The organism is Psychrosphaera haliotis (assembly GCF_009728465.1).
GTDB classification, from domain to species: Bacteria; Pseudomonadota; Gammaproteobacteria; order Enterobacterales; family Alteromonadaceae; genus Psychrosphaera; species Psychrosphaera haliotis.
The window spans coordinates 747,050-804,720 of the sequence record NZ_WOCD01000005.1 but is presented as its reverse complement, the minus strand read 5'-3'; the positions used below and the strand labels follow the sequence as shown (position 1 = coordinate 804,720).

Annotated in this window: 56 protein-coding genes, 2 tRNA genes, 3 rRNA genes and 1 pseudogene (2 of these 62 running past the window's edge); 22 read left to right on the top strand and 40 right to left on the bottom strand. The window is 40.4% G+C overall.

The annotated features are described in order from the left end of the window. On the bottom strand, positions 1-778 hold the 5' end (the start) of the coding sequence (locus GNP35_RS14500) for a DUF885 domain-containing protein (RefSeq protein WP_155696966.1). Its footprint begins 1,040 nt before the window's first position; only the first 778 of its 1,818 coding nucleotides appear in the window; the start codon lies at positions 776-778; its stop codon lies beyond the left edge, outside the window. 11 nt (positions 779-789) lie between these two features. Further along, entirely contained in the window at positions 790-1,443 is a 654-nt protein-coding gene (locus GNP35_RS14495) for a TetR/AcrR family transcriptional regulator (protein WP_155696964.1), read from the bottom strand. Between the two features lie 199 nt (positions 1,444-1,642). On the opposite strand from GNP35_RS14495, the gene GNP35_RS14490 reads away from it, so the two are divergent. Beyond that, on the top strand, positions 1,643-2,461 hold the full coding sequence (locus tag GNP35_RS14490) for a GGDEF domain-containing protein (protein WP_155696962.1): 819 nt from the start codon (positions 1,643-1,645) through the stop codon (positions 2,459-2,461). 181 nt (positions 2,462-2,642) lie between these two features. On the opposite strand, the gene GNP35_RS14485 is transcribed toward GNP35_RS14490, so the two are convergent. From GNP35_RS14485 to GNP35_RS14475, 3 genes are read right to left on the bottom strand one after another with little or no spacing between them, the layout of a single operon-like run. Continuing rightward, positions 2,643-4,115: an EAL domain-containing protein gene (locus GNP35_RS14485; RefSeq protein ID WP_155696960.1), complete on the bottom strand. Its 1,473-nt coding sequence runs from the start codon at positions 4,113-4,115 to the stop codon at positions 2,643-2,645. After that, positions 4,063-4,584 carry a LapD/MoxY N-terminal periplasmic domain-containing protein gene (locus GNP35_RS14480; RefSeq protein WP_155696958.1) on the bottom strand — a complete coding sequence of 174 codons (522 nt, stop codon included), beginning with the start codon at positions 4,582-4,584 and terminating at the stop codon, positions 4,063-4,065. Before GNP35_RS14480 ends, GNP35_RS14485 begins: the two co-directional genes overlap by 53 nt. A gap of 45 nt (positions 4,585-4,629) precedes the next feature. After that, the gene (locus GNP35_RS14475; protein ID WP_155696956.1) at positions 4,630-5,145 is read right to left on the bottom strand and encodes a hypothetical protein; all 516 of its coding nucleotides are present in this window, start codon (positions 5,143-5,145) and stop codon (positions 4,630-4,632) included. 185 nt (positions 5,146-5,330) lie between these two features. On the opposite strand from GNP35_RS14475, the gene ubiE reads away from it, so the two are divergent. The 3 genes and pseudogenes from ubiE (at position 5,331) to ubiB (ending at position 8,350) form a co-directional block, all read left to right on the top strand. Beyond that, complete coding sequence (gene ubiE / locus GNP35_RS14470) at positions 5,331-6,092, top strand: bifunctional demethylmenaquinone methyltransferase/2-methoxy-6-polyprenyl-1,4-benzoquinol methylase UbiE (protein ID WP_155696955.1); 762 nt, start codon at positions 5,331-5,333, stop codon at positions 6,090-6,092. Next, positions 6,089-6,697, top strand: a complete 609-nt coding sequence (locus tag GNP35_RS14465; protein ID WP_155696953.1) for a ubiquinone biosynthesis accessory factor UbiJ — start codon at positions 6,089-6,091, stop codon at positions 6,695-6,697. The genes ubiE and GNP35_RS14465 overlap by 4 nt, the downstream gene beginning before the upstream one ends. Next, positions 6,694-8,350 (top strand): annotated as a pseudogene (ubiB, locus tag GNP35_RS14460) (ubiquinone biosynthesis regulatory protein kinase UbiB). The gene GNP35_RS14465 and the pseudogene ubiB overlap by 4 nt, the downstream one beginning before the upstream one ends. A gap of 5 nt (positions 8,351-8,355) precedes the next feature. Here ubiB and GNP35_RS14455 read toward each other — a convergent pair. Further along, complete coding sequence (locus GNP35_RS14455; protein WP_155696951.1) at positions 8,356-9,459, bottom strand: hypothetical protein; 1,104 nt, start codon at positions 9,457-9,459, stop codon at positions 8,356-8,358. A 97-nt stretch (positions 9,460-9,556) separates the two neighbouring features. Here GNP35_RS14455 and tatA point away from each other — a divergent pair, with 97 nt between their 5' ends. Genes tatA through hemB form a run of 5 tightly spaced genes read left to right on the top strand, consistent with a single transcriptional unit; the run spans position 9,557 to position 13,728 of the window. After that, positions 9,557-9,793 carry a Sec-independent protein translocase subunit TatA gene (tatA, locus tag GNP35_RS14450; protein WP_155696949.1) on the top strand — a complete coding sequence of 79 codons (237 nt, stop codon included), beginning with the start codon at positions 9,557-9,559 and terminating at the stop codon, positions 9,791-9,793. Positions 9,794-9,795: 2 nt separating this feature from the next. Then, the gene (gene tatB / locus GNP35_RS14445; protein ID WP_155696947.1) at positions 9,796-10,179 is read left to right on the top strand and encodes a Sec-independent protein translocase protein TatB; all 384 of its coding nucleotides are present in this window, start codon (positions 9,796-9,798) and stop codon (positions 10,177-10,179) included. After that, the gene (tatC, locus tag GNP35_RS14440) at positions 10,179-10,901 is read left to right on the top strand and encodes a twin-arginine translocase subunit TatC (RefSeq protein ID WP_155696945.1); all 723 of its coding nucleotides are present in this window, start codon (positions 10,179-10,181) and stop codon (positions 10,899-10,901) included. The genes tatB and tatC overlap by 1 nt, the downstream gene beginning before the upstream one ends. A 16-nt stretch (positions 10,902-10,917) precedes the next feature. Further along, a complete protein-coding gene (locus tag GNP35_RS14435) occupies positions 10,918-12,717 on the top strand; it encodes a sensor domain-containing diguanylate cyclase (protein WP_155696943.1) in 1,800 nt (599 codons plus the stop codon). 3 nt (positions 12,718-12,720) lie between these two features. Continuing rightward, positions 12,721-13,728, top strand: coding sequence for a porphobilinogen synthase (hemB, locus tag GNP35_RS14430; RefSeq protein WP_155696941.1), 1,008 nt, complete (start codon positions 12,721-12,723; stop codon positions 13,726-13,728). 129 nt (positions 13,729-13,857) lie between these two features. Here the strand turns inward: hemB and gppA are convergent, their stop codons facing one another. Beyond that, positions 13,858-15,342: a guanosine-5'-triphosphate,3'-diphosphate diphosphatase gene (gppA, locus tag GNP35_RS14425; RefSeq protein ID WP_155696939.1), complete on the bottom strand. Its 1,485-nt coding sequence runs from the start codon at positions 15,340-15,342 to the stop codon at positions 13,858-13,860. Between the two features lie 22 nt (positions 15,343-15,364). Further along, positions 15,365-16,588, bottom strand: a complete 1,224-nt coding sequence (gene rhlB / locus GNP35_RS14420; RefSeq protein ID WP_155696937.1) for an ATP-dependent RNA helicase RhlB — start codon at positions 16,586-16,588, stop codon at positions 15,365-15,367. Positions 16,589-16,678: 90 nt separating this feature from the next. Here rhlB and trxA point away from each other — a divergent pair, with 90 nt between their 5' ends. Further along, entirely contained in the window at positions 16,679-17,002 is a 324-nt protein-coding gene (gene trxA, locus GNP35_RS14415) for a thioredoxin TrxA (RefSeq protein ID WP_155696935.1), read from the top strand. 87 nt (positions 17,003-17,089) lie between these two features. Here trxA and GNP35_RS14410 read toward each other — a convergent pair whose 3' ends face one another. From GNP35_RS14410 to GNP35_RS14385, 6 genes are all read right to left on the bottom strand, one after another. Continuing rightward, positions 17,090-17,521 carry an HIT domain-containing protein gene (locus tag GNP35_RS14410; protein ID WP_155696933.1) on the bottom strand — a complete coding sequence of 144 codons (432 nt, stop codon included), beginning with the start codon at positions 17,519-17,521 and terminating at the stop codon, positions 17,090-17,092. Positions 17,522-17,739: 218 nt separating this feature from the next. Further along, positions 17,740-17,854, bottom strand: a 5S ribosomal RNA gene (gene rrf, locus GNP35_RS14405). 120 nt (positions 17,855-17,974) lie between these two features. After that, positions 17,975-20,853, bottom strand: a 23S ribosomal RNA gene (locus tag GNP35_RS14400). Positions 20,854-21,152: 299 nt separating this feature from the next. Continuing rightward, positions 21,153-21,228: transfer RNA gene (locus GNP35_RS14395), tRNA-Ala, on the bottom strand. A 113-nt stretch (positions 21,229-21,341) separates the two neighbouring features. Next, positions 21,342-21,418: transfer RNA gene (locus GNP35_RS14390), tRNA-Ile, on the bottom strand. 108 nt (positions 21,419-21,526) lie between these two features. After that, positions 21,527-23,060: ribosomal RNA gene (locus GNP35_RS14385) — 16S ribosomal RNA — on the bottom strand. Together the 16S, 23S and 5S rRNA genes with 2 tRNA genes alongside form the textbook arrangement of a ribosomal RNA operon. A 508-nt stretch (positions 23,061-23,568) precedes the next feature. Between GNP35_RS14385 and GNP35_RS14380 the strand changes: the two genes are divergently transcribed. Further along, on the top strand, positions 23,569-24,108 hold the full coding sequence (locus GNP35_RS14380) for a gamma carbonic anhydrase family protein (RefSeq protein ID WP_155696931.1): 540 nt from the start codon (positions 23,569-23,571) through the stop codon (positions 24,106-24,108). Between the two features lie 118 nt (positions 24,109-24,226). On the opposite strand, the gene aroE is transcribed toward GNP35_RS14380, so the two are convergent. Further along, positions 24,227-25,033: a shikimate dehydrogenase gene (gene aroE, locus GNP35_RS14375; protein ID WP_155696929.1), complete on the bottom strand. Its 807-nt coding sequence runs from the start codon at positions 25,031-25,033 to the stop codon at positions 24,227-24,229. A gap of 9 nt (positions 25,034-25,042) precedes the next feature. Here aroE and GNP35_RS14370 point away from each other — a divergent pair, with 9 nt between their 5' ends. Next, positions 25,043-25,492 (top strand): group II truncated hemoglobin, encoded by a 450-nt coding sequence (locus GNP35_RS14370; protein ID WP_155696927.1) that lies wholly within the window; start codon positions 25,043-25,045, stop codon positions 25,490-25,492. Between the two features lie 85 nt (positions 25,493-25,577). On the opposite strand, the gene hemF is transcribed toward GNP35_RS14370, so the two are convergent. The 6 genes from hemF to GNP35_RS14340 form a co-directional block, all read right to left on the bottom strand. Continuing rightward, entirely contained in the window at positions 25,578-26,492 is a 915-nt protein-coding gene (gene hemF / locus GNP35_RS14365; protein ID WP_155696925.1) for an oxygen-dependent coproporphyrinogen oxidase, read from the bottom strand. A gap of 2 nt (positions 26,493-26,494) precedes the next feature. After that, positions 26,495-27,073, bottom strand: coding sequence for an L-threonylcarbamoyladenylate synthase type 1 TsaC (gene tsaC / locus GNP35_RS14360; RefSeq protein WP_414153702.1), 579 nt, complete (start codon positions 27,071-27,073; stop codon positions 26,495-26,497). A 17-nt stretch (positions 27,074-27,090) separates the two neighbouring features. Beyond that, complete coding sequence (locus tag GNP35_RS14355) at positions 27,091-27,639, bottom strand: DNA topoisomerase family protein (RefSeq protein ID WP_155696921.1); 549 nt, start codon at positions 27,637-27,639, stop codon at positions 27,091-27,093. Positions 27,640-27,734: 95 nt separating this feature from the next. Next, complete coding sequence (locus tag GNP35_RS14350; protein ID WP_155696919.1) at positions 27,735-28,208, bottom strand: DUF494 family protein; 474 nt, start codon at positions 28,206-28,208, stop codon at positions 27,735-27,737. 15 nt (positions 28,209-28,223) lie between these two features. Then, positions 28,224-29,324 (bottom strand): DNA-processing protein DprA, encoded by a 1,101-nt coding sequence (dprA, locus tag GNP35_RS14345; RefSeq protein ID WP_155696917.1) that lies wholly within the window; start codon positions 29,322-29,324, stop codon positions 28,224-28,226. Between the two features lie 28 nt (positions 29,325-29,352). Then, positions 29,353-30,483, bottom strand: coding sequence for a LysM peptidoglycan-binding domain-containing protein (locus GNP35_RS14340; protein WP_230961442.1), 1,131 nt, complete (start codon positions 30,481-30,483; stop codon positions 29,353-29,355). 108 nt (positions 30,484-30,591) lie between these two features. On the opposite strand from GNP35_RS14340, the gene def reads away from it, so the two are divergent. The 4 genes from def to trkA are packed head-to-tail and all read left to right on the top strand — an operon-like array spanning position 30,592 to position 34,768. Beyond that, entirely contained in the window at positions 30,592-31,098 is a 507-nt protein-coding gene (gene def, locus GNP35_RS14335) for a peptide deformylase (protein ID WP_155696915.1), read from the top strand. A 14-nt stretch (positions 31,099-31,112) separates the two neighbouring features. Further along, entirely contained in the window at positions 31,113-32,063 is a 951-nt protein-coding gene (gene fmt, locus GNP35_RS14330) for a methionyl-tRNA formyltransferase (RefSeq protein ID WP_155696914.1), read from the top strand. Further along, on the top strand, positions 32,060-33,364 hold the full coding sequence (gene rsmB / locus GNP35_RS14325) for a 16S rRNA (cytosine(967)-C(5))-methyltransferase RsmB (protein ID WP_155696912.1): 1,305 nt from the start codon (positions 32,060-32,062) through the stop codon (positions 33,362-33,364). The genes fmt and rsmB overlap by 4 nt, the downstream gene beginning before the upstream one ends. 27 nt (positions 33,365-33,391) lie before the next feature. Continuing rightward, complete coding sequence (trkA, locus tag GNP35_RS14320; protein ID WP_155696911.1) at positions 33,392-34,768, top strand: Trk system potassium transporter TrkA; 1,377 nt, start codon at positions 33,392-33,394, stop codon at positions 34,766-34,768. A 153-nt stretch (positions 34,769-34,921) separates the two neighbouring features. Here the strand turns inward: trkA and GNP35_RS14315 are convergent, their stop codons facing one another. The 6 genes from GNP35_RS14315 to GNP35_RS14290 form a co-directional block, all read right to left on the bottom strand. Then, positions 34,922-37,027, bottom strand: coding sequence for a glycoside hydrolase family 97 protein (locus GNP35_RS14315; RefSeq protein ID WP_155696909.1), 2,106 nt, complete (start codon positions 37,025-37,027; stop codon positions 34,922-34,924). Between the two features lie 61 nt (positions 37,028-37,088). Further along, positions 37,089-39,542: a GNAT family N-acetyltransferase gene (locus tag GNP35_RS14310; RefSeq protein WP_155696907.1), complete on the bottom strand. Its 2,454-nt coding sequence runs from the start codon at positions 39,540-39,542 to the stop codon at positions 37,089-37,091. Then, on the bottom strand, positions 39,543-41,858 hold the full coding sequence (gene uvrD / locus GNP35_RS14305) for a DNA helicase II (protein WP_155696905.1): 2,316 nt from the start codon (positions 41,856-41,858) through the stop codon (positions 39,543-39,545). It abuts the gene before it with no gap. Between the two features lie 14 nt (positions 41,859-41,872). Beyond that, entirely contained in the window at positions 41,873-42,619 is a 747-nt protein-coding gene (locus GNP35_RS14300) for an HAD-IA family hydrolase (RefSeq protein ID WP_155696903.1), read from the bottom strand. Next, a complete protein-coding gene (locus GNP35_RS14295; RefSeq protein WP_155696901.1) occupies positions 42,558-43,859 on the bottom strand; it encodes a GGDEF domain-containing protein in 1,302 nt (433 codons plus the stop codon). Before GNP35_RS14295 ends, GNP35_RS14300 begins: the two co-directional genes overlap by 62 nt. A 66-nt stretch (positions 43,860-43,925) precedes the next feature. Then, the gene (locus GNP35_RS14290; protein ID WP_155696898.1) at positions 43,926-44,576 is read right to left on the bottom strand and encodes an HD domain-containing protein; all 651 of its coding nucleotides are present in this window, start codon (positions 44,574-44,576) and stop codon (positions 43,926-43,928) included. A 68-nt stretch (positions 44,577-44,644) separates the two neighbouring features. Between GNP35_RS14290 and glpE the strand changes: the two genes are divergently transcribed. The 3 genes from glpE to GNP35_RS14275 are packed head-to-tail and all read left to right on the top strand — an operon-like array spanning position 44,645 to position 45,802. Next, positions 44,645-44,968 (top strand): thiosulfate sulfurtransferase GlpE, encoded by a 324-nt coding sequence (gene glpE, locus GNP35_RS14285; RefSeq protein WP_155696896.1) that lies wholly within the window; start codon positions 44,645-44,647, stop codon positions 44,966-44,968. Between the two features lie 2 nt (positions 44,969-44,970). Further along, the gene (locus GNP35_RS16610) at positions 44,971-45,330 is read left to right on the top strand and encodes a hypothetical protein (protein ID WP_155696894.1); all 360 of its coding nucleotides are present in this window, start codon (positions 44,971-44,973) and stop codon (positions 45,328-45,330) included. Then, positions 45,254-45,802, top strand: a complete 549-nt coding sequence (locus GNP35_RS14275) for a rhomboid family intramembrane serine protease (protein ID WP_330997831.1) — start codon at positions 45,254-45,256, stop codon at positions 45,800-45,802. Before GNP35_RS16610 ends, GNP35_RS14275 begins: the two co-directional genes overlap by 77 nt. 77 nt (positions 45,803-45,879) lie before the next feature. Here GNP35_RS14275 and GNP35_RS14270 read toward each other — a convergent pair whose 3' ends face one another. Further along, a complete protein-coding gene (locus GNP35_RS14270) occupies positions 45,880-46,281 on the bottom strand; it encodes a flagellar basal body-associated protein FliL (RefSeq protein ID WP_155696889.1) in 402 nt (133 codons plus the stop codon). Positions 46,282-46,403: 122 nt separating this feature from the next. Between GNP35_RS14270 and GNP35_RS14265 the strand changes: the two genes are divergently transcribed. The 3 genes from GNP35_RS14265 to GNP35_RS14255 are packed head-to-tail and all read left to right on the top strand — an operon-like array spanning position 46,404 to position 48,740. Continuing rightward, a complete protein-coding gene (locus tag GNP35_RS14265; RefSeq protein WP_196492537.1) occupies positions 46,404-46,964 on the top strand; it encodes a chorismate--pyruvate lyase family protein in 561 nt (186 codons plus the stop codon). A 51-nt stretch (positions 46,965-47,015) separates the two neighbouring features. Beyond that, complete coding sequence (ubiA, locus tag GNP35_RS14260; RefSeq protein WP_155697153.1) at positions 47,016-47,840, top strand: 4-hydroxybenzoate octaprenyltransferase; 825 nt, start codon at positions 47,016-47,018, stop codon at positions 47,838-47,840. Further along, complete coding sequence (locus GNP35_RS14255) at positions 47,841-48,740, top strand: AEC family transporter (RefSeq protein ID WP_155696886.1); 900 nt, start codon at positions 47,841-47,843, stop codon at positions 48,738-48,740. A 24-nt stretch (positions 48,741-48,764) separates the two neighbouring features. Here GNP35_RS14255 and GNP35_RS14250 read toward each other — a convergent pair whose 3' ends face one another. From GNP35_RS14250 to atpE, 12 genes are all read right to left on the bottom strand, one after another. Continuing rightward, the gene (locus GNP35_RS14250; protein WP_230961441.1) at positions 48,765-49,292 is read right to left on the bottom strand and encodes a methylated-DNA--[protein]-cysteine S-methyltransferase; all 528 of its coding nucleotides are present in this window, start codon (positions 49,290-49,292) and stop codon (positions 48,765-48,767) included. Then, the gene (locus tag GNP35_RS14245) at positions 49,289-50,665 is read right to left on the bottom strand and encodes a DNA-3-methyladenine glycosylase 2 family protein (protein ID WP_155696884.1); all 1,377 of its coding nucleotides are present in this window, start codon (positions 50,663-50,665) and stop codon (positions 49,289-49,291) included. The genes GNP35_RS14250 and GNP35_RS14245 overlap by 4 nt, the downstream gene beginning before the upstream one ends. 325 nt (positions 50,666-50,990) lie before the next feature. Next, on the bottom strand, positions 50,991-51,344 hold the full coding sequence (locus GNP35_RS14240; RefSeq protein WP_155696882.1) for an MGMT family protein: 354 nt from the start codon (positions 51,342-51,344) through the stop codon (positions 50,991-50,993). 51 nt (positions 51,345-51,395) lie between these two features. Then, entirely contained in the window at positions 51,396-51,596 is a 201-nt protein-coding gene (locus GNP35_RS14235) for a DUF3283 family protein (protein ID WP_155696881.1), read from the bottom strand. Between the two features lie 68 nt (positions 51,597-51,664). After that, positions 51,665-51,991 carry a DUF413 domain-containing protein gene (gene maoP, locus GNP35_RS14230; RefSeq protein ID WP_155696879.1) on the bottom strand — a complete coding sequence of 109 codons (327 nt, stop codon included), beginning with the start codon at positions 51,989-51,991 and terminating at the stop codon, positions 51,665-51,667. A gap of 195 nt (positions 51,992-52,186) precedes the next feature. Then, positions 52,187-52,606, bottom strand: a complete 420-nt coding sequence (locus GNP35_RS14225; RefSeq protein ID WP_155696877.1) for a F0F1 ATP synthase subunit epsilon — start codon at positions 52,604-52,606, stop codon at positions 52,187-52,189. 23 nt (positions 52,607-52,629) lie between these two features. After that, entirely contained in the window at positions 52,630-54,009 is a 1,380-nt protein-coding gene (gene atpD / locus GNP35_RS14220; protein ID WP_155696875.1) for a F0F1 ATP synthase subunit beta, read from the bottom strand. Positions 54,010-54,037: 28 nt separating this feature from the next. After that, the gene (gene atpG / locus GNP35_RS14215) at positions 54,038-54,898 is read right to left on the bottom strand and encodes a F0F1 ATP synthase subunit gamma (protein ID WP_155696873.1); all 861 of its coding nucleotides are present in this window, start codon (positions 54,896-54,898) and stop codon (positions 54,038-54,040) included. A 57-nt stretch (positions 54,899-54,955) separates the two neighbouring features. Next, entirely contained in the window at positions 54,956-56,497 is a 1,542-nt protein-coding gene (gene atpA / locus GNP35_RS14210) for a F0F1 ATP synthase subunit alpha (protein WP_155696872.1), read from the bottom strand. 14 nt (positions 56,498-56,511) lie between these two features. After that, positions 56,512-57,045, bottom strand: a complete 534-nt coding sequence (gene atpH / locus GNP35_RS14205; protein WP_155696870.1) for a F0F1 ATP synthase subunit delta — start codon at positions 57,043-57,045, stop codon at positions 56,512-56,514. 17 nt (positions 57,046-57,062) lie between these two features. Beyond that, positions 57,063-57,533 (bottom strand): F0F1 ATP synthase subunit B, encoded by a 471-nt coding sequence (gene atpF, locus GNP35_RS14200; RefSeq protein ID WP_155696868.1) that lies wholly within the window; start codon positions 57,531-57,533, stop codon positions 57,063-57,065. Between the two features lie 50 nt (positions 57,534-57,583). Continuing rightward, a protein-coding gene (gene atpE / locus GNP35_RS14195; RefSeq protein WP_105051295.1) for a F0F1 ATP synthase subunit C crosses the window boundary here: on the bottom strand, positions 57,584-57,671 show its end. Its footprint extends 131 nt past the window's final position; only the last 88 of its 219 coding nucleotides appear in the window; its start codon lies off the right edge, out of view; the stop codon is at positions 57,584-57,586.

Below are 57,671 nucleotides of genomic sequence, written 5' to 3'. Positions count from 1 at the left end.
ACTCTTCCAACATAAAGGTTCTAAATGAAATATAAGCCGCATTTACCTTTTCTGTAATCACCTGCTTTGCTCGGTTTTGAACTTGTTGCTGTTCATCCACTGACAAAAAATCAATGTTTGTGAAAGGTTGATAAAAAACGCTTTGTTCCGGATTTATAGCGACTAGACCATCAATGCTTTGCTCGTAGCCTTCTAGTACCAATTTAGGTTGGGTATAACCGGTTTTGATGCCTTCTCTCATCCACGCTATATTCTGATCAAAATAAACCCCAAAGGCTGACAGCCGTTGAAAGTAGAACTCTATGTCTTGTTTGGAATTGAGCTTTGTGCTGCTTGGTAAAAAGGCTAACGATGTATGAAAGCCACCCTCTGATGTCAACGGAATATAGTGGCCTTTGTAGACAATTTGGTCATATTCGTTTTGTAAGCGGTGTAATAACGTTTGCTGATTAATTTGATCTTGTTCCGATAACACAGCGGTTTCAAACTGCTTTATTTCAGATATCCACTTGGCGAGTTTTTGCTGTTTTGCTTTGATGCCTGAAGGTGATAAGTCAGGTAACGTACCGGCTAAGCTGTTCGCATCCTCAGCTTTTGATGTAAAAGGATTAGACGCTTGGTATTCTTGCCATACTTGTTTAGATACTTCAGAGAAGCGTTTTTTAGACTCAACCTCAAGACTCGCGCACGCACTCAAAGACAATGCTAGGAGAGAAAGCAGGACAACTTTTAACACGATAGCTTTTGATAACGCAAAGAGGCTCAAACATTTTTTCATTTTCATTCCGCTTATTTATTTTTCTGTAAAAAAGAATGCCACGGCTTACTTTTTTTAGATTGCAAAGTCGTTTTTATGTACGCATCCCAGACTGGCTTTGCAGCATCGGCTGCCATCGCGATAAACACTTCTTTTTTAGGTTCTTTTTCATCATACAGAGATTCTTCCAACCAAACCAATTGGATTGAACTCATGGTGAGTTTGACCATTTGATACCAACGATCACGTTCTTCTTTAAGCACATTTACTGTTTGGCTATTTGTTAAAACGTTATCTAATGTATTTTCTCTATCTAATAGATATTGTTTTTTATCTTCAGTAGATAAACTAGAAATAAGCATGCCATCCGCCAAAGACATTAGCTTACTAAATATAGGTTGCTCAAACCAAAACAACGCGACTTGCTGAATGTCTCTTAAGTGTAATTCTCGCCTAAAATTAGATACACATTTTGCGTACAAGTCTTGATAAATATCTAAAAACAAACGTTCTTTCGAATCAAAGTAAATATATACCGTTCCTTTGGCAAACCCCGCTTGCTTAGCAATCGCTGATACTGGCGGAAGTTCACTTACATTACCCGATAACAACTCAACGGCTGCATCAATAATAGATTGTTTTCTGGCTGATTTTTGAGCGTCGCTGCGTGCTTTGGATGTCGCCATTTAGTTACTTTAAGACCTTTTGCTAAAAATTATGAATTAAACGCCAATTATTGCAGTATTTCCTTGACCTGAAAATAAAAGGTAATTAGTTTACTAGCCTAACCTATAAAATTATTCTTGTGTTGTTGAGATTGTACATTCATTTTTCCCATACAATCCCCATGAAACATTTTAGTGTGTCGTTCGGAGTCGTTAGTTCATGAAATATCAGGATACTATGGAGCAAGCAGACCAAAAGCTACAAAAAGCTTTGGGGTTTTTAAAGCAATTTCGCTTGCCAGCTAGTCCAGTTAACTACAGCGTAGTGTATGAGTATGTTTCTAACTCAAATGCTGAGCTTTGTTCTGAATTAGATGCTGATATAAAGGCTGGCCGAACCATTGACTCTTTCTTAATTGAGTCTTTATATAATCGCCACATCCTAGTAGCGGACACTTCACAAGGTGCTTTAGTAAAAGACATTAACGCTGTGGTTAATGCAACTAATCGACATGCCTCTAAAGCTCAAAAAGACACTTCAAATTACATCACAATGTTAGATGAAGGCTTATTATTGCTAGACAAGTCTGACATTCAAACATCGCAACAAGTAATAGAACGACTGCTAAATGTGACCTCATCGATGAAAAGTGCTCAAAAGGTGTTAGTGAATGCACTTAAACAAGCACAAAAGCGCACTGAACAATTGCAACAGCGCATAGATGAAGTTGAAGAAAGCAGAAAACTAGATCAGTTAACTGGCTTGTTTGATCGAAATGTCATGAATACCACTGTAGATATGTGGCTACAAAGCGACATCAACAAAATTGCTGCTATTGCGATTAATCTCGACCACTTTAAACAGTTTAATGACAATTACGGCGTCACAGTTGGTAATGTTATTTTGTCTAAGGTAGCGCAAAAGGTTAAGAGTTATGTATCAGCCTCGGGCTTACCAATAAGAACTGGCGGTGAAGAGTTTTTAATTCTTATCCCTGAAACGTCAAAACAAGCAGCCAAAGAAGTGGCTGAAAAGTAAGACTTGGCGTAGAAAAACTGCAGTTTATTAATGCCAAAAGCAAAGAAAAACTACCGAAGATAACGGTTTCACTTGGTGTGACCGAGTATACCGAAACACTAGGTTTAGAAGGCACTATTCAACGTGCAAACTCTGCCTTAAGAATGGCAAAAGCCACAGGACGCAACCGAGTATTTGTTGACTAAACCTGCTCAAATATAGAAATAGGCTTAGCAATTTTAAAGCCTTGAATACCAGCACAACCCACTTCTTTTGCTAACTCAATTTGTTCATCCGACTCGATATTAGGAATAATAGCTTTAACGCCTAATTTTGAAACCAGTTCACAAATCATTTTTAGATAATCACGATTATTATCTGTTGAGTCTTTTTGTATATATCGACTGTCTACTTTTAACCAATGTAATTTCATATCTGAGAATCTGGATAGACTGCTAGAGCCTCGTCCAAAGTGATCTATCGCGATTTCAATACCATGATTAGCAAGCTTGAAGCTGATATCTCGAGCATTAGAGGTATGCGCTAAATCAATTTCATCAAATTCCAAGATGATATTTTTCGCTAACGCAGGTTCTTCGTTCAACCATTTTATTAACCAGGTTTGAAAGACTTCTGAGTCGAATGAGAACGCAGAAATATTAATAGAGATTTTGTCTTTAAGTGCACCTAACTGGTAGTGTTTTTCCACTTCCATTAGTACCTTTTTATCTAAAGCCGGAGTGACTTCAAATTTTTCCGCTAAAATAAGCACCTGAGGTAACGACAGCGGTTGTTCATCAATAGAAAGCTTTGTATAAAGCTCAGTAAACAACTTTTCTCCGCTAATTGGATCAATGACTGGCTGAGTAAAAAATTCGACTCGTGAGCGCTCTATGGCGTGTACAACTTCTTGTTTAGATTTAAACAATGTATTGTTATTTGATTCGCCAGTGGACTTGTCCATGTAAAAGCGTTTATGGCTTTTTTTCGCATATTTTAGTGCTTCGTCAGTTCTTTTAGTAAGTGACACGGATGTATCGTGCTCTAGTATCTCACTGGCACCAACAAAACATCCACCAAGCTGTTCTAATGGCTCACAATCTTCAAGCTGCCTAACAATTAGCTTACTGGACTCTAAAATATCGGATGTTCCTTGGTGTAATAACAGCAGCGCAAAGTCTTGCTCATTTAGTTGAAATAACGGGGCGTTTTTCCCCATACCCGTCACTCTTTCAACCACTTTAACTACATAGCTAATCACATCTTGATAAGCAGAAAAGCTCTGGTCATGCCGTAACTTGGTTAAGTCATTTAAATGAATCATTACCAGACCGCCCATTAGGCGTTCGCTTTTACGGTTTAAGAAATCAGCAAGTGTTAGTTGAAAATACTCTCGATTAGGTAAGCCACTGCTTGCTTCGTGATATAAATTGTCTTTTAAGTCGTCTAATTGCTTTTGTTGCTGGGAAAAGAGCGCCTGAATTTGAGTTGTCATACTGTTGTGTACTTCAATAAGCTGTTCGAACTCAGCAATACCAGAATGATCAGTGATTTGGGTAAAGTGTTTATTTGTGACCGCGGCGGCTTGGTTTTTAACTGCAAGAATTGGTTTTAGTACTATGTTAATCAATGCAATGCCCATGGCCCACGCAATCACACCAACAAATAATGTCACCAACAAAATATCTAAGAAACTGACGCCAAACAAATTGATAAAAAGCAAAAGGGTGAGTTTGAACTTCTAAAAATGCGACTCTGTCGAGCCCATTATATATTTCTTTTTCGCCCACAATAGGCTCAATTGGAAACAGTTTTATAAACCAACTAGGCACATCCGCTACTTGGTCTAATTCACTACGTTCATAAAGTATCGGCATAAAGTTTTCATTGCCGTATAACGTGATACGCGAGTAATTTCCAGAATCATAAAACACATCTATTTTTGATTTAAATCTGTCTTTCTCACCCTCTATCACTAACTTTGCAATAGGTTCAACTAAGTATTGTGCTGAGGTGCTTGATTGATTTACTAACTCTTGAATGGTCAATTGACGAATATTCAATAAAGACAGCCACGCATAGCCGATGACTAACAGCCCAATAATTACACTGTGGATAACCACCAACTGACGTGATAACTTCATAATTTCCTGCGACTTTTGTTATTATTTTTATATTTTGTCTGAGTTCTATGTATTAGAAGAGCGAGTGTGACTGCGGTTTGATAAAACTAGTTCAGGATCTAAAACAGACAGAACATCAACTTCTGACTGAATTCTTTTCACTGTTTTTGTTCGGTCGATAACATCGGAAGACGTAATAAGTTTAATTTTATCAGCGGTATACCAAGCTAACCAAACTTGTCTAGACAAGTCTTTTTTATCTTGCACATACACTAGTCTAAATTGTTCTTTTGGTAAGCCAAGGTCACTTAACATTTGCCACTTTGCAAACGCTAATTCAGCTTCGTTACCATAACCACTTTGAAATAATTGTTCAGGAGATTGAACTAATTTGGTTTGTTTTTCATCTTGAAGGTTAATTAATGTACTTAGTGCTTGAATGCGATCCACTTTTTCTACATCTGTTAACATTGCACTTTGTAATGTCAATTGTTGCAATTGAACGCGCAGCATCGTCTGCTGATTAGCGTCAGCAAGAGATATAGTAAAAAGCATAGTTACGAAAACAACAAAAATTCGCATTAGAAGAGCTCAAAAATTATTCAACAAATTCCAGTTTAGCAAATACTCATGATTTTTAAACGGTATTTTTCTAAACCAACCTCAAAGAAGTAAAGTATTACATTCTTTGGTAACTGACTATTTGGTATTCCACAAACATTTCAGTAAACTAACCACAACTTATTCCACTATGACGCGAAGATCAAATGAAAACTGAGAATGAACCTGCAGGTAAGACCCATTTTGGCTACCAAACGATAGATAAAAACGACAAAGAAAAAATGGTAGCAAGTGTTTTTCATTCAGTTGCAGCAAAATACGACATCATGAATGACTTAATGTCTTTTGGAGTTCATAGGTTATGGAAACGTTTTACCATAGATGCGAGCGCCGTTAGACCAGGTAATAAAGTACTCGACTTAGCTGGCGGTACAGGTGACCTAACCCGCAAGTTTAGTGAGATTGTAGGGCCTACAGGACAAGTTGTATTAGCAGACATTAATGATTCGATGATCAAGGTTGGTCGTGAAAAACTTCGCAATAAAGGTTACGTCGGCAACATTGAATATGTTCAAGCAAATGCAGAAGCATTGCCTTTTGCTGATAACACGTTTGATTTAGTAACCATCGCGTTTGGTTTACGAAATGTTACAAATAAAGATAACGCTTTAGCTTCAATTTTTAGAGTTTTGAAACCAGGTGGCCGATTATTGGTTCTAGAGTTTTCAAAACCGCAACAAGAATGGCTAAACAAAGCGTATGACTTTTATTCATTCAATATTCTGCCTTCTATGGGTCAAGCTATCGCTAATGACAAAGAGAGTTACCAATATTTGTCAGAGTCGATTCGTATGCACCCTGACCAAGATACCCTTAAATCAATGATGGAAAACGTTGGTTTTGAACAAGTTGGCTACCATAATTTAACTGGTGGTATTGTTGCACTCCATAAAGGATTCAAATTTTGATTCTATTGCAGCAAGCACTATTTTCTATTGCAGAGCCAGCTTTAAATAAAGCACTAAGGCATGATCATTCTGCTGCTGCAAAACTTGCGTCACTCGAAAACAAGTCGTTAAGTGTTGAGCTGACGGATATTAAGTTGTCCGTCAATATTGGCGTGTTTAATGGTGCAGTTCGTATTTCTAGCGAAACTAGCCAACGACATTGTTTTGTAAAAACCGAGCTATCACAACTTAAAAAGTTGTCTGACGCTTCCCAAATCACCTATCTAATTAAACAAGACTTATTGGAACTCGAAGGCGAGCTAAGTATTGCCCAACGGTTTTCATCACTATTTATTGAAAATGACATAGACTGGCAAGAGTGGGCTTCTAATTATTTAGGCGACGGCTTAACTCACCGTTTATTTAGTTCAGGTAAGCAAGCGGTTGCCACAATTAAACGCAAACAAGTTGATTTGGACTACACAGTGCACACAGCACTAACAGAAGAGCTAAAAGTAGTTCCAACGTCTATTGAACTGAGACATTTCTCTGACCAAGTTGATTCTGTTTCAGCAAGAACTGAAAAGCTGTTGGCATCAATAAAATCCGTTAAGGACACACTGTGAAACTAGTGCGATTTTTTCAAATATTTCATACCTTTCTTTATTTTCGCCTGTTTGATCTAATCCCAAAGCGAGTTCAACCTTGGTACTTAAGAGTCTTGCTTGGTTTCTTTTTTTGGTATCCAAAAGCACCTAAAAATCAGTCCAAACATATTAACTTAAGGCTGGCGCTTGAAGGCTTAGGGCCAGTTTGGATAAAGTTTGGCCAAATGTTGTCGACTCGCAAAGATTTGCTTTCTCCAGAGCTAAGCTTAGAGCTTACTAAACTGCAAGATCAGGTACCGCCGTTCTCCTCTGAGTTAGCAATTAAGACCATAAAACAAGAGTTGAACTTAACAAACATTAACGACTTACTCATTGATTTTGAGCCCGAGCCGTTGGCATCAGCCTCAATTGCACAAGTTCACTGCGCGACTATTAACTTAGGTACCGTAGAATCGCCCGATCACAAAGATGTTGTTGTAAAGGTCATCCGCCCAAATATAGAAAAGCTTATCCAAGCTGATGTTGCACTCATGTTAGTCTTCGCTAAGCTTGTGGACTTTGCACTGGCTGAGTCTAAACGACTTCGCCCTGTTGAAGTGGTAGAAGAATACAAAAAAACCATTCTTAACGAACTCAATTTACAACAAGAAGCGGCTAACGGCTTGCAACTTAAACGTAACTTTGAACAGTCGGATGATTTATATATACCTGATATTTACAGTGACTTTTGTACTCAAAACGTGTTGGTTATGGAAAGAATATACGGAATTCCAGTTTCCGACATTGCCCAATTAAATGCTCAAGGCTCTGATCTTAAAAAATTAGCAGAACGCGGTGTTAGAGTGTTTTTCACTCAGGTATTCAGAGATAGTTTTTTCCATGCTGATATGCACCCGGGCAATATTTTCATTTCAAAAGAAAACCCTTCAGATCCGCAATATATCGGCATCGACTTTGGCATTATTGGGACATTAAATTCTGAAGACAAACGTTACTTAGCTGAAAACTTTGTCGCCTTTTTTAATCGCGATTACCTTAAAGTTGCTCAATTGCATGTTCAATCTGGCTGGGTTTCCTAGTCATATTAACGTTGAGCAGTTTGAAATGGCTATTCGCTCTGTGTGCGATCCTATATTTAACAAGCCTTTAGAAGATATCTCGTTTGCCCAAGTATTGATTGGTTTATTCGATACGGCTCGTCAATTTGAAATGCAAGTGCAACCTCAACTAGTACTACTGCAAAAAACCTTACTTTATGTTGAAGGACTTGGACGTCAGTTATACCCGAAGTTAGATTTATGGGAAACGGCAAAACCATTTTTAGAAGACTGGGTAAGCGAACAGATGGGCGTTAAAGCTTTTTTAAAACAAACGAAACAAAACTTGCCTTACTGGTTAGAAAAAGCGCCGCAAATGCCTGAATTAGTGTTCAGCAGCTTAAAAAGTATTGAAGCTATACCAAAAATGAAGCAAGACTTAGTTAGCGAATATACGCTTATGCAACATCGCCAACAGAAGTTTTTTAAGCGCTTGTGTATCTTTAGTATTAGCTCACTAGCAGTGCTTTTAATTACTTTGTTTGCCGATGTAAATAATGACCAACGTTGGTTTGTTGCCGATTGTTTATTAGCTTTGTTGGCAGCGATTAACGCTTGGAAATTAAGAAAGTAGCGACTTTAATTGAAGCCATAATGCGCTTCAAAACGCAGTGCAATTCCTATATCCCTTTCAAATTCACCATAGATATGACCATTTTGAAAGTCTTCGACTAACCTAGGCCGATTAAACTCAACGAATGGTTCAAACTCTATAAATATCCAACTGCGAATGGCTTTTTTACGGATTCTTACGCTTAATTTATAAAACTCGGGCCTATAATCTGGCTCCACAACACCGGCTGCGGTCGCACCAATAATAAGCGCAGTTTCATTACTTAGGGCTGAAATAGAATAAACACCATTTCGCCAAGTTGCAGCATCAAAACTCTCTCTGTCTTGAAGTAAGTAACTGACTCTTAGTTCGTTTTTTAAGTTTAACGCATAGGCACTGTCAAACAACAGGCGGCCACCAAGTCCATCTGAGTAGTAGTATTCAATCGCTGGCTGTAAATAAACGGTCAGCTTGTTCGATAACAGCTTTTTATTATATGTTAAGCCGGAACGAACATAGACTTGGCCATCTCCAGTACCAATTCTCGAGGCGCTACTAAAGTTTTCTGAAGAACTGTGCATAAACCTGACTGCTGCGCCTAGTGAGCGTTGACTCGACTTTAAAGCTTCAGGACGAACGGTTTCATAAGGTAAGCTATTTAGGTCTTCTTGTTCATTATCGGAAAAAATAATTTCCACTTTGTTTTCTAAATTGGGCAACTTCGCCTTTACCCTGAATTTTATTGGAAAATTATCCCATTCACTTTCTTTTGGCTCCCAACCTACGTTGATATGCCCCCACGCTTTTGCTTTATTTCTGCCCATTTCCGACTCAGTAAACTTGCCATCTATCCAATTGGCAGTCCAATCCATCGATGAGCCTACGGTTTCCATCATAGAGTTAACATCTACGAATAACACTTTTAGCCTTTCTTCTTCGTTAGGGCCTTCAACTTCGCGTGAGACTTTACATAAATCAATGGCTGCTTTTGAATTTTTGGTTTCAACTTGCGCGGAAGCGCATGCACTATTTTCTGCATTTGTTTGAAGTAGGACTGATTTTGCGGAAGTTTTGTTACAGAACAATAATAGAACTATAACTACTAATCCGTGTAGGTTATATTTGTGCATAGTGTCCATATTAGTGAGTATTAAAAAGAGTCATATACATATGATTTGGTCTAATATCACTTTATAATAGCAGGAATTTATTAGGAAGGGGTTCATTATGGGTTTTGGTGGCATAAGTATTTGGCAACTAGTGATTATTTTAGTAATTGTTGTGCTTTTATTTGGAACAAAAAGACTAAAAAATATTGGTTCAGATCTGGGTTCAGCTGTAAAAGGTTTTAAAAAGTCAATTAACGATGAACAAGCAGTAGAAAAGAAAGAAGATGCATCGGATCAATTATCAAGTGATGCTGACTTTTCATCGAGCACAAAAAAGAATCGGAAAAGTAACTAATCATGGGCTTTTGGGAATTTATTGTAATCGCAATTGTAGGCACTATTGTTTTAGGTCCGGACAAATTGCCAGGCGCATTACGAAAGCTCGTTCAAATGAAACGAAAATTATCTCAAATGACGCAAGGGCTGAGTGCTGAAGTTAATGAACAGCTACGTATTCATGAGCTACATCAAAACCTCAAAGAGGCTGAGAAGAACGGTTTAACCGGTCTATCACCTGAGGTTCAAAATTCCATTAATGAACTTAAAGATGCAGCCCGAAGCGTAAATCCTAATTTTATTGATGATTCACCAGCGCCTTCTGTGAATAAACAAGAAGAGCATCAGTTACCAGACGCTGGACAGGAACAAGCAGTGCCTAAAATGGACGTTAAACAAAAATAATGACGACTTCATCAACACCACCACTCATTGAGCACTTGATTGAGATAAGGCAACGCCTTATTAGGTCTGTTTTAGCTGTACTAATCTGTTTTATTGGCCTGGCTTACTTTGCTAACGATATTTATACACAAGTATCACAGCCCCTTCTAGATGTTATGCCAAGTGGTGCAAGTATGATTGCCACTGATGTTGCAGCACCCTTTTTCACACCTTTCAAAATGGCCTTCATGTTTGCCTTAATGTTGGCATTTCCAATTATTTTGCATCAAATGTGGGGGTTTATTGCACCTGGTTTATATAGCCATGAAAAGAAACTCGCGGGCCCTATATTATTCTCTTCTGTTTTCTTGTTTTATGGCGGCATAGCATTCGCTTACTTTGTTGTATTTCCTATCGTATTTTCGTTTTTCACAAGTGTAGCACCTGAGGGTATAACTATTGCCACTGACATTAGTAGTTACTTAGATTTCATATTAAAGCTATTTTTTGCTTTTGGGCTGGCTTTTGAAGTGCCTATTGTCGTTTTTGTTTCTTGTTGGGCTGGTGTAACGACGGTTGAGACTTTAAAAAATAAAAGACCATTAGTTATTGTTGGTGCTTTTGTTTTAGGGATGTTACTGACTCCACCCGATGTTATTAGTCAGACATTATTGGCTATTCCTATGTGGCTGCTGTTTGAGCTTGGTTTATTCTTAGCCACTTTGGTTAAGCCTCGCAAATAAAAGGGCGGTTAATTACATGCGTAATTTGGTCTTGATATTACTTTTAGTTCTGTCTCAAACAGCTATGGCCGAACCCACACCATATCAAATAGATTTAAATAAGGGATCAGTAAACTTAGTACCTTTTCTCGAATATAACATTGGCAATGACGATCCTCTTGAAACTCCGCCAATAGAAGGATGGAGCACCTTATCCGAAGATTTTATTAAATTTGGATATGATGATCGTGTTCATTGGTTTCGCTTTGGTTTACAGAACATAAACCCAAACCCCACGTCATTGTATATTGAACTTGATAATGCTCTTTTAGATAACGTCACTGTCTATACTTTGCATAATGGAAAAGTTCGCAGTGTACAAAACCTAGGTGATAACTACTCTTTTGTACTTCGTCCAGTCCTGCAAGAAACGTTTATTATCCCCATTTCATTATTAACCGATGAGTCTTTAGAGTTTTATATTGCAGTTCAGTCTCAGGGCACGGTGAACTTTCCACTAACCTTGTGGCAAAAAGAAAGTTTTCAGCAACAGGAAAACTACGATCGCCTTTTAGCGGGTTTATTTATCGGCATTATTTCTGCTGCAGTTTTCGCTTATCTTATTGTTTTTATTTTTAGCCAATCAAAAAATGCTTTGTTAGACGCGGCACTAATGATGTCGTTACTTATGATTACTCTGACAATGAATGGCTATGCGTTTCATTATATTTGGCCTGAATACCCATTGATGCAACAGCACGCTGTGTACCTTTTTAGTTGTATCGCAATGGCTTGTTCGGCTCTTTTAGCAAGAAACTATATTCATAGCGTTCAGGCTGGTCACCCTCTTACCGTCAGTTTTATTGGTATTGCTATTGGAGCAGTCGTTATATTGCCACTAACGCTTTATGTTAGTTATCAATGGGGCCTTTATTTGGTAATGGTTGCGGCAATCACATTGTGTTGTTTTCATATTTATTCTGGCTTTTGGCTTTGGAAGCAAGGCGTTCATGAGGATCAGGATTTAAACCTAGGCGTAGCCGTTTTATTAGCCGCTATGTTATTTATTGCGGTTAATAGTTTCACTGACGCTAATTTGCCCTTTACCAATTTAGACTTGCTACAGCTGGCTATGTTGGTATTAGTAACAATCTTGTCGGTCAGTATGATTAAGAAGAGAATGGAAAAAGATCATGAAACGCCATTTACTCTTGCATACGAAGACTTTGAACAATCTGATGATTTGCAAACCCAACTTGCTGAACAAAACCTTGAGTTACAGTTAACTCTGCGTGAACTGGAAGATAGAAATAACGAATTAGAGAAGATTAACACCTTAGACGCACTTTCAGGCATCCATAACCGCCGTCATTTTGATAAACGTATCCAAGCTGAAATTAGGCGCTCTAGAAGAGAGTTAACGCCATTATCGCTAATTATGTTTGATATTGATCACTTTAAGGCGGTTAACGACAAATTTGGCCATGTGGCAGGTGATGAAGTTATCCGAACTGTTGCTCATACTGGTGAAGAACAACTTAATCGGTCTTCAGATGAAATATTTAGATATGGCGGCGAAGAGTTTGCCATGTTACTACCGAACACTGATATTGCAGGTGCAGAGGTATTAGCTGAAAAAGTGAGAAAGAATATTGAAGAAGCGCAAATCGCAACTTCATCTGGCACCGTAAAGTGTACCGTTAGCTTAGGTGTTGCATGCACACAAAAAGAGCACAAACTCACACCGGAGCAGTTTGTTGAGCTTTCTGATAAAGCATTATACGCAGCAAAAAATAACGGTCGAAATTGTGTTGTCGTTCATAAAATAGAGGATTAATTAATGTTAGATAAAGGTTTAGGTCAATTCCCAAATACACGTATGCGACGCATGCGCTCGGATGATTTTTCTCGTCGTTTGATGCAGGAAAACGCATTAACAGTGAATGACTTAATTTATCCAATGTTTGTATTAGAGGGTAAAAACCGTCGTGAGAGCGTTGACTCTATGCCTGGTGTAGAACGTTTATCTATCGATCTTTTATTAGAAGAAGCAAAAGAATTGGTTGAATTGGGTATTCCGGCTATTGCCATTTTTCCAGTCACGCCAAGTGAAATAAAAACAGAATTAGCTGAAGAGTCTTATAATTCGGAAGGTTTGGCTCAAAAGGCGATTAAAGCCTTAAAAAAAGCCTATCCAGAGTTGGGTATTATTTCTGACGTTGCATTAGACCCGTTTACCGTGCATGGACAAGATGGGATTATTGATGATTCCGGTTATGTTCTTAACGACGTTACAACGGAAGTGTTAGTGAAGCAGGCCTTGTCTCACGCTGAAGCGGGCGTAGATATTGTTGCTCCTTCCGACATGATGGACGGCCGTATTGGCGCTATTAGAACAGCATTAGAAAAGGCTGGCTTTCACAATGTAAAAATAATGGCTTACTCAGCTAAGTACGCTTCTAGTTATTATGGCCCGTTTAGAGATGCTGTGGGCTCAGCTGGTAACTTGAAGGGGGCTGATAAAAAGAATTATCAAATGGACCCAGCTAATTCAAATGAAGCTATGAAGGAAATTGCTCTAGATCTTCAAGAGGGCGCTGATATGGTGATGGTTAAACCAGGTATGCCTTATTTAGATATTGTGCGTCGTGTTAAGAGTGAATTTGAAGTGCCTACTTTTGCTTACCAGGTCAGTGGGGAATATGCGATGCACATGGCGGCTATCCAAAATGGTTGGCTAGCGGAAGAACCGGTAATCATGGAATCTCTACTAGCATTTAAACGTGCGGGAGCAGATGGCATCCTTACTTACTTTGCAAAAACCGCAGCAAAGTGGCTTAAGCAATAGTATTTATAGCGTTTGTAGTATGCGTTAATTACTGAGCAATGGGCGTTATTTCTTTGGGAATTGTTATTCAAAAAATTGATACTTAAAGGTTTTTTCTTTTTTTGTGGTGGTTAAGGTTGTTAAGGTTAACTAAGTTAGCTTTAACTGCCAGCCCTGAAGTGCTTGGTAACTTGCTTCTTGATGCAACTCTGCGGCACTTAATGGATTAGCTTCTAACCAACCATTAGGAAGATGTATAGACAACTCTTCACCCACAATCGACACTTCAATATTAGGTAACACTTCATCTGTTCGTCGTAATGACAAGATGACTGATAATCTCAGTATACGCACTAACCGTATCGCTAATAATACTGACGTTGTGGTTTGCGCTGATAACATTGAGTGATCGATATCGTCACGATGGTTGCGCACTATAGCTGTTAATAAGTTCTTTTGGGCCGTGGTAAAACCCGGTAAGTTGGAGTTAGCCAACAAGTAGCTCGCATGAATTTGCTGATCTTTGTAACTAACCTGCAAACCGACTTCGTGAACCAACGCCGCCGACTTTAATATATCGATAGCCTCAAATTGATTTAAGTCCCAGTTCGGAGCTAGTTGTTCTGCTAATTCTAAACTAAGCTCAGAAACGCGCTGAGCGTGTCTAGTATCTATATGGTAACGTGTCATTACACTTTTAATTGTTCGCTCTCTTACGTTCAACTTCGTAAGCTCTGGCAGCATTGAGTAAAGCTGTCCTTCTCGAAGCGCACCGCCAGCGAGTGTCATTCCAGTTAAATTTAACTGTTTGAATATAGCAATAAGAATGGCTAAGCCACTTGGGAATACTAATCTTCGCTCTTGAACTAAGCCCTTAATTGCCAGCTTATCAAGAAATCCAAATGATACGGATTGCTGCATAATCGCATTAAGCCTTTCTAGGGTAATTATTTCGTCAAAACCCTGGGCCATCAGTATTTCTTGAATAGCCTGAACGGTACCCGACGCACCAACTTCTTCTTGCCAATCAAACGCACTGTACTTTGACTTTACGTTGTTGATTTCTAGTTCCGCAGCTTCAATCGCACTATTAAAGTTGGCTTCACTTAACACACCATTTTTAAAGTACCGGTCTAAATAGGTAACACACCCTACATTTATACTAGTAAACACTTGAGGCAAATGGCCCTCACCAGCTATAAGCTCTGTGCTTGCACCACCAATATCTATAACGAGTTTCTTTTTATTTGAACTTGATGTGTAAGCTGCACCTTTATATATAGTTTGAGCCTCTACTTCGCCAGAAATGATTTGGATTGGGAAACCAAGAATTTGTTCGGCTTTTTCAAGAAAGGTATCTACATTTTTAGCGAGTCGGAGAGTGGCGGTTCCAGAAATTTTTATATTCTCTCGGGGAATGTCTTGTAATCGCTCTGCAAAAAGATTGAGGCATTCCCAACCCCTTTGCATTGCTTCGTCAGATAAAAACATGTTTTCATTTAAACCTGACGCTAGTCGGACTTTTCGTTTAACCCGACCAATTATTTGCACACTACCTGCAACAACTTGGGCAATCATCATATGAAAGCTGTTTGACCCAAGATCTACTACTGCATAGCTTGTGTTATTTTGCATCCAATTACAGCCTTAACTGTTATTAGTTACTTCTGCGGCGCTGGCCATGATGATGTCTTCTCTTCGTATAACGAGGTTTAGGTACATCATCCAACAACGCTTCAGAATCATATTGGCTTACAGGAATAGCATGACCAATATATTCTTCTATTGCAGGTAAGTTATATACATAAGATTCGCACGCAAAGCTGATAGCTGCGCCACTGGCACCCGCACGCCCTGTACGTCCTATTCTATGCACATAATCTTCACGATCATCAGGTAAATCATAGTTATAAACATGAGATACTTCTGGAATGTGTAGACCACGAGCTGCAACATCTGTTGCTACTAAGAAGTCGATATCACCTTTTGCGAACGCTTCTAAAATAGATAAACGCTTACGCTGGTTAACGTCACCAGTTAGTAGACCGGCTCTATGTTTATCAGCCTTTAACCAATTATAAACCTGCTCACATGCGTGTTTAGTATTGGTAAATACGATGGCTTTTTCTGGCCAGTCATCTTCAATTAAAGATAAAAGTAATAAAGGTTTTTTATCTGATTCTGGATAAAAGAGCTCTTCACTAATACGAGTTCCAGTCATTCTCTCAGGTTCAACTTGAACATGAGTCGGTTCGTTCATGTGCGAATAAGCTAATTCTTTTACTTTATAGCTCATTGTTGCTGAGAAAACTAAGTTAACTCTTTCTGAACTCGCTGGCATTTTACTAAATAAGTAACGGATGTCGTTGATGAAACCAAGATCAAACATTCTATCTGCTTCGTCTAAAACAACAGCTTGAATACTATCTAGGTTATAAATACCTTGTTTTAAATAATCAATTACGCGACCCGTCGTGCCAATTAGTACGTCTACACCTTGTTCTAATTGTTTGCGTTGACTTTCGTACCCTTCGCCCCCATAAACAAGTCCAAGAGTTAAACCAGTAGCTTCAGCAAACGCAATTGCGTCTTTATGAATTTGGATGGCTAACTCACGGGTTGGGGCTAAAATAATAGCTCTTGGCTGGCCTTTAGCTTCTACGTTAAGAAGTTTATTAAAGGTCGCTGTAAGAAATGCGATGGTTTTCCCGGTCCCTGTTTGTGCTTGACCTGCAATGTCGACACCTTTTTCGATTAAGGGCATACACATGGCCTGAATCGGGGTACAATTTGCATAACCAGCAGAGGATAGGGCTTTTAATACATCTGGATGTATTGAAAAGTCGGAAAATTTTGTTTCAGTTAAATGTGTCTTATTCATAACGAATAAGCATAACCTTTAGCCTTGCAATAAGAAACAAATTAATCACAATAGAAGTATATTATTTATATATTAAATGCGGAGTATTAAATGAGCGATAAAATTATCAACATAACTGACGACAGCTTCGATTCAGTTATCAGCAGCGACAAGCCAGTTTTAGTAGACTTGTGGGCAGAATGGTGTGGTCCTTGTAAAATGATCGCTCCTATTCTTAGTGAAGTTGCAGAAGAAATGTCTGACAAAGTAACTATTACTAAGTTGAATATTGACCAAAACCCTAATACACCACCTAAATTTGGTGTTCGTGGTATTCCAACATTATTACTATTCAAAAATGGTGCTGTAGTAGGAACTAAAGTTGGTGCGTTAAGCAAAACTCAATTAGTTGAATTCTTAAACGACAACGTTTAATTATCAAATTAGTTAGCCGTACTTTCTATTAAGCTTGTAGTTTCAAGCTTGTATATACAAGGAATGGCTAACTACTTGAGTTCAGTATTAAGCTGGAAATACTTTAATTTCTTGATTTGACTGAATTTCTTTAAGGAGAGACTCTACGAAAGTAAGTCTCTTTTTTTGTTCCCAACATTCTGCTTCACCAATACCCCATATAGGACCTGGCCAGGTTAGGTCATTTTCAAACCTAGCAACTACATGCCAATGCAACTGCTCTACTACGTTACCTAAGTTAGCGACATTAACCTTTTTGCAACCAGTTACTATAGCCAGTGCGTTTGCAACAACATTACTTTCTTTTAATAACTGCTGAGCCTCGTCAACTTTAAGTTCATGAACTTCTTTAGCACCTTCGACTTTCGGGACTAACACTAACCATGGATACCGTTGATCGTTCTGTAGCCTCAGCTGACTGAGAGGTAACTCTGCAATTAAAATCGAATCACGCTCTATTCTGTGATCTAAAATAAACATATGAAGCCCTAATTCTTAATATTATTGATGAATTATACGTATTTTTTTCAAAACAAATAGATCAGAGGTAAGGGAGGGAATCTTAGAGCAGCCACATCAGTGCGATGTTGTAGCTGGTATGGTCAAATTCCAAACAATAAAAGGAGTTAAAAGGAATGAGATATAAATCGTAGGCAATAAAAAACCCCTCGCACAACGTGCAAGGGGTCAGTATGGGAGCCTGGCGGTGAGCTACTCTCGCATAGCAAATGCTACACTACCATCGCCGCAACTGCGTTTCACTTCTGAGTTCGAAATGGAATCAGGTGGGTCCACAGCGCTATTGCCACCAGGCAAAGCTGTTTGTAATCGATGTTTTATAAACACCGCTTACTTAAATTGTCTTAACAATTAGAAAACTGAATAAAATAAGGTAACTTTGATTATCTCTCTAGGAGAACACTTAAGCGTTGTATGGTTAAGCCTCACGGGCAATTAGTATAAGTTAGCTTAATGCCTCACAGCACTTCCACACCTTACCTATCAACGTTGTAGTCTTCAACGACCCTTTAGGACAGTTAAACTGTCAGGGATGACTCATCTCGAGGCTCGCTTCCCGCTTAGATGCTTTCAGCGGTTATCGATTCCGAACGTAGCTACCGGGCAATGCCATTGGCATGACAACCCGAACACCAGCGGTTCGTCCACTCCGGTCCTCTCGTACTAGGAGCAGCCCCTCTCAATCATCCAACGCCCACGGCAGATAGGGACCGAACTGTCTCACGACGTTCTAAACCCAGCTCGCGTACCACTTTAAATGGCGAACAGCCATACCCTTGGGACCGACTTCAGCCCCAGGATGTGATGAGCCGACATCGAGGTGCCAAACACCGCCGTCGATATGAACTCTTGGGCGGTATCAGCCTGTTATCCCCGGAGTACCTTTTATCCGTTGAGCGATGGCCCTTCCATACAGAGCCACCGGATCACTATGACCTACTTTCGTACCTGCTCGACATGTCCGTCTCGCAGTTAAGCTTGCTTCTACCATTACACTAACCGTACGATGTCCGACCGTACTTAGCAAACCTTCGTGCTCCTCCGTTACTCTTTGGGAGGAGACCGCCCCAGTCAAACTACCCACCAGACACTGTCCACAACCCCGATAAGGGGCCAATGTTAGAACATCAAACATACAAGGGTGGTATTTCAAGGATGGCTCCACCTGAACTGGCGTCCAAGTTTCATAGCCTCCCACCTATCCTACACATGTAGGTTCAATGTTCAGTGTCAAGCTGTAGTAAAGGTTCACGGGGTCTTTCCGTCTAGCCGCGGGTACACAGCATCTTCACTGCGATTTCAATTTCACTGAGTCTCGGGTGGAGACAGCGTGGCCATCATTACACCATTCGTGCAGGTCGGAACTTACCCGACAAGGAATTTCGCTACCTTAGGACCGTTATAGTTACGGCCGCCGTTTACCGGGGCTTCGATCATGAGCTTCTCCGAAGATAACCCAATCAATTAACCTTCCGGCACCGGGCAGGTGTCACACCGTATACGTCATCTTTCGATTTAGCACAGTGCTGTGTTTTTAATAAACAGTTGCAGCCACCAGGTCACTGCGACCCACTTCAGCTCCGACAGCAAGTGTCTTCACCTAACGTGGGCGTACCTTCTCCCGAAGTTACGGTACCATTTTGCCTAGTTCCTTCACCCGAGTTCTCTCAAGCGCCTTAGTATTCTCTACCTGACCACCTGTGTCGGTTTGGGGTACGGTTCTTAATCATCTGAAGCTTAGAGGCTTTTCCTGGAAGTATGGCATCAATGACTTCATCACCTTAGTGACTCGTCTCGTGTCTCAGTATTAGCCGCCCGGATTTACCTAAGCAGCCTACCTACACACTTTCACACGGACAACCATCGCCGTGCTCACCTAGCCTTCTCCGTCCCCCCATCGCAATGATTAAAAGTACAGAAATATTAATCTGTTTCCCATCGACTACGCATTTCTGCCTCGCCTTAGGGGCCGACTTACCCTACCCTGATTAGCATGGGATAGGAACCCTTGGTCTTTCGGCGTGGGGGTTTTTCACCCCCATTATCGTTACTCATGTCAACATTCGCACTTCTGATATGTCCAGCAGACTTCTCAATCCACCTTCAACCACTTACAGAACGCTCCCCTACCTAGCGAATAAATTCGCTACCGCAGCTTCGGTGTTATGCTTAGCCCCGTTACATCTTCCGCGCAGGCCGACTCGACTAGTGAGCTATTACGCTTTCTTTAAAGGGTGGCTGCTTCTAAGCCAACCTCCTAGCTGTCTAAGCCTTCCCACATCGTTTCCCACTTAGCATAAACTTTGGGACCTTAGCTGGCGGTCTGGGTTGTTTCCCTCTCCACGACGAACGTTAGCACCCGCCGTGTGTCTCCCGGATATTACTTTACGGTATTCGGAGTTTGCATGGGGTTGGTAAGCCGGGATGGCCCCCTAGCCCAAACAGTGCTCTACCCCCGTAAGTATTCGTCCGAGGCTCTACCTAAATAGATTTCGGGGAGAACCAGCTATCTCCCGGTTTGATTAGCCTTTCACTCCTAGCCACAGGTCATCCCCTAACTTTTCAACGTTAGTGGGTTCGGTCCTCCAGTTGATGTTACTCAACCTTCAACCTGCCCATGGCTAGATCACCGGGTTTCGGGTCTATACCTTGCAACTTATTCGCCCAGTTAAGACTCGGTTTCCCTACGGCTCCCCTATTCGGTTAACCTTGCTACAAAATATAAGTCGTTGACCCATTATACAAAAGGTACGCAGTCACAGAACAAGTCTGCTCCTACTGCTTGTACGTATACGGTTTCAGGTTCTATTTCACTCCCCTCACAGGGGTTCTTTTCGCCTTTCCCTCACGGTACTGGTTCACTATCGGTCAATTGGGAGTATTTAGCCTTAGAGGATGGTCCCCCTATCTTCAGTCAAAGTTTCTCGTGCTCCGACCTACTTAATATGTCCAACATGGCTTGTCGTGTACGGGACTATCACCCACTATCGTTGCACTTTCCAGAGCATTCCACTAAACCATGCTGATTCGGCTGTTTCCCGTTCGCTCGCCGCTACTTAGGAAATCTCGGTTGATTTCTTTTCCTCCGGGTACTTAGATGTTTCAGTTCTCCGGGTTCGCTTCGTATAGCTATGTATTCACTATACGATACCCTAAAAAGGGTGGGTTTCCCCATTCGGAAATTCTGGTTTATAACGGTTTTTATCACCTTAACCAGACTTATCGCAGATTAACACGTCCTTCATCGCCTCCAATTGCCAAGGCATCCACCGTATACGCTTATTCACTTAACCATACAACCTTAAATGCTCTCGCAGATTCAGTAGTATATTATGTGTCATATTTATTGGTTACTTGACTTGTATAAGGCCAAGAACCTGACATAAATAACGCTTGAGTTTTCTCTTACAGTGATAATCAAAATTATTTTTTTAGTTGTTGAATAACAAATAAATAAACAATAATGTTTACCTTATTTTTTTATCAGCTTTCCAAATTGTTAAAGAGCATGAGTTTATAAAAAACTCTAAACGATGCACACTAACTAATGTGTATGGTTTAGGGTTTTGAATCGAGAAACTGAGTGTCAGTATGGTGGAGCTACGCGGGATCGAACCGCGGACCTCTTGAATGCAAATCAAGCGCTCTCCCAGCTGAGCTATAGCCCCATACTGAAGTCACGTCATTAAAACGATTGTCCAAATCACATTTGACAAGGCATTTTGTTACGCGGTTTAGACTATCTAAACAAGTAACGAAATAACGCAGTCAGGTGAGATTTTGGTAGGCCTGGGCAGACTTGAACTGCCGACCTCACCCTTATCAGGGGTGCGCTCTAACCAGCTGAGCTACAGGCCTATCGTTTATGCTACAAACTCTCGAATGCAGCTAACAGCTTGCAGCTTTCTCGCTCATTATTCGTAATTAATTATTTGTGTGAACACTTCGAAGGTGTAACTTCGTATATAAGGAGGTGATCCAGCCGCAGGTTCCCCTACGGCTACCTTGTTACGACTTCACCCCAGTCATGAACCACAAAGTGGTGAACGCCCTCCCGAAGGTTAAGCTATCCACTTCTTTTGCAGCCCACTCCCATGGTGTGACGGGCGGTGTGTACAAGGCCCGGGAACGTATTCACCGTGGCATTCTGATCCACGATTACTAGCGATTCCGACTTCATGGAGTCGAGTTGCAGACTCCAATCCGGACTACGACAAGCTTTATGGGATCCGCTTACTCTCGCGAGTTTGCAACCCTTTGTACTTGCCATTGTAGCACGTGTGTAGCCCATCTCGTAAGGGCCATGATGACTTGACGTCGTCCCCACCTTCCTCCGGTTTGTCACCGGCAGTCTCCTTAGAGTTCCCACCATTACGTGCTGGCAACTAAGGATAAGGGTTGCGCTCGTTGCGGGACTTAACCCAACATTTCACAACACGAGCTGACGACAGCCATGCAGCACCTGTCTCAGAGTTCCCGAAGGCACTAAAGCGTCTCTGCTAAATTCTCTGGATGTCAAGAGATGGTAAGGTTCTTCGCGTTGCATCGAATTAAACCACATGCTCCACCGCTTGTGCGGGCCCCCGTCAATTCATTTGAGTTTTAACCTTGCGGCCGTACTCCCCAGGCGGTCTACTTAATGCGTTAGCTGCGCAAGACAGAGCTTAAGCTCCAAACTGCTAGTAGACATCGTTTACGGCGTGGACTACCAGGGTATCTAATCCTGTTTGCTACCCACGCTTTCGTACATGAGCGTCAGTGTCGACCCAGGTGGCTGCCTTCGCCATTGGTATTCCTTCAGATCTCTACGCATTTCACCGCTACACCTGAAATTCTACCACCCTCTGTCGCACTCTAGCCATCCAGTTTCAAATGCAGTTCCCAGGTTGAGCCCGGGGCTTTCACATCTGACTTAAATGGCCGCCTGCGTACGCTTTACGCCCAGTAATTCCGATTAACGCTCGCACCCTCCGTATTACCGCGGCTGCTGGCACGGAGTTAGCCGGTGCTTCTTCTGCGAGTAACGTCACACCTAGCCGGTATTAACGACTAAGCTTTCCTCCTCGCTGAAAGTGCTTTACAACCCGAAGGCCTTCTTCACACACGCGGCATGGCTGCATCAGGCTTTCGCCCATTGTGCAATATTCCCCACTGCTGCCTCCCGTAGGAGTCTGGACCGTGTCTCAGTTCCAGTGTGGCTGATCATCCTCTCAGACCAGCTAGGGATCGTGGGCTTGGTGAGCCTTTACCTCACCAACTACCTAATCCCACTTGGGCTTCTCTAAAGGCGGGAGCCGAAGCCCCCTTTGAGCCGTAGCTATCATGCGGTATTAGCAGTCGTTTCCAACTGTTGTCCCCCACCTAAAGGCAAATTCCCAAGCATTACTCACCCGTCCGCCACTCGTCAGCAACTAGCAAGCTAGTTCTGTTACCGTTCGACTTGCATGTGTTAGGCCTGCCGCCAGCGTTCAATCTGAGCCATGATCAAACTCTTCACTTAAAAGTTTAATCGCTACCCATTGAATTCTGTTCAAATAAATTTCGTTCAGACACTCAATTGATAGTTACAAGTACTAAGCTGCCTTCCGAAGAAGAACCTTAGTGTGTTTTGTTACTACTCATCGGAGTGCCCACACAAATAATTAATTACAAATTGTTAAAGAACGTTTAGAGCCTTTCTGCTCTTGGTCTCGACTCTGTCTCAACCGGGATGCGCATTCTACACTTCCCTAATTCGTTGTCAACGTTTTTAGTAAATCTTTTTCGTTATTTTGAAGAAGTTTTCTAAACCGTTTTGAGTCAATCCAAACCACCTTCACTTAACGTTTCAAGCCGTTTGATGTCTCCCTGACAACGAGGACGCATTATAGAGATCTAATTACGTTGCGCAAGCGCTTTTTTGAAAAAGATTTTTGTTTGGCTATAATAACTACAAACCGCATATTTATTGGCTTATTTGTTCGAAAAGTAGGATATTTAAGCCTTACCTTAGCTAATGGGAGCTAATCATGAGAAACATTAAGTCTTATAAAAGTATAACGCCTACAATAAAAGAAAACTGTTACATAGATGATAGTGCCGTTCTTTATGGTGATATAACGTTAGAGCAAGACGTTAGTATTTGGCCACTTGTTGCAGCAAGGGGAGATGTTAATACTATATCTATAGGTGCAAGGACAAACGTACAAGACGGAAGTGTGCTTCACGTAACTCGAAAATCTAAAGGAAACCCAAACGGCAATCCTTTAATAATAGGAGAAGACGTCACCGTTGGCCATAAAGCAATGTTGCATGGGTGTCAGCTCGGTAATCGTATATTAGTAGGTATGGGTGCAATAATTATGGATGGCGTAATTGTTAATGATGATGTCATCATAGGTGCAGGTTCATTAGTGCCACCGAACAAAGTATTAGAAAGCGGTTATCTATATGTAGGAAACCCAGCTAAACAAGCAAGACCATTAAAGGAGTCTGAATTAGCATTTTTAACTATATCGTCACAAAACTATGTAAAACTTAAAAATGAATATATAGAAGAACATTCCTAGGTTTTACTTATATATGTTACCTATCTTATTAACCACAACGGTAGGTAACATAAATAGAAGGGAGCCTAATAAAAGGGGACCTAATATAGAAATGAATAGATGGCCTAGTCAATCACGACTATACGTTAGACAATAGATTCCGTACTGCCTGCGTTTTTGGCATCACACCATTCCAAACATAAAAAGCCTCAGCAGCTTGTTCAACTAACATTCCTAGCCCATTAATAAGCGTTACATCTGGATTAATTTTCTCAGCCCATGCTAAAAAGGACGTTTGTTCGTTTGAATAGTACATGTCATATACTGCGATCGCTTCGCTAAATATAATAGAGCTCACAACAGGTAACTCTTTGTATACTGAACTTGAAGTTGCATTGATTACAATATCAAATGAGTCAGTTACTTCATCTAAACCCAAGGCAGATAGCTTTTCACTATTAGACTCGTCGACAATTCGCTGCGCTTTGTCTTTTGTGCGATTAGCAATCATAATAGATTTCGGTTTCGCATTTAACAAGGCAGGGATGCAACCTCGCGTAGCGCCACCAGCTCCAATCACTAATATACGACGGTCTTCAATAGTTACCTCGTTGTATACAAGATCTCTCACTAAGCCTTCACCATCTGTATTGTCACCAAAGAGAGTATTGTCTTTTATATATAAAGTATTAACGGCCCCAGATAATTTTGCTCGGTCAGTAACATGCTTACATAAGCTAAAAGCTCTTTCTTTAAATGGCAATGTTACATTAGCCCCAGCAATACCATTTTCAAAAAGCTTCAATACGTCTTCTTCAAAGCTATCTAATTCTAATAATTGTTTACTGTAAGTAAGCTCTATACCAAGTTGTTTTGCGAATTCTTCATGTATAATAGGCGACTTTGAATGCGCGATTGGATTTCCAATTACTAAAAATTTCTTCATGAGCTTCTTATGTTAAATAAACTGAAATCAAAATTACTCGGCAACGACCAGCAAAAGGGTAACTACCAATCCCATCTTTCACCAAGTCAGTCACCATATGACCGCATGGGCAAAGATAAAGTAATGCTATTGGCCAATGCTTTTTATGATGAAATGGAAAATAACACAGACGCAGAAGAACTTCATAGTATTCATCCGCAACCAATGAATGCAATTAGAGTTAAGTTTTTCGAATTTTTAAGTGGCTGGTTAGGTGGACCTGACTTATTTGCAGAAAAATACGGCCACCCGAGACTTCGAGCGAGACATTTACCGTTTGCGATAGATCATAAAATGTATGAACAATGGATGTTATGTATGACCATTGCACTCGATAAAGTACTGGCCGACGACCCAGTGTTAAAAGCTGACTTGCGAGCTAAGTTTGATCAATTAGCTGCTCATATGATTAATCAGTAGGTGATAGACGAGTGGCTAGGAAACCCCAAGGCACTCGCATTAACTATTAACTATTAACTATTAACTATTAACTATTAACTATTAACTATAGATTAAGATAGTTTTGTGGCTGCAGGTAGCGCTCATATAAAAGCGCTTCTAGCGATCCAGCTTCAGGGCTATATTGATATTCCCAGCGTGCCAAAGGCGGCATCGACATTAAGATAGATTCCGTTCGTCCGCCAGTTTGCAGACCAAATAAAGTGCCACGGTCCCAAACTAAATTAAACTCTACGTAACGTCCTCGTCTATAAAGCTGAAACTGTCGTTGATGCTCAGTCACCGGAGTGTCTTTACGTTTTTCTACTAAAGGCTGATAAGCGTCTATAAAACCATTGCCAACCGCTTTGGTAAATTCAAAGCTTTTTTCAAATCCCCACTCGTTTAAATCGTCAAAAAATAATCCACCAACACCTCGAGTCTCTTCACGGTGTTTTAAGTAAAAGTATTCATCACACCACTTTTTATACTTTGGATAAATATCGTCACCAAATGGTGCGCACAAATCAAATGCCGTCTGATGCCAGTGAACAACATCTTCTTCTATTGGGTAATAAGGAGTAAGGTCAAAACCACCACCAAACCACCAAACTGGCTCTGCACCTTCTTTTTCAGCAATAAAAAAACGAACATTTGCGTGAGTGGTCGGGATATGAGGATTGCGTGGGTGAATCACGAGTGAAACACCACAGGCATTAAAGCTGCGACCCTCTAGTTCTGGTCGGTGTGCTGTAGCCGATGCTGGCATATTTGCGCCAAAAACGTGGGAAAAATTAACACCTGCTTGTTCAAATACATTGCCGTCTTTTAAAACTCGACTTCGGCCACCGCCGCCTTCTTCTCTAATCCATTGATCTTGCTCAAATTCGCCGCCATCTAATTTTGAAAGCTGCTGAGTAATATTGTCTTGTAAAGACATAAAAAACGATTTTGCTTGTTCCAATAACTTGTGTTCGTGCAAAACTAACTCCTGAAGATTTCGCCAGTTAAAGAATGTTTAATTATCGATGGTTTATCGCTACCGCCGAGTGATTCATTTACATATATAGAAACATCACTACCAAATACTTTCATTGCTTCACCAATATTATTACATACCGGCTCTGTTGTACGGTTGGCACTCGTAGACACAATAGGGCGATTAAACGTTTTACAAATACGTTGAATAGTAGGGTGGGCGCTTATACGAATAGCAATCATATCGCTACCACCAGTGATCCACTTAGGCGCTGAAGCTTTAGCTGGTAATAGCCAAGTAATAGGGCCTGGCCAAGATGAAAATATCTCAGGCCTCTTTTCAATTGGCACTTTATCAAAATCAAAGTAGTCATGGCATTGTGATAAATTTTGCGCCACGAGTATCAAGCCTTTTTCTACAGGCCTATTTTTCGCAGCTAGCAGTTTCATTACCGCAGCTTCATTTTCAGGATCGCACCCTATACCCCAAACAGCCTCGGTAGGGTAAACAATCAATTCACCTTGCTGTAAAGCTTCTATTTCATTTGTGGGTTTAATTAAATTTGAGTCAGTCATATTCTTCATCGCAATCTATATGTAAATTAAGCTTCTGTGTGAGTATACCCACAAGACTTGTTTATGCATCGTTGATGATTATTCTTGTCGAGCACCAATAACGGACTCTGGCAGTCAGGGCAAGTGTGATTGAGCGGCCTGTCATTTAGTAAGAAGTCGCATTTAGGGTATTGGTCGCAGGCATAAAAAACTTTGCCTTTTTTGCCTGAGCGCTGATGTAACTCACCTTTATCGCAAGCTGGACAAGGAACTGGTTCATAGTCTTCGTCGTCATCTTCTTTTACAATAAAGTGACAATCAGGGTAATTAGTACAGCCAATGAACATACCGTATTTACCAGATTTTACCGCAAGGTCGCCTTCGCACTCTGGACAACACACGTCATCTAATACTTTAACAACCTGAACTTCATTGTGGGATGTCAGTGGTTTGGTATATTCACAGCTAGGGTATTGAGAACATGCCCAAAACGCGCCTTTACTGCCAGATTTAATCAACAATTCAGCACTGCATTCAGGGCATACTTGATTCGTTGAGCTATCAGTTGGTGTTGTCGCCTTCGAATTTGAAGTCATAAATACCAAGGTGTTAAAAAGAAGATGGAGAGGATCTTAGCCACTCCATTTCTTTTAGCAATGAAATTTTGTCAAACCGTGTAATTTAATCCAGTTTAATGAAGTAGGCCGTCTGGCTCTTCAAATACTAGGTTTTCCATTTGTTCAAATGCAGCTTCTTTACCGGGCACATTAAAGAGCACCATGAGCACAACCCACTTAAGGTCATCAAGGCCTATTTGAGACTCTTCCAGTTCCATTACTCGGTCAATAACCATTTCTCTAGTGGCTACATCTAGTAAATTGATTTGTTCTAGAAATAATAGAAAACCCTGACATTCAGTATCGAGCTTCATGGACTCTTCAAGGGTAAAGATACGACTGGATAGGGCAGTCTGCCCAATAATGAAAGGAGCAATGTCGTTAGATTGCAGATCGGCTAGATCCTCTAACCACATCAGCGCTTTGTAAATATCGTCTTCGTGAAAACCTGCCTTTTTAAGCTCTTTGGTTAATTCACCTTCGTCAACCCAAAGCTCTGAGTTGTCGTTAACGATATTTTCGAAAAGGTACAAAAGGATATCAAACATAATCTCGCCCCTTTGTTATTTATTATTAATGTTAGTGTGAACCTTTATATAGCCGCCGGGCACGGCGTTTATATGCCCCAATATTTCTAAATTCAACAGCTCTATTAACACCTGTTCCACTGGCAAGTTTGAGCGCTGAGAAATAACATCAACTGAGGTGGTTTCATGATCAACATTAGCTAACAATGTTGTGTCTGCCAAGTTGTTTTTTTCAATTTCAACGAAACTCTCACCTTGGTATACGTCCGCCATACTTTTCCCGATGACATGTTCGTATTCAGTTAATATATCGGCCGGTGTTTGAACCAATTTAGCCCCTTTTTGAATCAGGTTATGACAACCCACTGAAACATCACTAAATATATTACCTGGCACAGCAAAAACATCACGATTCGCCTCTAAGGCATATTTGGCAGTAATTAAAGAACCACTTTTTAACGCAGCCTCAACAACTAAAGTGCCTAAACTTAAACCGGCTATGATTCTATTACGTCTAGGAAAGTGAAATGACTGTGGTGTTTCAAATGGCATAAACTCACTAACTAACAAACCATCATTATCAACAATGCGTTTTGCTAATTGCTCGTGTCTTTTGGGGTATATATTGGCATGGCCTGAACCCATAACCGCAACTGTATAACCTTTATTGTCCAAGGTGGCTTGATGAGCCATTGCATCAACACCTAGCGCTAAACCGCTATTAACAACCAATCCATGTCTGGATATTTCTGCTGCTAAATATTTTGTCACTTCACAGCCGTAGGCCGTTGGTGTTCTGGAGCCAACAAATGCAATTTGCGGTCGATTTAAAAGGCTAATATTACCTTGTGAAAAAAGAACAATAGGCGGTCTTGCAGTATTTAGTAAGGCTTGAGGGTAATTACCATCTTCGATGGATATTAATTGAATGTGGTTGCGATTCAGATAGCTAATTACGTTTGAATAATCATGAGATGAGGTTAGGTAATCAATTTGAGCAGACGATAAACCTAATTCTATTAATTGTGTATTCGATAACTCAAAAAGACTGAGTAAAGACGGGAGTTTTTGGAATAATTTATGAAGTGTCGCAACGCCCAATTTAGGGCATTGCAACAAGGTTAACCACTCTTGCATTTAGTAAGTGCTCCATCAGGATCACCTACTAGTTTGGAGTGTTAATTTTATCTCCAACGTAAACAGGCGACTTGTTTTTAGTAATGATGCCGTAGCTAACTTTGTCATAAACTTTAAAAATCATTAGCTGGCCAACATCTTCAAATGGCATTTCATAAATACCTTTGTGTTCATCGCCTCTGAATAGATTTTTAACAACGCCAACAAATTTTTCGTAACGAGTTGCATCTTCTTGATATTTTGGACCTAAACCTTGATCAACAACCGTTGGAGACTGTCTAGATATCGTTAAGATATTGCCAGCAGCAATATTGTCACCTTTGCCTTTATTAATAATCACCACATCATATTTGCTCACACCCGCTAAGTCAGATGGAGTGGCAATGATACTGGCATTCATTTCTGTATTTACTTCCACCATCTTAAAAAATGCAGGTAAAGCCTGACCTTCACGGATTGGCATAACCACATCGCTTGCTCTAACTTCTTGCTTGGCAGTAGTAATACGAATTTTCCCCGGTACGCCTTCAGCAGGATCACCAGAGTTAATAAGATCGGCCACCGCAACTAATACCGCTTCATAACCTAAAACGTCTTCCGAATCAGGATCAGTGTAGGTTTTACCTTTACGATAAATGGCAAATTTGCTTTCCGATTTTAAGTCACCCTTAATATAGAGTAAGTCTCCAGGTAATGCTCGCTTCACAGTGCGATCTGTACCTAGTACATAAGGTAGGCTATTGATAGTGTCTTCATCTAACGCTAGTTCGTAACTAAGAAAGGACTCTAGAGCGTTAAGTGGAACCATAGGAATAGGCTCATCTTTTTTATAGGCAATTCGCTTTTGAGGAGACAGGCTGAATGAGCGCTTACCCATTACTAATTTTGGTGTACCGTCAGCTTCATAAACTAACTTCAGCTGGTCACCAGGGTAAATCAAATGGGGATTCTTAACTTGCGGGTTTAATTTCCATAACTTTGGCCACAACCACGGGTCATTCAGGAATAAACTCGAAATATCCCACAAAGTATCACCTTTTTTAACGACATATTCCGACGGCGCGTCTTTGCGTATTGTTAACGTATCGGCTATTAATGTAGTTATATGAAGTGAACTAATAACTAGCGCTAGCATCGTTAAGCGAATTAGTACACGCATTCCCTTTTCCCTATAATTATTATTATCAACATGTTGTTCTGTTAATAGTGAATCTAAACAGTTAAAATTACAAGTACACGATGTTATTTGGCGAGGCATAAAAAGATTATGGCAATTTTAGACGTATTACGTTTTCCTGATGAGCGACTACGTACGGTAGCAAAACCGATAGAAGTAGTTGATGACACTATAAAAACTCTTATTGATGACATGTTTGAAACCATGTATGACGAAAACGGTGTAGGACTAGCGGCATCACAAGTAAACCAACACGTTCGTTTATTTGTAACTGATTGCGGTGATGAAGAACGTGAACCTCACGTGTTTATTAACCCTGAAATTATTTCTAAAGAAGGCATGATGATCAACGAGGAAGGTTGTTTGTCGGTTCCTCACTGTTATGCAAAAGTTGAACGTGGCGAAACCGTCACAGTGCGAGCGCTTGACCGTGATGGCAATACATTTGAAATGGATGCCGAAGGCTTATTGGCAATTTGTATTCAACACGAAAATGACCACTTGGATGGTAAATTATTTGTTGATTATTTATCACCGTTAAAACGTGAACGAATTAAGAAAAAGCTAGCTAAAGAAGCTAAATTAGCCGCTCAATAAAACTTAGGTAAAATATGACCTCTTCGCCTTTAAGAATTGTGTTTGCTGGTACTCCAGAATTTGCAGCACAACACCTTTCACATTTAATTACTGAGAACTTCAACATAGTTGGCTGTTATACACAGCCTGATCGTCCTGCGGGCCGTGGTAAAAAACTACAACCAAGCGCGGTTAAGAGCGTTGCTTTGGAACATGACATTCCAGTATTTCAGCCTCAAACATTTAAGGTTGAAGAAGCACAACAAGAATTAGCAGCGCTTAATGCCGATTTAATGATTGTAGTGGCCTATGGGCTTATTTTACCTAAAGCGGTACTTGATACGCCAAAACTAGGTTGCATCAATGTTCATGGTTCTATTTTACCTAAATGGCGCGGTGCGGCACCTATTCAAAGAGCCGTTCTGACGGGTGATGCACAAACCGGTGTTACCATAATGCAAATGGACATTGGCTTGGACACTGGAGACATGTTACTGATTGAAACCTGTGATATTGAAAGCTCTGATACTAGCGGCAGTGTTTATGAGAAGCTTCAACAGCTTGGTCCTAAAGCTCTAGTCACTGCGGTAAATAAAATTGCCAACAACGACATTGTAGCCATCAAACAAGATGACAACGAAGCAACCTATGCGCACAAATTAACTAAAGAAGAAGCCATCATAAACTGGTCTGATTCTGCTGAACAAATTGAGCGTAATATTCGTGGTTATCAACCTTGGCCTGTCGCCACTACTCAGTTAGCTGAACATACAATTAAAATTTGGCAAGCAAATGTGGTTAGTGAAAGCACTAATGCGGCACCAGGTACTATTTTATCAGCAGACAAAAACGGAATTGCGATAGCTACCGGAAAGGGCGTGCTTAACATTATGCAACTCCAACCTCCGGGTAAAAAACCTATGAGTGCATCGGACTTTGTTAACGGTCGTGGCGAATGGGTTGTTCCAGGAAGTATAATTAAATGAAAGTAACAAATGTAAGAGCGGCGGCCGCGGAAACACTTTTAGCGGTTATGGATAAAGGTGTTTCTTTATCTGAAGCGTTGCCAAAAGCTCAGCTTAAAATACCTGCAAAAGATCATGCCTTATTGCAAGAGATGTGTTTTGGCGCAATACGCTTTTTTCCTCGCTTTGACGCGATTACTAACCAGTTGCTATCAAAAAAGCTGAAAGGTAAACAACGTTTATTCCACCACTTGATCATTATTGGAATTTATCAGCTAGAAGAAATGCGAATTCCACAGCACGCTGCCGTTGCTGAAACGGTTCAAGCGGCGGTAAGTCTTAAAGCGCAAGGTTTAAAAGGGCTAATTAATGCCTGTCTGCGTAACTTTATGCGCAATAGAGACAACCTTTTTTCAAAAATAAACAATCCTGTAACTGAATATAGCCACCCAAGCTGGTTTATTAAAAGGGTGCAAGACGCTTATCCTGATCAATGGCAATCGATTTTAACGTCGAACTTAGAACGCGCACCAATGTGGCTAAGAGTTCATACTAATAATGTATCAACTACTGAGTTTTGCGATGCATTAGATGACGCGAAAATTGAATACTCTCAACCATTAGCTGATGCGAATGCCATATTATTAGCGGCACCAAAACCAGTAGATAAATTGCCTGGATTTGAGCAAGGTTGGTTTACGGTTCAAGACGGAGCAGCTCAACATGCAGCCCACTTACTGTCTCCTGAAGATGGGGAATCTGTGCTTGATGCCTGTGCGGCTCCTGGTGGTAAAACTTGCCACATTTTAGATTTAGCCAAATGTGACGTTACCGCAGCCGATATTGATCAAACACGTTTAGACCGCGTCACTGAAAATTTAGAGCGCTTAGGCGAAACGGCGACACTTATTCAAGGCGATTTAACTATCCCTGCCACATTGCCAGAGACGCAATTTGATCGCATTTTATTAGATGCACCGTGTTCTGCTACTGGTGTTATCAGACGTCACCCTGACATAAAATGGTTAAGACGTTCTGAAGATATTGATAACTTAGCCGGTGTGCAAAAAGGCATACTTAATACGCTTTGGGCAAAACTAAAGCCAGGTGGAATAATGGTTTATGCCACTTGCTCTATTTTACCTAGCGAAAATAAAGACCTTATGAAAGCATTTTTAGCCTCTCAGGCAGACGCTAAATTAATCCCTATTAATTCACCAATAAGCGGTGAAGAGTCAATTGAAAATCCGGGCTGGCAAATTTTACCTGGTGAGCATAATATGGATGGTTTCTATTACTGTCGCATACAAAAACAACAATAAAATTGATAGGTTAGTAAACCAAATACTATGAAAATAATTATCTTAGGGGCAGGTCAAGTTGGTGCCACTCTTGCTGAAAATTTAGCAGGTGAAGAAAACGATATCACTATGGTGGATATTGATCCTGAACCGCTGCATACGCTTCAAGATAAATATGACTTACAAGTTGTTGTTGGGCACTGTTCACACCCAGATGTGTTAAGGCAAGCTGGCGCAGAGCATGCTGACATGCTGATCGCGGTAACGCGCAGTGACGAAGTCAACATGATGGCGTGTCAGGTGGCGTATAGTATTTTTAATACCCCTAAAAAGATTGCTCGGATTCGTTCTCAAGCTTACCTACTTTATCAAGAGCAGTTATTCCAAAATAGTGACTTACCTGTGGACAAGTACATTGCCCCGGAAGAATTAGTGACTAAGTACATACACCGACTTATTGAATCTCCAGGTGCCCTTCAAGTTTTAGAATTTGCTAATGGTTTAGTCTCCCTTGTTGCCGTAAAAGCTTATTATGGTGGTTCTTTGGTTGGTTACGCACTATCAACACTAAAAGAGCACATTCCCAACGTTGAAACTCGAGTTGCTGCTATTTACCGAAAGGGCCAAGCTATAAAGCCAGTGGGAAATACAGTTATTGAAGCTGACGATGAGGTTTTCTTTATTGTTGCCACCAAACATATTCGCCAGGTAATGGAAGAGCTACAAAAGCTAGAAGACAGTTACAAACGTATAATGATTGTGGGTGGCGGTAATATTGGTGCAGGTTTAGCGAAAATATTAGAAAAAAGATACCGAGTGAAGTTGATTGAAATGGATCAACAACGGGCTGAAAGCTTATCTCAATTACTTGAACATACTACTGTTTTTACTGGCGATGCGTCAGATCAGGAATTGTTAGCCGAAGAACAAATAGAACAAACCGATGTCTTCATTGCGGTAACAAACGATGATGAAGCAAATATCATGTCTGCAATGCTCGCTAAAAAGATGGGCGTTCAGAAAACCATGGTACTTATTCAACGTAGTGCTTATGTCGATTTGGTACAGGGTAGGGATGTTGATATTGCTATCTCTCCACAACAAGCGACTATATCTGCATTGTTGACTCACGTTCGAAAAGGCGACGTAGTAAATGTTTACTCACTTCGACGTGGAGCTGCAGAGGCGATTGAAGCAATTGCTCATGGTGACAAGAACACATCTAAGGTAGTGGGGCGTTCAATTCAAGAACTAAAACTGCCGCCACAAACCACCATAGGTGCAATTGTAAGAAATGCAGAAGTCATCATTGCTCACGATGATACGGTTATTGAAAGCGAAGATCATGTGATTCTATTTTTGATTGATAAAAAGCACATCAACGAAGTGGAAAAACTATTCCAAGTCTCTGCGCTTTTCCTCTAGTTAACGGCTACCAACAAATAGCAGTGACTTGTAAAAGCTGTTTGTTATAAAAGCTGTGTGTTATAAAAAGGACCTGAATATAGGTCCTTTTTGTAATTAATTATATTCAGCCAAGAAACGTAGACGCAGTCCACGCTTCAGCTTCCTGTCTTTTTACAAAGCCTTAAACCTAATAGCCGTGCCACCAGATGCAACCAGCTTCAAAGTCATTTTGTCTTTTGACGACACTTGTTGTGTCTCAATAACATACTCATACGGATTAGTTTCCCAATGCGCATTGTCGCCGTCTCGATAAATTTGTGCTTCGTACTGCTTGTTTGCATCTAAAAAGTCTAAAGAAATATCAACCGTACGTGCATCTTCATTCGTTACCGCACCAACAAACCAATCATCTCCAGAGTAACGCTCTGTTTGTTTTGCCTGTCGAGCCATTACAACAAAATCACCTACCTCACCCGCTAAACCAATACTTTTAGTCCAGTCTGTCGGTACATCTAGAATAAACTGAAACGCATCTCGCTTAGCTAGGTAATTTTCTGGTAAGTCTGCAGCCATTTGGATTGGGCTATAAAGTACAACATAGGCCGCTAATTGTTTAGCAAGCGTAGTTTGTGGTCTATTTTTATCAGCCTCTAAGCCATTGAAGCCCATATCAAAAATACCCGGTGTAAAGTCCATAGGGCCTGACAACATCCGAGTAAACGCTAACATTGGTAAATGCTCAGGAGGATTTGGTGGATTGCCCCATGCATTAAACTCCTGACCTCTTGCGCCTTCTCTAGATAACCAGTTTGGATAAGTTCTGCGTAACCCCGTGTCTTTAATCGGTTCGTGAGTATTAATACTTATCTTTCTTTTCGCCGCTTCAGTAACGTTAAATAAATACTCGTTAACCATAAACTGGCCATCGTGCCATTCTTTTCTAACAATTCCGTTTTCGTCTATTCTTTTAATATTGCCACCATCGGCAACATAACCGGTTTTTATCTGCTCAACACCATGTTTTTTATATAAATCTAATGCGTCTTGCATTTGGTTTCTATAATTTGTCACATTACCTGATGTTTCATGATGGCCAATTAATTTTGCGCCTTTATCATTACCGTATTCACTTAATGCGTTGATATCAAAGTCATCATAATTTTCAGTGAAACTAAAAACGTCGCCGTTAAAGAACCAGTCTCCATCCCAACCTATATTCCAACCTTCAACAAGAACACCGTCAAAACCATATTCGCTTGCAAAGTCCATGAAGTACTTAGTATTTTGAGTTGTAGCGCCATGTTTCTCACCGCTTCCCCAAGTCGATTTATTGATGTGCATTTCCCACCAAATACCAACATATTTACCAGGCTTAACCCATGAAACGTCGCCTAGCTTATTTGGTTCGTTTAAATTAAGTATTAAGTGAGAGTTTAGTAGTTCTGCGGCATTTTCTGCGATTTGAATTGTACGCCAAGATGACGTTAATCCATTGTCAGACTTGACTGCGACGCCATCTGACCAAGGAGTTAAGTCGGCAATATATTTACCAGGGCGGCGTTGATTTAGCGTCATGGCAGCATAATCAACTAACGCAGCTTCATGTATGCTTAAATGAACGTTGTTCTTCGTTTTAAAAGTAGCTGGTGTATGTATATGGGCCGCTTCAGATAATGGCGTTTCGTTATAGGTGTACTCATAACGGTTCCAACCACGAGCCGGGATCCAATATGCAGTAGTGTCATGAGCATTAGCAATGGTGAACTCAGTAGCTTCTTTAATTAACTCAATATGCTCAAAACCATCTTGATTTGGCACTAGATAACGAAAACCAATTCCATCATCAAATACCTTAACCTCTAATGTATATTGTGCATTTAATGTTGCTGGGGTTGGAGAAATTAACTCAGAGAACCAACCTTTATTCGTTTGGTGGTTAGGTAGCTGGCTATTTTTTAGCGTAATGCTGGCGTAGTTATGGTGATCTTTAATAACCGTTTGCTCACCCCAAGGTTGTTGCCACTCACTTTGGTGAGTATTTTTTTCTGTGCCGTCGATGTTAAAGTTAGACGTAAACGACGCTTGTTCTTTAAATACTAAACCTAATAAAGAAGGCTCTATAACCATCTGATCTTTAAATGAAACGGTATATTCAACTTGTTCTTTGTCGTCATTAACTTGAACAATGATATTGCCGTTTGGTGATGTAATGGTAACGGTTTCCGCTAAACAAGCTGAGCTACTAAGTAAGAGAAGTGTTGCAGATATAAATCGCATGAATTGATCCTGTCTTTCTTTTTATTATGCTCAACAGGATATAAGGTAGGCGCAGTAAGCTCTAACGTTTGAACTCCTCTACATACGTATTCAAAAGTTTAACCGTCTGATTTCGAATATTTTTTACTAATTCTTTTTCACCAGTACATTGATAATTAATAATTAGCTCTTTGTTACTCAAGCTATTTAAAAACTTATCCTTTAGTAACTCAAAAGGCTTATTCGACGTTTCTTTTAAAATAGTCTGTACCGCAAAAAAGCAACTATCCGGCGAACGGTGATGCGAACCTAAATGATTCAAATCGAGCCAATTCTGGTTTTTCGACCATATAGAGTAGCCAGCTGGAGGAGAAGCTTCAAAAGCCTGGATAAGCGAATTAGCTGCATCCTGTTGGTTTTTCCGTTGGCCTATTTCAAGCTCAGTATTTATCGTGTCAATACAGCGTTGTTGCCATAACTCTAGTGATGCTGCAGCGTCGGAGTTTAGTGCTTTGGCCATAAAAATACTGACTAACCCTGTACTTGTATCAGCCTTTAATCCTAGTCGTAATGGGATAAATGCATTGTTTGTCCAGAAATTCGACACCTTTATATCAAAACCGAAACTAGTGCATAAAAAGTCTATTTCTGAATTACTTTCATAATACGACTCTATATTGGCCAACAGCTCACTACCTAAGCCCTGTGACTGCATTGATGGCGTAACTGCAATCCTTACAACTCTCGCATATTTGAAATACCCTGCGTTAGCATAACCACAATGAGCTAATAGAGACTGCGGAAACAAGTGGCCTCTCGGTCGCCTAATTCCTTTTTGTATATCGCCCATTAAATTGCCATCAAGCTCAGGTTCAAAACCACCCTCTAAGGAAATGAGTGCAGTCGCGATTAATTCATTATCTTCAAATAGCCCAAATATTTCCATATCTGGATTATCCAGCATGGCCCGTAAATCATTCGGTGACGTTTGATAATGAGCTTCGGTTAATAGTCCAAAAACATCGGCAATCTGACCTGTTTGAAGCAGTTGCTTTGCAGATAGTTTAGTAAAGATTCTTTGTTCTGCAGAATCACTGACTATAGCCCCATTAACTTGCAACTGAATGACAGTGTTTGATATTGATGAGCTTTCTTCTTTTATAAAACAAATGCCCTGATTTACAATGCGTTCTAGATCGTCGTTTTCAGTCCATCGAACGGGCTGAGTTAGTATTTCATGCTGATAATTATTAAAGCTATCTTTAAGCCAAGGCTTAAGTTTGTATTCAAACCCTCTGCCTGTGCCCTCATAACCATGAATTGTTGTTGCTAAGATAACCTTACCCGTTAGGCCTACCAGTTCTTTTACAACAGTTACTGGCAAACTTGCCGCTTCATCAATAATCAACAAGTCTATGCTGTTTTTAAAGTCTTCTGACTGACTAATTATATGATCGGGTGAACAAAATTTAATGGTGGGATTTGTAACACGTAACAAGCGACTAAAATGTCCCGTTAAAATACCGGTAGAATCTAGGCTGGAAGACGTAACAACAATATTAAAAGGGCGATCAACTGATTGCTGATTTAACCATTGAGCTACCGCAATACCTATGACCGAAGACTTCCCTCGACCTCTATCTGCTGTAATCAATAAACAATCTTGTAACTTACTTTCATCAATATAACAACCAGTGATAAGTTTGTTTAAACACTTTGAATTTATTGGTTTTGTATTCAAAAGATCGGTTATTGATATCGCTACGCGATCTTGATCAGTGGTTAAGTAAAGAGAGTCTTTTTTAGCGTTGACGTTTTTATAAGTTTCGCTTTTAGATTCTTCATATTCATGAAAGCTTACTTCGGCGCTTCCATTAGAAACATCACTAGAGAAACTATTAGAGGCACCACCAGAAGTTGACCCCTGAATTATTTGTGAAGCTTTTTGAGACGCTTTTTGAGAATTGTTTTCAGTAGTTAAATCTAAGGAATCATCAGTAATGCCTTTATCGGCACTATACAAATAAACTCCGTTATTTGAGTTGTTCTCCAAGACACTCAACAGATGAGAGATAAAATTGTTATCTATGTCGCTAACGTTTACCTTTTCAGAAATAAAACGACTCTGCTCTGGGTCTTGAAAGGCAAGCCACTCAGCATCAGGTGGTGTTAATAAGATAAGTACACCGCCTTGTTTAATAACACCAGAAAGAGCTGCAACCGCATCTGCATTAAACCCCTGATAGGCGTCATAGATTAATATGCCACACTCTTGCCCTAGATATTTTCGAAACTTTTTAATTCGCCATTCGTTTTTTCTAAGCACTGAGTCTGCACTCAATGACTCGGGCTCTAAAAAGGGAATTATTTTAAGGTGCTCAATACCCTGCGGTGAGCTATCTGTTGAAGATTCAATCAGCGGGTAAATGCACTCATAACACTGACTAACAGAGCCAACTAAACGAACAATGCCCCGTTGTTTTTGTTGGGACAGCTTCTGCTTTAGCTGAGCAATGTAGTCAATAAAGTCTGTCATTTAAACAGCGGTTAATTTTGCATAGGTTGTTACTAACCACTTGGCGCCAAACTGATCAAAGTTAACTTGTATTCGAGCGTGCTCACCGTCACCTTCGCAGTTTAATACCGTACCTTCACCAAACTTTGCATGCATAACTCGCTGTCCAAGTGAGAAACCTGTCCCCGTGAATTTTACATGGTTAGTGGCAGCTTTAGGCTGTGATGAATAGCTAGAGCCTGAACCGTAACCCGTTGAACTTCCATAACTTGAGCTACTGCTACGGTATGCCGGTTGACTAACAGACGTGGTCAGTTTTACATGATACAGACACTCTTCTGGTATTTCGGCAATAAAACGAGAAGGGCGGTGACGATGCTCTTGGCCGTACATTCGCCTAACTTCTGCATAAGTAATAAATAAACGTTGGCGAGCTCGGGTCATTCCTACATAGGCCAAACGTCTTTCTTCTTCTAATCGCTCAGGTGCATCTGCGCTTTGTTGACTCGGGAACATGCCTTCTTCAACACCCACCATAAATACAAGTGGAAACTCCAAACCTTTAGCACTGTGTAACGTCATTAACTGTACGGCTTCTTCATAGTCGTCAGCTTGTGATTCGCCCGACTCTAACGAGGCATGAGATAAAAATGCAGAAAGTATTGGCATTTCTTCCATGTTTTCATCAGGTTCGTACTGCTTACAAGCCGTCACCAGTTCCTCTAAGTTTTCTACTCGAGTTTGACCTTTTTCGCCTTTTTCCGCTTGATACATGGCCTTTAGGCCAGACGCTTGTATCGCCTGATCCGCCTGTTCATGCAAAGGTAATTCGGATACATCTTGTTCTAGCTGATCAACCAGTGAAATAAACTTTTGTAATGCGCCCGAAGCACGTGCTGACAACCTATTTTCGTTAATCAGTCGGCCACTCGCTTGCCACATTGTGATACTTTGACTTCTCGCTGCATCACGAATGGTTTGTAACGTTTTATCACCAATTCCACGTGCTGGCGTATTAATAACACGCTCAAAAGCCGCATCATCATCACGGTTCGCTAATATTCTTAGGTAGGACAGAGCATCTTTGATTTCTTGACGCTCGAAGAAACGTAACCCGCCATAAATTCGATATTTTAGGCCTGCTTGCAATAACGCTTCCTCTAAAACACGAGACTGAGCATTATTACGATATAAAATGGCCGCATCGGATAAGCTGCCACCTTCTTCTTGCCACTTCTTAATATTACCAACAACAAACCTAGACTCTTCGATTTCGTTAAACGAAGAATATACCGCAATTGGGTCGCCTTCTTTATCTTCGGTCCATAAGTCCTTGCCGAGTCGATCGCTGTTATTTGAAATAACGGCATTGGCCGCCTTTAGTATATTTGCGGTTGAACGATAGTTTTGTTCAAGACGAATAATTTCTACATCGGCAAAGTCTTTTTGGAAGTTGTGTATATTCTCAACTCTCGCACCACGCCAACCATAAATGGATTGGTCATCATCGCCAACAATCATTACGTATGAAGGGTCTAGCTCATCTGCAACACCGCCTGGATGTCCACCTGAAATTAACTGAATCCAGGCGTATTGAATGCTGTTGGTATCTTGAAACTCGTCCACCAGCACGTGACGAAAGCGTTTTCTATAATGACTTAACACATCAGGGTGTGTCGCTAACACTTCGTGGCTGCGCAATAATATTTCAGCAAAATCCACCAAACCGGCTCGGTCACAAGCTTGTTGATAAGCTTCATATACTTTTACCATCACCTGTTCATTTGGATCGTAAGTTTCAATATGTTTTGGACGCAGACCTTCATCTTTTTTGCCGTTGATATACCACATGATTTGTTTAGCGGGATAACGCTTTTCATCTAGATTGAGGCTTTTTAATAATCGGCGAATTAATCGGTGTTGATCATCCGAGTCTATAACTTGGAAGCTCTCTGGTAGTTTAGCTTCTCTAAAGTGAGTTCTTAAAAAGCGATGCGCTAAACCATGGAAAGTACCTATCCACATACCATGATTGCTAAACTGAGACCCCACAGTGCCATGACCCATTACCGCTTCTAAACGGTGGCGCATTTCTGTAGCGGCTTTATTAGTAAAGGTAACCGCCATAATAGAATAAGGTGATACGTGATGCGCCCTTATTAAATAACCAATTCGACTAATAAGAACTTTTGTTTTACCTGATCCCGCACCTGCCAGGACTAACATATTTTGCGGCGGTGCTGTAACGGCCTCATGTTGACGTTCATTTAATTCATTAAGTTTGAGCGCGGCTAAACCGTGATGATCGGGTTCCTGATTAGGAATAAAAACGTCCATTATGTATTGAGGCCTTAAACTGGATATAAAAACAGGTTTTGATTATAGCAGTTGTAGTAAATCATCCAAGTCTGAATATTCAGCATTAGGCAAAGAAGCACCAATCGACATGGCTTTTTTGCTGGGTTATACCAAAAACTGCTGCAAGACGCGTTTTGTGCAGACTTTAAATCGGAGCCAACATTATCTCCTACATGCAAAATAGACTCACTAGGAATATCCAAGTGACGAGAAACCATATTCAACATATCTGGAAAAGGCTTCATTCTATTTCCATTGGCTCCAGCTCGATAATAACCAACAAAGTATTGGGATAGACCAAGCCTATCAATATCAGCATTGCCATTTGTTACTGCGACGATTGGAAACTTCTCTTTAAGGCGCTGCAATACCTGGTGGGTTTTAGAATCTATTAAAAAGTTAGACCTTGCGTTGTAGAAAACCTCAAAAGCCTGCTCAACTAATTGCTTTTCTTTGATTTTATCTAGTTTTAAATGGGATAAACCGTGCTGAATTGCCGCTTTCCTCCACAACGTCACATCATGCTTGAGCTCTGGGTTTGCTTTGATCGCATGCCACTTGGCCTCTAACCACGGCTGTATACCAGCATCAATAACGGTTGGAACTTCGCCACACAAAAACTCGAATTGAAGCTGTTCGGCTTGATGGATTACAACATCATTGGAATAAAGTGTGTCATCAAGATCGAAACTGATAGCTTGAATAGATGCTTGAAAATGCTGGTAGAATTTTAATGCCAAAACAATAAACCTTTATTTGGACTGCGTTATTCGGACTTATCGCTAACGCAATTACGTCCACTATTTTAGCATCATACATTGCCTTATCAGCTCTACGCAGCAAAATATCAATTGGTTCATTGGTTTGATACTCAGCAGTTCCAAAGCTTGCGGTTACTTTTATCGCTTTGTCATTATGAATAACGGTATGGTCTGACAGCGCTTTGCATAAAGATTTTGCTAATTGGTTGGCTTCCCTCTTATTGGAATCTGCCATTAATATAGCAAACTCCTCGCCGCCCATTCGTCCTAGTATATCTGTTTCGCGCAATCGTTCATCTACCACGGTAGCAACATCAATTAATACTTTGTCTCCTACCTCATGACCGAACTGATCGTTAATGTGTTTAAACAAATCTATATCAAAGGTAATAATGCTCAGTGGAGTAAATTGTCTATCCGCTCGTTTTTTCTCTCGACTCAAATGCTCCATAAAGCTGCGCCTATTATCAACTCCCGTTAATGCATCTGTCATTGCTAGCTTTTTAAGCTGCTCTTCTAGCTTTTTGCGTTGATCAATCTCGACTTTAAGCAGCATGTTATCTCGCTCTCGTTCCTGCTGATTTGACCATGCCTCTCTAAAATTTTTATTTATGGTGTACGAAATAGATAAACCAATAGTATTGGCTAACAATATGAAGGTTGTTGAAAAACCTATTCGTGATGCATGATCAGGAAAAACAAAAATCGCAGAGAGCACAAATAAAACCACAAAACCCAGTGCAGTAATGAGTTGCTGACCTAAACTTAGCGGTACAAAAATATAGATGAGAATTGTTAAAAAAGAACAGCAAATAGCTAATTCAAATAACGTAGCAGGGCTTTGTAACCATTGGCTATAAGTATAAAAGGTAATAAACAGTGCAAAAAGAAAGGCCGCCAAAAAGAAGTTAACAACCGTATAAATTCTTTTTCGAGTCATGTCTTTAATAATTGCCATATAACAGGCGAAACCCACCAGCCCAATTGTAAATTTAACACCAACGCTAAATAACTTTGCTTCTGGGATAACAAAGGGAACGTATTGATCAGAAATAGAAAACAAAGAAAAAAATAGAGCAAGAACAAGAATGCCGCGGGCAACGGCAAACCCATTGACAGAAAATTTTTCCAGATGATATCGGCTTTCTATGTATTTATTTTCGAAGTTAGGCCACCAATGCCTAAGACGATAATTTGTTTGATGCCATGAATGGTTCATAATCCATTACGTAATTTTTATTATAATAATCAAACTATAGATTAGTTTTTAAACAAAATCTCCAATTTAACCAATTTCTGCACCCAACTGCTTTAAGTACAGTTCCATAAACTCAACTCGCTTCAGGCCCAACTCTTTTCCAGCTGTGGTTTTTAATGTTTTTGCTGTGAGGAATAATTTTTCATAAAAATGATCAATAGCGGATAATTTGCTATCGGCATTACGACTTTCACAAAAGGGATCTTCAGTGTGATAGATCGCACTACCAAGCTTTCCAGATACAGCAAAACATCGAGCAATTCCTACCGCACCTAAGCCATCCAACCTGTCGGCATCTTGAACAACTTCAGCTTCCAATGACGTTGTTGTTATATTCGCACTGTAACTGTGAGCTTCTACAGCGTGAAATACGTTCTCAAGTTTATGTTCAGGGAATCCCGATGCGCGTAAAAAGTCTGTGGCTACTTTGGCAGCTTGAATACTCGACGTTTTATTTCTTGGGTCATTTTTAGGGTAAGTTACACAGTCATGTAACCAAGCTGCCGCTATCACTACCCAAACATCCGCGCCTTCTGCTTCAGCAATGTACTTTGCATTACTGACGACTCTTTTTATATGATTGATATCATGTGCAGTATCATGAACAACTTGCTTACTCATAAAGTCTTGGCAGAGTTTTTCTAACGATTCTAACGAATTAATTTTTAATGAGGCCATAACAAATCTATAATCGGTTAAATTGGTTCGTATTATGATGAATAATTTTAATTTTTTCAGGAATTTCTATGTCTAACTTTAAACATATCAATATCGTCGATGCACAAAAATTAATAGCCGACAATTCAGCTATCGTTGTTGATATCAGAGATGAACAATCTTTTTCTGCTGCACATGTAGAAGGGTCGTTCCACCTTACAAACGGAACTTTGCATTCATTTACACAGCAAAATGATTTTGACCAAACGGTTTTAGTTTTTTGCTATCACGGCAATAGCTCTCAGGGCGCAGCTCAGTACTTAGTAGAGCAAGGCTTTGATGATGTTTATAGTGTAGACGGTGGTTTTGAAATGTGGCGTAAAAACTTCCCATTTGTTAGCGCTGACAATTAATAGTGACTTACATTGGCGAATTAGGATCACAGCGAGCATGCTTAGCCTTTTGTGATTACCTGAAAGTTAAAAACCTAACTTTCCGTGTTGATGAACGGCATGATAGCGGTTTAATTACCTATACCATTTATGCACCTGAGCAAGATGCACAGGAAGTGGAACTCGCTTTTAATAACTTTATCTCGAATCCTAATAGAGAAGAGTATTTAAATGCGTCATGGCAACTTGCTGAACCGGCTCAATCATCAGCAAATCAAAGTTTAGGTTTATCAAACATCTGGTCTAGTGTCGGCTTTTTTACTCGCCTACATAGCAGGTCTTTGTATTCTAATTTTTGTTTTGTCTTATTTAGGCTGGTATAGAGAAGTATTCTTTGCGCTTAAATTTGATTGGCTGTGGACGGAACCCTATCGTCTCATCACACCTGCAATCATGCACCTTAGTGCCGTACATTTACTTTTTAATTTAGCGTGGTGGTGGTACTTAGGTGGAAGGGTAGAAAAAACTCTGGGTTATCAAACGTTAATACAAGTTTTTTTGATTAGTGCGCTAGCATCAAACGTGTTGCAAGTTTTATTAGTCAACGATCAGTTTGCCGGATTATCTGGTGTTAACTACGCGCTAGCTGGTTTTGTCTGGGTTTGTGGCACTGTGCACAAGTCAACTAGGTTATATCTGCCTAACAACCTCTTTGTCTTTTTAATTGTATGGATGTTAGTGGGTTTTGTAGATGTGCTGCCTATTCCAATGGCGAACTGGGCTCATTTAGGTGGGTTACTTGCTGGTATGTTACTAGGCTTATTGCTCGTCAAAAGATCAGTAAAAACTATTTAGTACAAAAAACTAACGGTTCGGGCCACTTATTAAAAAAGGAGCCAAGGCTCCTTTTTTAATTTAAATTTAGATACGCGTTAACTATACAAATACTTGGTAAATATTAAGTCTTTAATAACTGGCTGACCCGTTTCTTTCTTCATCAGTTCTTTGAGTTTCTCTAAAATCAAGATTCTGATTTCTTCTCTGCCGGTCATTGATTTTACTTTTTGCTCAGGCTGACGGATCAAAATATCAATCATTGCGTCTCTAAGCAATGGTGCATGGTGCTCTACGGCTGGCACATTTTGAACATCTTCAACCATTAATTCTGCGGTAATTCTCACAAAACCAATACGACGTTTGTTACTTACATAATTTGTTATGATGTCCGGTTCAAAACCGTAATAACCAACATTTGGTTTTTCACCAGCTGCATGAAGGCTTAATGAACTAGCTAGTACAATAATAGCGATAAAAATACGTAACAAAACGAGCATCCTTTGTTTTTATGATTTAGCGGTAATTTTAGTGAATTATATAGGTTCTACCAGCTTTTATTTTGAGAACTAGCAATAATTTTTGCTACCATAGCGGTTCTAATCAAATTGAGATTAAAATTTTGTTTCCTATTGAATTACCAACCAATTGGCAGTTAGCCGACAATAGTCAATCGCTAGCGGCAAATAAAGGACTTAAAAGTTGGGTCTGTAGTGAAAGCTCTCTTACTGTAAAAATTAAAGAACTTGGTACCGCATTCTCAGTAGAAGTTTTAAATCAGTGTTATCAGGCTATTGATGAGAAGACTCAACAGCAATTAAATACAAAAGATAGCGTCGCTCTAATACGCGAAGTATTATTAAAGCAAGGCGACAAGCCTTTAATATATGCTCAAACTATAATACCTGAATCAACCATTGTGGGCACAGAGTCTAGGTTGGCTGAGTTGGGAAATCAATCTCTTGGGCAAGTGTTATTTCAAAGCAAAGAAACGCAGCGTGGACATATAGAAGTAAGTACTGTGTCTGACTCTTCCGCGCTTGGCTCATTTATACAAAACAAATTGGGCCAAGCTTTAACAGATGTTTGTTTTATTCGTCGTTCAACATTTAATTTAAATAACAAACCACTGATTGTTAATGAATGCTTTTTGCCTTTGTTAACTAACGGTAGTGAGGAATAAGTAGTGCGCTGGGAATTATCCTTTAAAAATTACCCTTCTTACCACCAGCTCATGAGGCTAGACAAGCCTATTGGGATTTATCTGTTGTTGTGGCCAACGCTTTGGGCCCTATGGATTGCTTCTTTTGGAGTTCCTCACTGGCATTATCTATTAGTTTTCACCGCCGGCGTTGTATTAATGCGCTCAGCCGGTTGTGTTATTAATGACTATGCCGATAGGCATTATGATGGTCATGTTGAACGCACGGCCTTAAGGCCTATTCCTGCAGGAAAAGTATCTCCTACAGAAGCACTACAACTGTTTTTTGTATTAATAATCGCGTCATTTTTATTGGTATTAACGCTTGATAAAGAAGTTATATTTCTGTCTATAGGCGCATTACTTCTAGCGTCAGCTTATCCATTTATGAAGCGGTATACCCACTTCCCACAAATTGTGTTGGGTGCAGCATTTAGCTGGGCAATTCCAATGTCATTTATGGCAGTACAAGCAGATCTTCCTATCGAAGTTTGGATTCTATATTTGGCAAATATAACTTGGACAGTGGCTTACGATACGTATTATGCAATGGTTGATAAAGACGACGATTTAAAAATTGGCGTTAAATCGACAGCAATAGCTTTTGGTAAAAATGACTTATTGGTGATTGCGATGTTGCAACTTTCAACATTATGGTTATTTGCACAATTGCATGTTTATTTGCACTGGCATTGGCCTATGACGTTTGCGTTAGCTGCAGTGGCCACTTTATTTTTGAAACAGCTGTGGAATTGTAGGCAAAGAGACAAAACGCAGTGTTTTAAAGCCTTCTTGGATAACCACTATGTTGGGCTAATTATCTTCCTTGGTTTGTTTGTTGAATACTGGCTTTATTAATTGATTACTTTATCCGTTATATTACCCTTGGCTATCATTTGCTTTTTAGGCTTTTTGTTAGCAAAAGTTAACTGGCTAAAACAAGCACAAGTTCAGGCCTTGTCTTCAGTTTGCTTTTCATTACTCATCCCACTTTTTTTATTTAAAAGCACCTCACAAACTAATTTATCCTCTGGTCTTTCTTGGACTTGGTTTGCTGCTTTATATTTGGGTATGCTGGTGGTATTTTTTGCTCAATTCCACTTTATGACTAAAGTGCTTAAGCGAAGCAATGCAAATGCCTCGGTTTCATCTTTAGCAGCAACTTATTCAAATACGGTATTAATCTCAATTCCAGTACTTATAGGACTGCTTGGCGCAGAGACAGCAGGGCAAGGCTTTGTATTAATTGCTTTTCATAGCGCTATGTTATTTATTATTACCGAATTGTACATAAGCTCGATAACAATCAAAAATGTGGTAAATAGCTTAAAGAACCCATTAGTTATGAGTATAACGGCCGGTTTATTGTGTAATGTTTTGGGAGTGACGATTCCAACTGTTATTTTAGAACCATTGGACATGTTATCAACCTCTGCAATTCCTTTAGCTTTATTCAGCTTAGGTGCATCAATCAAGTTTTTACCAATCAAAGGCAACCGCAGTGAAGCTTTACTATTAAGTTGCGTAAAACTTATTGTATTACCTGGTACCGTTTATTTATTGGCAACTTTTGTATTCTTGCTTAATGCTGAGGCAACCTTAATTGTCGTACTATTAACCGCGAGCCCTACTGGCGTTAATGCATTTATCATTTCAACAAAACATAAAGTTCAAGAGGGCATAAGCGCTACAACTGTTGTGTTTTCGACAATTTTAAGTGTTTTAACGATCACTCTTTGGAGTTATTTGCTCTACTAACGTAAGTTGCAGTCAAACTGGCTATTAATCGCCAGTGACCTTACTTTCAAATGACAACAGCTTTTGTTTGTTATCAAGTCCACCAGCGTAACCTGTAAGCGTCCCATTAGCCCCAATCACTCGATGGCAGGGCACAACAATAGCTAGCGGGTTTTTACCGTTAGCCGCACCTACAGCGCGAACTGCTTTGGGGTTGCTAATAAAGTTTGCTAACTCTCCATATGACCACGTCTGCCCGTAAGGGATTTGTGTTAGCGCTTGCCATACTTGTTGCTGAAACGCGGTCCCGTAATTACTTTGATGGGCTAACAATTCGGAAAAATTTGTTTCTTCTCCACGAAAATATTTGGACAATTGTTCTTGTGCTAAATCAAGAATAGGGTGCTGATCTTGGTTTTTAGGATCTCTAAGGTTTTCTGTTGCCACAATTTCCACATACCACAATGAAGCAACTTCACTGTCTAAATTAATACCTATTTCTACAGCGCCTATAGGCGTTTCAATCCACCTTGTGGCAAGTTTGTCAGGCATAGGTTGATTCACAACACTCATAGCATATTCCACATGTTAAAAGTTAAATACGTCCGCCACGGAGAAGCTTTAGCCGGCTCAATAAGAGGGAATATATCTAATGCTTTTTTAATACCTAAGTCGGTATCTAACCATATATCGGTATTCGACTGACCTCGCATTTTTGCATATTCAACTGTCCATGGACCAATGCCTTTTAATTCAAGCCACTGTTCTGGATCAGTGTCCGGGTTATCTATACAAAACTTAGCAAGTCGGATTAAGGTTTGCTTTCTTGCTTCCGGGATTTTCAAAAACAATAATCTAGATTTGGCTAATTGCTGAGGTGTCGGAAACCATCGATACTCGATCCCGTTGACAACCTCTTTGTCTCCTAACTGTTCAACAAGTTGATTTAATAAATTGGTAGCCGCTTTAACTGACACTTGTTGCCCTAATATGGCTCTAACACCGGCCTCAAAAACACTCCAACAACTAGGGATTCGAATACCTGCGCTTAGATTATGCTCCGATATACCGGAGGATTGCAGCGCTTTGTTGATCACTCCTACATTAGCGTTCAAGTCAAAAACTTGTCTAATTTTCTGAACAACAGAATATAATTGTTTTGCGTCATCTATTACGATACTTACGTTAAAGCCTTGTTTATCTGGTCGGTGAACCGCATTAAATCGGCCTTTAATATACCCACTATCTGACGGCCAATAAAAAGTCCGACCATATGAGCTGCTCCCCACATGCTCCATACCCTCAATTTTTCTAAAATCCACAAAGTCATGCCAGTGCTGCCAATCAAAAGGCGGTTGGTAATTTAACTGAAGGCGAATTGGAGCGTCGCTAACCGGATGTTTTCGAACTTCTGAAGGTGTTTTTGTGGTTATCTTTTTAAAACTGTCATTAAACCGCCTCACATTATTAAAGCCACTAGCAAATGCTACGTCTTGAATTGGCATATGTGTCTGATGAAGCAGAGACTTAGCAAATAACACTTGTTGATGTTGCACATAATGTTTTGGAGATACACCAAGCTTCTCTACGAATAACTTTCTTAGGTAACGATCGGTAATACCCAAACGCTCGGCTAGCTCACTTAACTTTAAGTCATGAAAACCCTGTTCATGAATAATATTTAAGGCACGCTGCACGGTTGTTTGTGTTCCATTCCAAGCTGGCGAGAATGGCGCTGATTCTGGACGACATCGTAAGCATGGTCGATAGCCAGAAACCAAAGCTTCATTGGCCGTTTGAAAATACTCAACGTTTTGCTCTTTGGGGGCATTTGCTGGACAAATAGGACGACAAAAAATGCCCGTTGTTTTAACCGCGACATAAAAAACACCATCAAACCTAGGATCACGTGACAACCTAGCTTGTTGAAACTCATTTAATTCCATTTAACGACCCATTAACTGAATTAGTAATGTATTGAGTCTAACCTATAAACTTTATATTACTAGATGAAATCGGAAGTGAAGGTTAAATCGGAACACACAGTTTGGTTTGAGTTTGGTTTGAGTTTGGTTTGAGTTTGGTTTGAGTTTGGTTTGAGTTTGAGTTTGGTTTGAGTTTGGTTTGAGTTTGGTTTGAGTTTGGTTTGAGTTTGGTTTGAGTTTGGTTTGAGTTTGGTTTGAGTTTGGTTTGAGTTTGGTTTGAGTTTGGTTTGGTTTGAGTTTGGTTTGAGTTTGGTTTGAGTTTGGTTTGAGTTTGGTTTATAAAACTCTAGTAATCTAGCAATAGAAATAAAATATTTTCTAAATCTACCACCCAACCAAATTCTTTGATGCTGACTCTTTTTCCTTTAACCGTGATGCCTTCGTCAATTAACAAAGCTCTCTGATTAGCAAATTCGTCGCTACCAGGTGAGAAAGCTATTTCACCGCTAGATCGAATGACTCTATGCCAAGGTACTGGTTTATTATCTAAGCCTTCGCTAGGAACAAACTTAAGACTCTTTCCTACTAACCTTGCTCGTCCAGGTAACCCCGCTAAATCAGCAATTTGACCATAACTACTAACTTTTCCAACAGGTATTAGTTGAATGGTTTTCCAAATTTTAACGTATTGTTCGTTCATAAGTTTAATTACATCAGGTAATTAGGTTCCATGTGGAACTTAACTTATTGGTTACACAGACTTAAAATATTCGTAGCGATCCATAAGATGCTGCTGAAGGTCGGCTTCTAGGAAGTGCTGGTGGATATATTTGATAATTTCTGGTCGGCTCATTAAGCCTCGCTTTTCTTTATAAGCCCAAAAAGACGCCATTAGGTCGTGTTGAATAGCGTCTTGTTCTTTTTGAGGCATAGTAGCTATATTGTGACTCATGCTGAATTCCCTCGTATATTTTCTCTCCCCAAGTTTACGGAAATTCCAACTGATATACAGCTATATATTTAAAAATCTGTAGATAAAAAAGAGTTGTTTCCGTCGTGTCTGGAGAGAAATATACGTTGTGAACGCGCTGTTATTGCTTGCTTATACTTACTCCAAGCTTTTACTGCGAAACTTTGGCTTTCTAACCCTTCACATACTGCTTGTTGAAAGTGCTTTTCATCTTCATTTTCAGGAATACGAAGCTTAGATTCAAGTTCTCGTAATGTATGACCATGAGACTCTAAATACTCAGCCTCACGTATTGTAAATACGCCACTGCGACGAAAACCATGTGGAAAGTTATGATCGTCATAGTAGTTGTATTTGCCTGCACCGATGTTTTCCATATTAATCCACCTATCAATTTTTGAAATAAACGAATTGCCAACTTTGCGTTGGCTAGTTATATAGATTGTTTGCGACAAATCTGTGGCGTTTTTATTACAATTTTTAGAAAAAGGGAAGTTTTATTTGATTAAATTTCAGACATAAAAAAACCCAGCCTAGGCTGGGTTTTCAAAAACATCTGTAAGGAAGCTGAATTAGCCTTTACGAATTTGTTTGATAACACGTAATTGTGCGATAGCGCGAGCAAGCTCTGCTGTAGCTTCTGCATATTCAAAGTCTGCACCAGAATCAGCTAATTGCTGTTCCGCTGTTTTCTTCGCTTCAAGTGCAGCTGCTTCATCAAGATCTTCAGCTCTTATTGCGATATCGGCCAACACAGAAACACTGCTAGGTTGTACTTCTAAAATACCACCTGCAACGTAGAAGAACTGTTCTTCACCGTGCTGTTTCACTACGCGTACCATGCCAGGTTTAATGGCAGTAAGTAAAGGCGCGTGACCTGGGTAAATACCCAAATCACCTTCACTACCTGTTACCTGTAACGTTTCAACAAGACCAGAAAATACTTTTTGTTCTGCGCTTACTAAGTCAAGGTTCACAGTCATTGCAGCCATTGTACGCTCCTAATTAGGTATGCTTATTTAGCTTTTTCTAAAGCTTCTTCAACCGAACCAACCATGTAGAACGCTTGTTCTGGTAGGTCATCATAATCGCCGTTTAAGATACCTTTAAAGCCAGCAATTGTGTCTTTAAGAGATACATATTTACCAGGAGAACCAGTAAATACTTCTGCAACGAAGAAAGGTTGAGATAAGAAACGTTCAATCTTACGAGCGCGAGATACAGTTTGCTTATCTTCTTCAGATAATTCATCCATACCTAGAATCGCAATGATGTCTTTAAGTTCTTTATAACGCTGAACTACTGTTTGAACACCACGTGCAACGTCATAGTGCTCTTGACCAATTACTTGAGGGTCAAGCTGACGAGACGTTGAATCTAGTGGATCGATCGCTGGGTAAATACCTTTTGATGCGATATCACGAGATAGTACAACTGTTGCATCTAAGTGAGCAAAGGTTGTAGCTGGTGATGGGTCAGTCAAGTCATCCGCAGGTACATATACCGCTTGGATTGAAGTGATTGAACCAGTCTTAGTAGAAGCGATACGCTCCTGAAGTACACCCATTTCTTCAGCAAGTGTAGGCTGATAACCTACCGCTGATGGCATACGACCAAGAAGTGCTGATACTTCAGTACCCGCTAGTGTGTAACGGTAGATGTTATCAACGAAGAAAAGAACGTCACGACCTTCGTCACGGAACTTCTCAGCCATTGTTAAGCCAGTTAGGGCAACACGTAAACGGTTTCCTGGAGGCTCGTTCATCTGACCGTAAACTAGAGACACTTTATCTAGTACGTTTGATTCGTTCATTTCATGGTAGAAATCGTTACCCTCACGAGTACGCTCACCAACACCTGCGAATACTGAGTAGCCGCTGTGCTCGATTGCGATGTTACGGATAAGTTCCATCATGTTTACGGTTTTACCAACACCGGCACCACCGAATAGACCAACTTTACCACCTTTAGCAAACGGACATACAAGGTCGATAACCTTGATACCAGTTTCTAAAAGCTCAGTTGAGCTAGATTGTTCTTCATATGAAGGAGCTGCACGGTGAATCGTGTAACGCTCTTCTTCACCAATAGGACCCGCTTCATCGATTGGGTTACCTAGTACGTCCATGATACGGCCTAATGTAGCTGTACCAACTGGAACTTCAATACCTTTACCAGTATTTACTACTTCTGCACCACGTGCTAAACCGTCAGTAGTACCTAGCGCGATTGCACGAACAACGCCGCCACCTAGCTGCTGTTGAACTTCTAATGTAAGACCTGAAAGGCCTCCAGTAGTTACTTTAATCGCGTCATATACCGCAGGTACTGCATCTTGTTGGAACTCTACGTCCACAACCGCGCCAATGATCTGTACGACCTTACCTTGACTCATGACATTTCCTCTAAATTTGTTTTTAAACCTAAACCGCTGCAGAACCAGCACATATCTCAGAAATTTCCTGAGTAATGGCGGCCTGACGTGCCTTGTTGTATACCAATTGTAAACCGTCAATGATTTCACCGGCGTTATCTGTTGCGGCTTTCATCGCAACCATACGCGCAGCTTGTTCTGACGCAGCGTTTTCAACAACGCCTTGATATACCTGAGACTCCACGTAACGAACCAATAATGTTTCCATTAATACTTTTGGATCTGGCTCGTAGATGTAATCCCATTTATGAGACATGTCTTCGTCTTCTGCTTTTGGTAAAGGTAGTAATTGATCGATCGTTGGTTGTTGAGTCATGGTATTTACAAATTTATTGTAAACCACGAACAAGCGGTCGATTTTGCCTTCATTGTACGCTTCTAACATCACGCGTACTGCACCTACTACATCTGAAACAGAGGGTGCATCACCTAAGCCTGTTTTAGCAGCAACAACTTTGCCACCAAATCGGTTAAAGAATCCAACAGCTTTAGTACCTATAGCTGCAAAATCTACTTCAACACCGTCTTCAACGTATTTTTGTACGTCGTTTGCAACTGCTTTAAACTCATTTGAGTTCAAACCGCCACAAAGGCCTCGGTCAGACGAAATTACCACATAACCTACACGTTTAACCTCACGCTCTTCCAAATAAGGATGGCGATATTCAAGGCTACCGTTTGCAATGTGACCAATCACTTTACGCATTGTTTGCGCATATGGACGGCTTGACGCCATACGGTCTTGAGCTTTCTTCATTTTAGAAGCCGCAACCATTTCCATAGCACTGGTGATCTTCTGAGTGTTTTTAATACTCCCGATCTTACCTTTAATCTCTTTTGCGCCGGACATGTGATTCTCCGATTAACTTTCAACGAAAGAGAAAGCCGAAGCTTTCTCTCAACTTATTTACCAAGTTTGAGTGGCTTTGAATTTTTCAATGCCAGATTTCAAGCTTGCTTCGATATCGCCGTTGAAGTTACCGGTCGCATTAATGTCTTTCATAAGATCAGCATGTTCACTGTTCATGAATGAAATTAACGCCGCTTCGAAGTCTAATACTTTAGAAACTTCGATGTCCTTCAGGAAACCTCTTTCAGCAGCAAACAATGAAACACCCATGTCAGCAATTGACATAGGAGCATATTGCTTCTGTTTCATTAGCTCAGTTACACGCTGACCATGCTCAAGCTGAGCACGTGTCGCTTCATCTAGATCAGATGCGAACTGAGAGAAGGCCGCTAATTCACGGTACTGCGCAAGTGCTAGACGAATACCGCCACCTAGCTTCTTGATGATCTTAGTTTGAGCTGCACCACCAACACGAGAAACCGAGATACCAGCGTTTACAGCTGGACGGATACCTGCGTTGAACATGTCTGACTCAAGGAAGATCTGACCATCGGTAATCGAGATTACGTTAGTCGGTACGAATGCAGATACATCGCCCGCTTGAGTTTCAATGATAGGAAGTGCAGTTAGTGAACCAGTTTTACCTGTCACTTTACCTTCAGTATAACGCTCTACATACACTGAGTTTACTCGAGCAGCACGCTCTAGTAGACGTGAGTGAAGATAGAATACGTCACCTGGGTATGCTTCACGACCAGGAGGACGTTTAAGAAGCAATGAAATTTGACGATAAGCAACAGCTTGCTTAGACAAATCATCATATACGATAAGTGCGTCTTGACCGTTATCACGGAAGTATTCACCCATTGTACAACCAGAGAAAGGTGCTAGGAATTGTAGCGCCGCAGACTCAGAAGCAGTAGCAGCAACAACAATAGTATTTTCTAATGCGCCGTGCTCTTCTAACTTACGTACAACGTTAGCAATAGTAGAGGCCTTTTGGCCAATCGCTACGTATACACATTTAATACCAGAGTCTTTCTGATTGATGATTGCATCGATTGCCAAGGCTGTTTTACCAGTCTGACGGTCACCGATTACTAGCTCACGCTGACCACGACCAACAGGGATCATGGCATCAACAGATTTATAACCAGTTTGAACTGGCTCATCTACTGATTGACGTTCGATAACACCAGGTGCAATTTTTTCAACAGCTTCAAAACCAGCTGCATCAATTGGACCTTTACCATCGATTGGCTCACCTAGAGTGTTTACAACACGACCAAGTAGCGCGTCACCAACTGGAACTTCTAAAATACGACCAGTTGATTTTACTTTTGTGCCTTCTTGTAGATCCGCATAAGGACCCATTACTACTGCACCTACAGAGTCACGCTCTAGGTTAAGTGCGATAGCATAACGATTACCAGGAAGCTCAATCATTTCGCCTTGCATACAGTCAGCAAGACCGTGAATGCGAATGATACCATCTGTAACAGATACGATTGTACCTTCGTTACGAGCTTCGCTGACAACGTTGAACTGTTCAATACGTTTCTTGATCAGTTCAGCGATTTCAGTTGAGTTAAGTTGCATGCTCAAATCCCCAATTACGATTGCAATACATGTGATAAACGGTCTAATTTGCCTCTAACGGTTGCATCAATAACGGTATCACCCGCCTTGATTAACAATCCGCCGACAACCGCACTATCAATGTTGCAATTCAGCTTAATTTTGCGTGCTAGACGTTTTTCTAAAGAAGCGGCCAATGTTACTTGATACGCTTCGCTTAATTCAGTTGCAGAAGTGATTTCAACTTCAACTTCATTCTCATACAGTGCTTTTTGTTCTGCGAACAATTCAACAACTGCAGGAAGAGCAACTAAACGTCCATTTTCAGCCATAACCTTAATTAGGTTTTGGCCTCGTTCATTCAGTTGTTCACCACATACTTTGATAAATAAATCAGAAGTAACTTCTGGTGAGTGAGAGCCTGCTAAGAAGCCTGTAATGTCGTCGTTTTTTACTACTTCCGCAGTAAAAGACAACATTTCAAGCCATTCAGCTACTGCTCCGCTTTCAACAGCGAAATCAAACGCAGCTTTGGCGTAGGGACGAGCTACTGTAGTCAATTCAGACATTTGCTCTATTCCTCTGCTTATAGTTCTGCAACTAGTTTATCTAGGATATCACTGTGGGCAGCAGCATCAATTTGACGCTCTAAAATTTTCTCTGCACCAGCAATGGCTAAAACAGAAACTTGTTGACGAAGATCTTCCTTCGCGCGGTTGCGCTCAGCTTCAACTTCCGCTTGACCTTGAGCAATGATTTTCTCACGCTCATCGTGTCCACGAGTTGTTTCTTCGTCTACGATCTGTGTTGCACGCTTTTTAGCTTGCTCAATGATTTCAGCTGCTTGAACTTTAGCGTCTTTCAACTGTTCTTTCGCTTTTTCTTGAGCAAGTTCTAAGTCTTTCTCTGCACGTTCACCGGCAGCAAGACCATCTGCTATTTTATTTTGGCGTTCTTCGATTGCACCGTTTAGTGGTGGCCACACATATTTCATTGTGAACCATACAAAAACGATAAATGCGATAGATTCGCCTAATAGAGTTGCATTAAGATTCATTAACGCTCTCCTTACTTAATTAATACTATTGTTCGAATGAAAATGAGTGATTAAGCAAGTACGAACAACATGTATAACGCGATAGCTACACCGATCATCGCGATAGCATCGATAAGACCTGCTACGATGAACATTTTT

What these genes read in the sequence shown, in the direction of transcription:
- GNP35_RS14370 (WP_155696927.1), top strand. Translation starts at nt 25,043, where the DNA reads ATGTTAAATAAACTGAAATCAAAATTACTCGGCAACGACCAGCAAAAG.
- trkA (WP_155696911.1), top strand. Translation starts at nt 33,392, where the DNA reads ATGAAAATAATTATCTTAGGGGCAGGTCAAGTTGGTGCCACTCTTGCT.
- trxA (WP_155696935.1), top strand. Translation starts at nt 16,679, where the DNA reads ATGAGCGATAAAATTATCAACATAACTGACGACAGCTTCGATTCAGTT.
- atpH (WP_155696870.1), bottom strand. Translation starts at nt 57,045, where the DNA reads ATGTCTGAATTGACTACAGTAGCTCGTCCCTACGCCAAAGCTGCGTTT.
- def (WP_155696915.1), top strand. Translation starts at nt 30,592, where the DNA reads ATGGCAATTTTAGACGTATTACGTTTTCCTGATGAGCGACTACGTACG.
- GNP35_RS14290 (WP_155696898.1), bottom strand. Translation starts at nt 44,576, where the DNA reads ATGGCCTCATTAAAAATTAATTCGTTAGAATCGTTAGAAAAACTCTGC.
- tsaC (WP_414153702.1), bottom strand. Translation starts at nt 27,073, where the DNA reads ATGAAGAATATGACTGACTCAAATTTAATTAAACCCACAAATGAAATA.
- dprA (WP_155696917.1), bottom strand. Translation starts at nt 29,324, where the DNA reads ATGCAAGAGTGGTTAACCTTGTTGCAATGCCCTAAATTGGGCGTTGCG.
- GNP35_RS14490 (WP_155696962.1), top strand. Translation starts at nt 1,643, where the DNA reads ATGAAATATCAGGATACTATGGAGCAAGCAGACCAAAAGCTACAAAAA.
- tatB (WP_155696947.1), top strand. Translation starts at nt 9,796, where the DNA reads ATGGGCTTTTGGGAATTTATTGTAATCGCAATTGTAGGCACTATTGTT.
- GNP35_RS14340 (WP_230961442.1), bottom strand. Translation starts at nt 30,483, where the DNA reads ATGCGTGTACTAATTCGCTTAACGATGCTAGCGCTAGTTATTAGTTCA.
- GNP35_RS14235 (WP_155696881.1), bottom strand. Translation starts at nt 51,596, where the DNA reads ATGAGTCACAATATAGCTACTATGCCTCAAAAAGAACAAGACGCTATT.
- GNP35_RS14475 (WP_155696956.1), bottom strand. Translation starts at nt 5,145, where the DNA reads ATGCGAATTTTTGTTGTTTTCGTAACTATGCTTTTTACTATATCTCTT.
- GNP35_RS14350 (WP_155696919.1), bottom strand. Translation starts at nt 28,208, where the DNA reads ATGTTTGATATCCTTTTGTACCTTTTCGAAAATATCGTTAACGACAAC.
- atpG (WP_155696873.1), bottom strand. Translation starts at nt 54,898, where the DNA reads ATGTCCGGCGCAAAAGAGATTAAAGGTAAGATCGGGAGTATTAAAAAC.
- GNP35_RS14310 (WP_155696907.1), bottom strand. Translation starts at nt 39,542, where the DNA reads ATGACAGACTTTATTGACTACATTGCTCAGCTAAAGCAGAAGCTGTCC.
- GNP35_RS14495 (WP_155696964.1), bottom strand. Translation starts at nt 1,443, where the DNA reads ATGGCGACATCCAAAGCACGCAGCGACGCTCAAAAATCAGCCAGAAAA.
- gppA (WP_155696939.1), bottom strand. Translation starts at nt 15,342, where the DNA reads ATGCAAAATAACACAAGCTATGCAGTAGTAGATCTTGGGTCAAACAGC.
- GNP35_RS14480 (WP_155696958.1), bottom strand. Translation starts at nt 4,584, where the DNA reads ATGAAGTTATCACGTCAGTTGGTGGTTATCCACAGTGTAATTATTGGG.
- GNP35_RS14250 (WP_230961441.1), bottom strand. Translation starts at nt 49,292, where the DNA reads ATGAGTGTTGTGAATCAACCTATGCCTGACAAACTTGCCACAAGGTGG.
- GNP35_RS14315 (WP_155696909.1), bottom strand. Translation starts at nt 37,027, where the DNA reads ATGCGATTTATATCTGCAACACTTCTCTTACTTAGTAGCTCAGCTTGT.
- atpF (WP_155696868.1), bottom strand. Translation starts at nt 57,533, where the DNA reads ATGAATCTTAATGCAACTCTATTAGGCGAATCTATCGCATTTATCGTT.
- atpD (WP_155696875.1), bottom strand. Translation starts at nt 54,009, where the DNA reads ATGAGTCAAGGTAAGGTCGTACAGATCATTGGCGCGGTTGTGGACGTA.
- GNP35_RS14355 (WP_155696921.1), bottom strand. Translation starts at nt 27,639, where the DNA reads ATGACTTCAAATTCGAAGGCGACAACACCAACTGATAGCTCAACGAAT.
- aroE (WP_155696929.1), bottom strand. Translation starts at nt 25,033, where the DNA reads ATGAAGAAATTTTTAGTAATTGGAAATCCAATCGCGCATTCAAAGTCG.
- GNP35_RS14455 (WP_155696951.1), bottom strand. Translation starts at nt 9,459, where the DNA reads ATGCACAAATATAACCTACACGGATTAGTAGTTATAGTTCTATTATTG.
- atpA (WP_155696872.1), bottom strand. Translation starts at nt 56,497, where the DNA reads ATGCAACTTAACTCAACTGAAATCGCTGAACTGATCAAGAAACGTATT.
- GNP35_RS14240 (WP_155696882.1), bottom strand. Translation starts at nt 51,344, where the DNA reads ATGAACGAACAATACGTTAAAATTTGGAAAACCATTCAACTAATACCT.
- GNP35_RS14270 (WP_155696889.1), bottom strand. Translation starts at nt 46,281, where the DNA reads ATGCTCGTTTTGTTACGTATTTTTATCGCTATTATTGTACTAGCTAGT.
- tatC (WP_155696945.1), top strand. Translation starts at nt 10,179, where the DNA reads ATGACGACTTCATCAACACCACCACTCATTGAGCACTTGATTGAGATA.
- GNP35_RS14295 (WP_155696901.1), bottom strand. Translation starts at nt 43,859, where the DNA reads ATGAACCATTCATGGCATCAAACAAATTATCGTCTTAGGCATTGGTGG.
- rsmB (WP_155696912.1), top strand. Translation starts at nt 32,060, where the DNA reads ATGAAAGTAACAAATGTAAGAGCGGCGGCCGCGGAAACACTTTTAGCG.
- glpE (WP_155696896.1), top strand. Translation starts at nt 44,645, where the DNA reads ATGTCTAACTTTAAACATATCAATATCGTCGATGCACAAAAATTAATA.
- GNP35_RS14245 (WP_155696884.1), bottom strand. Translation starts at nt 50,665, where the DNA reads ATGGAATTAAATGAGTTTCAACAAGCTAGGTTGTCACGTGATCCTAGG.
- fmt (WP_155696914.1), top strand. Translation starts at nt 31,113, where the DNA reads ATGACCTCTTCGCCTTTAAGAATTGTGTTTGCTGGTACTCCAGAATTT.
- tatA (WP_155696949.1), top strand. Translation starts at nt 9,557, where the DNA reads ATGGGTTTTGGTGGCATAAGTATTTGGCAACTAGTGATTATTTTAGTA.
- GNP35_RS14410 (WP_155696933.1), bottom strand. Translation starts at nt 17,521, where the DNA reads ATGTTTATTTTAGATCACAGAATAGAGCGTGATTCGATTTTAATTGCA.
- rhlB (WP_155696937.1), bottom strand. Translation starts at nt 16,588, where the DNA reads ATGAATAAGACACATTTAACTGAAACAAAATTTTCCGACTTTTCAATA.
- uvrD (WP_155696905.1), bottom strand. Translation starts at nt 41,858, where the DNA reads ATGGACGTTTTTATTCCTAATCAGGAACCCGATCATCACGGTTTAGCC.
- hemB (WP_155696941.1), top strand. Translation starts at nt 12,721, where the DNA reads ATGTTAGATAAAGGTTTAGGTCAATTCCCAAATACACGTATGCGACGC.
- maoP (WP_155696879.1), bottom strand. Translation starts at nt 51,991, where the DNA reads ATGGAAAACATCGGTGCAGGCAAATACAACTACTATGACGATCATAAC.
- GNP35_RS14380 (WP_155696931.1), top strand. Translation starts at nt 23,569, where the DNA reads ATGAGAAACATTAAGTCTTATAAAAGTATAACGCCTACAATAAAAGAA.
- ubiE (WP_155696955.1), top strand. Translation starts at nt 5,331, where the DNA reads ATGAAAACTGAGAATGAACCTGCAGGTAAGACCCATTTTGGCTACCAA.
- GNP35_RS14225 (WP_155696877.1), bottom strand. Translation starts at nt 52,606, where the DNA reads ATGGCTGCAATGACTGTGAACCTTGACTTAGTAAGCGCAGAACAAAAA.
- ubiA (WP_155697153.1), top strand. Translation starts at nt 47,016, where the DNA reads ATGAGGCTAGACAAGCCTATTGGGATTTATCTGTTGTTGTGGCCAACG.
- GNP35_RS14435 (WP_155696943.1), top strand. Translation starts at nt 10,918, where the DNA reads ATGCGTAATTTGGTCTTGATATTACTTTTAGTTCTGTCTCAAACAGCT.